At 71.5% G+C, this 42,839-nt stretch carries 42 protein-coding genes; 22 read left to right on the top strand and 20 right to left on the bottom strand.

Features of this window, described 5'->3' with window-relative positions:
- Positions 1-424 precede the first annotated feature (424 nt).
- Both ACFYQA_RS26885 and ACFYQA_RS26880 read left to right on the top strand, forming a co-directional pair.
- Entirely contained in the window at positions 425-1,198 is a 774-nt protein-coding gene (locus ACFYQA_RS26885; protein ID WP_388922835.1) for an IclR family transcriptional regulator, read from the top strand.
- The gene (locus ACFYQA_RS26880) at positions 1,195-2,064 is read left to right on the top strand and encodes an SMP-30/gluconolactonase/LRE family protein (protein WP_388922832.1); all 870 of its coding nucleotides are present in this window, start codon (positions 1,195-1,197) and stop codon (positions 2,062-2,064) included. The genes ACFYQA_RS26885 and ACFYQA_RS26880 overlap by 4 nt, the downstream gene beginning before the upstream one ends.
- A gap of 37 nt (positions 2,065-2,101) precedes the next feature.
- Here the strand turns inward: ACFYQA_RS26880 and ACFYQA_RS26875 are convergent, their stop codons facing one another.
- The 4 genes from ACFYQA_RS26875 to ACFYQA_RS26860 form a co-directional block, all read right to left on the bottom strand.
- On the bottom strand, positions 2,102-3,532 hold the full coding sequence (locus ACFYQA_RS26875) for an FAD-dependent oxidoreductase (protein ID WP_388922829.1): 1,431 nt from the start codon (positions 3,530-3,532) through the stop codon (positions 2,102-2,104).
- Positions 3,522-4,766 carry an MAB_1171c family putative transporter gene (locus ACFYQA_RS26870; protein WP_388922826.1) on the bottom strand — a complete coding sequence of 415 codons (1,245 nt, stop codon included), beginning with the start codon at positions 4,764-4,766 and terminating at the stop codon, positions 3,522-3,524. Before ACFYQA_RS26870 ends, ACFYQA_RS26875 begins: the two co-directional genes overlap by 11 nt.
- Before the next feature lie 94 nt (positions 4,767-4,860).
- Positions 4,861-6,174, bottom strand: a complete 1,314-nt coding sequence (locus ACFYQA_RS26865; RefSeq protein WP_388922823.1) for an MAB_1171c family putative transporter — start codon at positions 6,172-6,174, stop codon at positions 4,861-4,863.
- Entirely contained in the window at positions 6,171-6,719 is a 549-nt protein-coding gene (locus ACFYQA_RS26860) for a toxin (RefSeq protein WP_388922820.1), read from the bottom strand. Before ACFYQA_RS26860 ends, ACFYQA_RS26865 begins: the two co-directional genes overlap by 4 nt.
- Positions 6,720-7,025: 306 nt before the next feature.
- Between ACFYQA_RS26860 and ACFYQA_RS26855 the strand changes: the two genes are divergently transcribed.
- The 4 genes from ACFYQA_RS26855 (at position 7,026) to ACFYQA_RS26840 (ending at position 11,853) form a co-directional block, all read left to right on the top strand.
- Positions 7,026-8,384: an extracellular solute-binding protein gene (locus ACFYQA_RS26855; RefSeq protein ID WP_388922817.1), complete on the top strand. Its 1,359-nt coding sequence runs from the start codon at positions 7,026-7,028 to the stop codon at positions 8,382-8,384.
- Positions 8,381-9,322, top strand: a complete 942-nt coding sequence (locus ACFYQA_RS26850) for a carbohydrate ABC transporter permease (RefSeq protein WP_388922814.1) — start codon at positions 8,381-8,383, stop codon at positions 9,320-9,322. Before ACFYQA_RS26855 ends, ACFYQA_RS26850 begins: the two co-directional genes overlap by 4 nt.
- Positions 9,319-10,182, top strand: a complete 864-nt coding sequence (locus ACFYQA_RS26845; protein WP_388922812.1) for a carbohydrate ABC transporter permease — start codon at positions 9,319-9,321, stop codon at positions 10,180-10,182. The genes ACFYQA_RS26850 and ACFYQA_RS26845 overlap by 4 nt, the downstream gene beginning before the upstream one ends.
- Before the next feature lie 156 nt (positions 10,183-10,338).
- Positions 10,339-11,853, top strand: a complete 1,515-nt coding sequence (locus ACFYQA_RS26840) for an alpha-N-arabinofuranosidase (RefSeq protein ID WP_388922809.1) — start codon at positions 10,339-10,341, stop codon at positions 11,851-11,853.
- A 50-nt stretch (positions 11,854-11,903) separates the two neighbouring features.
- On the opposite strand, the gene ACFYQA_RS26835 is transcribed toward ACFYQA_RS26840, so the two are convergent.
- Positions 11,904-14,939, bottom strand: coding sequence for a beta-galactosidase (locus ACFYQA_RS26835; protein WP_388922807.1), 3,036 nt, complete (start codon positions 14,937-14,939; stop codon positions 11,904-11,906).
- A gap of 491 nt (positions 14,940-15,430) precedes the next feature.
- On the opposite strand from ACFYQA_RS26835, the gene ACFYQA_RS26830 reads away from it, so the two are divergent.
- Positions 15,431-16,081: a DUF4360 domain-containing protein gene (locus ACFYQA_RS26830; protein WP_386406198.1), complete on the top strand. Its 651-nt coding sequence runs from the start codon at positions 15,431-15,433 to the stop codon at positions 16,079-16,081.
- Positions 16,082-16,230: 149 nt separating this feature from the next.
- Here the strand turns inward: ACFYQA_RS26830 and ACFYQA_RS26825 are convergent, their stop codons facing one another.
- The 4 genes from ACFYQA_RS26825 to ACFYQA_RS26810 form a co-directional block, all read right to left on the bottom strand.
- On the bottom strand, positions 16,231-17,442 hold the full coding sequence (locus ACFYQA_RS26825; RefSeq protein ID WP_388922805.1) for a helix-turn-helix domain-containing protein: 1,212 nt from the start codon (positions 17,440-17,442) through the stop codon (positions 16,231-16,233).
- Positions 17,443-17,659: 217 nt separating this feature from the next.
- Positions 17,660-18,601, bottom strand: a complete 942-nt coding sequence (locus ACFYQA_RS26820) for a hypothetical protein (protein ID WP_388922802.1) — start codon at positions 18,599-18,601, stop codon at positions 17,660-17,662.
- Positions 18,602-18,640: 39 nt separating this feature from the next.
- Positions 18,641-20,248, bottom strand: coding sequence for a DUF6801 domain-containing protein (locus tag ACFYQA_RS26815; RefSeq protein WP_388922799.1), 1,608 nt, complete (start codon positions 20,246-20,248; stop codon positions 18,641-18,643).
- A gap of 104 nt (positions 20,249-20,352) precedes the next feature.
- Positions 20,353-20,988, bottom strand: coding sequence for a hypothetical protein (locus tag ACFYQA_RS26810; protein WP_386406209.1), 636 nt, complete (start codon positions 20,986-20,988; stop codon positions 20,353-20,355).
- A 716-nt stretch (positions 20,989-21,704) separates the two neighbouring features.
- Between ACFYQA_RS26810 and ACFYQA_RS26805 the strand changes: the two genes are divergently transcribed.
- The 14 genes from ACFYQA_RS26805 (at position 21,705) to ACFYQA_RS26740 (ending at position 35,702) form a co-directional block, all read left to right on the top strand.
- Positions 21,705-22,709, top strand: a complete 1,005-nt coding sequence (locus ACFYQA_RS26805; RefSeq protein ID WP_388922796.1) for an ABC transporter ATP-binding protein — start codon at positions 21,705-21,707, stop codon at positions 22,707-22,709.
- The gene (locus ACFYQA_RS26800; RefSeq protein ID WP_388922793.1) at positions 22,706-23,470 is read left to right on the top strand and encodes an MlaE family ABC transporter permease; all 765 of its coding nucleotides are present in this window, start codon (positions 22,706-22,708) and stop codon (positions 23,468-23,470) included. Before ACFYQA_RS26805 ends, ACFYQA_RS26800 begins: the two co-directional genes overlap by 4 nt.
- Positions 23,471-23,475: 5 nt before the next feature.
- Positions 23,476-24,282, top strand: coding sequence for an MlaE family ABC transporter permease (locus ACFYQA_RS26795; protein WP_388922790.1), 807 nt, complete (start codon positions 23,476-23,478; stop codon positions 24,280-24,282).
- Position 24,283: 1 nt separating this feature from the next.
- Positions 24,284-25,537 carry an MCE family protein gene (locus tag ACFYQA_RS26790; protein ID WP_388922787.1) on the top strand — a complete coding sequence of 418 codons (1,254 nt, stop codon included), beginning with the start codon at positions 24,284-24,286 and terminating at the stop codon, positions 25,535-25,537.
- Positions 25,534-26,592: an MCE family protein gene (locus ACFYQA_RS26785; protein ID WP_388922784.1), complete on the top strand. Its 1,059-nt coding sequence runs from the start codon at positions 25,534-25,536 to the stop codon at positions 26,590-26,592. Before ACFYQA_RS26790 ends, ACFYQA_RS26785 begins: the two co-directional genes overlap by 4 nt.
- Positions 26,589-27,794: an MCE family protein gene (locus ACFYQA_RS26780; protein ID WP_388922781.1), complete on the top strand. Its 1,206-nt coding sequence runs from the start codon at positions 26,589-26,591 to the stop codon at positions 27,792-27,794. Before ACFYQA_RS26785 ends, ACFYQA_RS26780 begins: the two co-directional genes overlap by 4 nt.
- Positions 27,791-28,903 carry an MCE family protein gene (locus tag ACFYQA_RS26775; protein WP_388922779.1) on the top strand — a complete coding sequence of 371 codons (1,113 nt, stop codon included), beginning with the start codon at positions 27,791-27,793 and terminating at the stop codon, positions 28,901-28,903. The genes ACFYQA_RS26780 and ACFYQA_RS26775 overlap by 4 nt, the downstream gene beginning before the upstream one ends.
- Entirely contained in the window at positions 28,903-30,315 is a 1,413-nt protein-coding gene (locus tag ACFYQA_RS26770; RefSeq protein ID WP_388922776.1) for an MCE family protein, read from the top strand. The genes ACFYQA_RS26775 and ACFYQA_RS26770 overlap by 1 nt, the downstream gene beginning before the upstream one ends.
- A complete protein-coding gene (locus tag ACFYQA_RS26765) occupies positions 30,312-31,631 on the top strand; it encodes an MCE family protein (RefSeq protein ID WP_388922774.1) in 1,320 nt (439 codons plus the stop codon). Before ACFYQA_RS26770 ends, ACFYQA_RS26765 begins: the two co-directional genes overlap by 4 nt.
- Positions 31,628-32,179: a hypothetical protein gene (locus ACFYQA_RS26760; RefSeq protein ID WP_388922771.1), complete on the top strand. Its 552-nt coding sequence runs from the start codon at positions 31,628-31,630 to the stop codon at positions 32,177-32,179. The genes ACFYQA_RS26765 and ACFYQA_RS26760 overlap by 4 nt, the downstream gene beginning before the upstream one ends.
- Positions 32,176-32,922, top strand: a complete 747-nt coding sequence (locus tag ACFYQA_RS26755; protein ID WP_388922768.1) for a hypothetical protein — start codon at positions 32,176-32,178, stop codon at positions 32,920-32,922. The genes ACFYQA_RS26760 and ACFYQA_RS26755 overlap by 4 nt, the downstream gene beginning before the upstream one ends.
- 26 nt (positions 32,923-32,948) lie before the next feature.
- Entirely contained in the window at positions 32,949-33,497 is a 549-nt protein-coding gene (locus ACFYQA_RS26750; protein ID WP_388922765.1) for a hypothetical protein, read from the top strand.
- 48 nt (positions 33,498-33,545) lie between these two features.
- The gene (locus tag ACFYQA_RS26745; RefSeq protein ID WP_388922761.1) at positions 33,546-34,355 is read left to right on the top strand and encodes a hypothetical protein; all 810 of its coding nucleotides are present in this window, start codon (positions 33,546-33,548) and stop codon (positions 34,353-34,355) included.
- A gap of 99 nt (positions 34,356-34,454) precedes the next feature.
- Positions 34,455-35,702 carry a lytic transglycosylase domain-containing protein gene (locus tag ACFYQA_RS26740; RefSeq protein ID WP_388922754.1) on the top strand — a complete coding sequence of 416 codons (1,248 nt, stop codon included), beginning with the start codon at positions 34,455-34,457 and terminating at the stop codon, positions 35,700-35,702.
- Positions 35,703-35,790: 88 nt separating this feature from the next.
- Here the strand turns inward: ACFYQA_RS26740 and ACFYQA_RS26735 are convergent, their stop codons facing one another.
- The 11 genes from ACFYQA_RS26735 to ACFYQA_RS26685 all read right to left on the bottom strand — a co-directional run bounded on the left by ACFYQA_RS26735 (position 35,791) and on the right by ACFYQA_RS26685 (position 41,732).
- The gene (locus ACFYQA_RS26735; RefSeq protein ID WP_388922751.1) at positions 35,791-36,249 is read right to left on the bottom strand and encodes an Asp23/Gls24 family envelope stress response protein; all 459 of its coding nucleotides are present in this window, start codon (positions 36,247-36,249) and stop codon (positions 35,791-35,793) included.
- Positions 36,250-36,428: 179 nt separating this feature from the next.
- A complete protein-coding gene (locus ACFYQA_RS26730; protein ID WP_381212682.1) occupies positions 36,429-36,707 on the bottom strand; it encodes a gas vesicle protein K in 279 nt (92 codons plus the stop codon).
- Positions 36,704-36,931 (bottom strand): gas vesicle protein, encoded by a 228-nt coding sequence (locus ACFYQA_RS26725; RefSeq protein WP_386406257.1) that lies wholly within the window; start codon positions 36,929-36,931, stop codon positions 36,704-36,706. The genes ACFYQA_RS26730 and ACFYQA_RS26725 overlap by 4 nt, the downstream gene beginning before the upstream one ends.
- Before the next feature lie 3 nt (positions 36,932-36,934).
- Positions 36,935-37,762: a GvpL/GvpF family gas vesicle protein gene (locus ACFYQA_RS26720; RefSeq protein WP_388922747.1), complete on the bottom strand. Its 828-nt coding sequence runs from the start codon at positions 37,760-37,762 to the stop codon at positions 36,935-36,937.
- A gap of 19 nt (positions 37,763-37,781) precedes the next feature.
- Positions 37,782-38,123: a gas vesicle protein gene (locus ACFYQA_RS26715; protein ID WP_388922744.1), complete on the bottom strand. Its 342-nt coding sequence runs from the start codon at positions 38,121-38,123 to the stop codon at positions 37,782-37,784.
- Positions 38,116-39,183 carry an SRPBCC family protein gene (locus ACFYQA_RS26710; RefSeq protein WP_388922741.1) on the bottom strand — a complete coding sequence of 356 codons (1,068 nt, stop codon included), beginning with the start codon at positions 39,181-39,183 and terminating at the stop codon, positions 38,116-38,118. The genes ACFYQA_RS26715 and ACFYQA_RS26710 overlap by 8 nt, the downstream gene beginning before the upstream one ends.
- Before the next feature lie 6 nt (positions 39,184-39,189).
- The gene (locus ACFYQA_RS26705; RefSeq protein WP_388922738.1) at positions 39,190-39,885 is read right to left on the bottom strand and encodes a histone protein; all 696 of its coding nucleotides are present in this window, start codon (positions 39,883-39,885) and stop codon (positions 39,190-39,192) included.
- A gap of 7 nt (positions 39,886-39,892) precedes the next feature.
- On the bottom strand, positions 39,893-40,153 hold the full coding sequence (locus ACFYQA_RS26700) for a gas vesicle protein GvpG (RefSeq protein WP_388922735.1): 261 nt from the start codon (positions 40,151-40,153) through the stop codon (positions 39,893-39,895).
- Position 40,154: 1 nt separating this feature from the next.
- Positions 40,155-40,904 carry a GvpL/GvpF family gas vesicle protein gene (locus tag ACFYQA_RS26695; protein WP_388922914.1) on the bottom strand — a complete coding sequence of 250 codons (750 nt, stop codon included), beginning with the start codon at positions 40,902-40,904 and terminating at the stop codon, positions 40,155-40,157.
- Positions 40,905-40,906: 2 nt separating this feature from the next.
- Entirely contained in the window at positions 40,907-41,377 is a 471-nt protein-coding gene (gene gvpJ, locus ACFYQA_RS26690; protein ID WP_388922732.1) for a gas vesicle protein GvpJ, read from the bottom strand.
- Positions 41,378-41,411: 34 nt separating this feature from the next.
- The gene (locus ACFYQA_RS26685; protein WP_388922729.1) at positions 41,412-41,732 is read right to left on the bottom strand and encodes a gas vesicle protein; all 321 of its coding nucleotides are present in this window, start codon (positions 41,730-41,732) and stop codon (positions 41,412-41,414) included.
- A gap of 190 nt (positions 41,733-41,922) precedes the next feature.
- Here ACFYQA_RS26685 and ACFYQA_RS26680 point away from each other — a divergent pair, with 190 nt between their 5' ends.
- Entirely contained in the window at positions 41,923-42,093 is a 171-nt protein-coding gene (locus ACFYQA_RS26680) for a hydrophobic protein (RefSeq protein WP_332427262.1), read from the top strand.
- Positions 42,094-42,839 lie beyond the last annotated feature (746 nt).

The following is a 42,839-nucleotide window of genomic DNA, read 5'->3' as shown; positions in this document are numbered from 1 at the left end:
CGGTAGGGCCGGTAGGGCCGGTAGGGCCGGTAGGGCCGGTAGGGCCGGTAGGGCCGGTAGGGCCGGTAGGGCCGGTAGGGCCGGTAGGGCCGGTAGGGCCGGTAGGGCCGGTAGGACCGGTAGGACCGGCGGGGCAGGCAGGGCCGGCAGGACCGGTCGGACGGGTGAGGCCGGTGGGACTGTCAGGGCTGATGGGACCAGGAGGGCTGCCAGGACTGGGCAGGACCCAGGCGGGGCAGGCAGGGCAGGCAAGGGCCGGTCGGACCGCAAGGGCCGTGTCGGGGCCGGTCCGGCTGTCAGGGGCGGTGTCGGTTCCTCGGGAGGCCATTGCCCGGGTGGGGCCGGATGGCTAGCCTGTGTGTTCGCCATTCCGATCGCCTGTTGATATCTCGAACGGGCTGAGACAGACAGGGAGGGGCCGGCCGTGGGACGCCTCGTACCAGCCGTGACCCGGGCTCTCGACATTCTCGAGCTCTTCCTCGACGGGGACGGAACGCTCTCCGCCCCCGACATCGTGCGCAGACTCCAACTGCCGCGCACCACCGTGCACGAACTGGTGACCACGCTCGCCGCCCGGAAGTACATCGTCCCGGTGACCGGCCAGCCCGGCCGCTACCGGCTCGGCGTACGCCCGTACCAGCTCGGCGCCCGCTACGCCGAGCACCTCGACCTCGCCGCCGAGGGCCAGCAGGTGGCCCGGTCCGTCGCCGAGACCTGCGACGAGACGGTGCACGTGGCGATCCTGGAGGACACCGACGTCATCTACATCGCCAAGGTGGACTCCACCCACGCGGTACGGATGGTGTCGGCGGCCGGCCGCCGGCTGCCGGCGCACTGCACCTCCGTGGGCAAGATGCTGCTGGCCTCCCTCCCGGAGAGGGAACTCGCCGCACGCCTGCCCGACGACGCCGAGCTGGCCGCGATGACCCCCAACAGCATCACCGACCCGGCCGCCCTGCGCGAGGCCCTTACACAGATCCGGGCCCGGGGTGTCGCCGTGGAGAGCCGTGAGTCCAACCCGGACGTCAGCTGCGTGGCCGCCCCGGTCCGCGACCGCACCGGACAGGTGGTCGCCGCGCTGTCCATCTCCGTACCGATGATCCGCTGGAGCGACGACCGCCTCACCGAGCTGGAACAGCTTGCCGCCAAGGGCGCCGACGACCTGTCCGAGCGCCTCGGCCACCGGAGGACAACATGACGACGACGCGTGACGGTGCCCCGTACGAGGTGGCGGTCCGGGCGGAGTCCGCCCTGGGCGAGGGCCCCACCTGGGACCCCGCGACCGGCCGCCTCCTGTGGATCGACATCCTCAACTCCCGGCTGCACAGCTACGATCCGGTCACCGGCCGGCGCACCCTGCGCCGCGGCGAACAGCACGTGGGCGCGGTCAAGCCCCGCGTGGGCGGCGGCCTGGTCCTCAACCTGCGGGACGGCATCGGTCTGCTCGACCCCGACGACACCTTCCGCTGGCTGCGCCACGAGCCCGTCCCCGGCCGCCGCGGCAACGACGCCGCCGTCGCCCCCGACGGCGCCCTGTGGGCCGGCACCATGCGCTACGACGAGGCCACCGGCGGCGGTACGCTCTCGCGCGTCACCGGCGACGGCACCGCCGAACTCGTCCTCGACGACGTGACGGTGAGCAACGGCACCGGCTGGAGCCCCGACGGGCGCCTGATGTACTACATCGACACCCCCACCCGCCGTATCGACGTCTTCGACCACGACGCGGACACCGGCAGGGTCACCGGCCGCCGCCCGCTGGCCGAGGTCGAGGACGGCGCCGGCTTCCCCGACGGCCTCACCGTCGACGCCGAGGGCTGTGTGTGGGTGGCGCTGTGGGACGGCGCGGCGGTACGCCGCTACACCCCGTCCGGCGCCCTGGACCGGGTGATCGAACTCCCGGTCCCGCGCGTCACCGCCTGTGCCTTCGGCGGCCCCGGTCTGACCGACCTGTACATCACCACGGCCCGGGTGGGCCTGGACCCCGCGCCGCCCCTGGCCGGCTCGCTCCTGGTGGTCCCGGGTGCGGGCCGGGGCGTGGCCCAGCCCGCCTTCGCGGGCTGACGCACGGACCGGCCCCTTTCTCCCGCCCGCCCGTCTCTCAGACCCCCGTACGATCCAGCCGATCGAGGACCTTCCGCTCGTCGGCGGTCAGCGGCGGCCGGGTCGACGGGGGCAGGGGGGAGCCGGCGACGGTGGCGAGCACCGTCGCCGGGTGGAACATCCGGGCCGGGGACGCGCGCAGACCGGTGACACCCCAGAGCGCCGAGGCCGCCGGGTACGAGCCGGTGGCCGCCCGCGTGACGCGCCGCGTGTACGCGGAGACGACGCGGTCGGCGACGGTCGGCGTACCACCGCGCACCCCCGGGTACAGCACGTCCTGACTGACCGCCATGGACCAGGCCGCTTCCGCCACCCGCGCCGCGCCCCGCTGCACCCGCCGGGCGAGACCGGGCGCGCCGAGGTCACCGGCCACCCCGTTCAGCTCCCGGCCGAGGACCCGCGCGCCGAACGCGGCCACCGACATGCCGTGCCCGTACGCGGGGTTGAAGGTGGCCAGTGCGTCCCCGAGGGCGACGAAGCCGTCCGGCCACCGGGGCGCCTTCTCCAGATACCGCCGCACATTGCTCGTCGACCGGCTCAGATGGATGTCGGTGAGCGGTTCGGCGCCGGAGACCAGCCGGCCCACGATCGGGTCCGGCAGGTCGAGCATGTACCGCAGGAAGCCCTCCGGGTCGGCGGGCGGCTCACCGCCGCGTGAGCCGCCGCAGCTCACCAGCCACCGGCCGCCCTCGACCGGCATCACCATCGCGCTCCGCGCCGGCCGGGAGGCGAACGGGTTCGCCTGCACGATCGTCAGCGGGAAGCCTTCCGCACCCTCCGGCACCCGGTACAGACGCGTCGCGTTGACCAGACCGGAGTTCACGGTCCGCTCCCGGATGCCGGAAAGACCGATCCCGTCCAGCCAGGTCACGACCCGCGTACCGCGCCCGCTCGCGTCGACGACGAGGTCCGCGTCGAGTTCCTCGTCACGGATCGCGTGGCGGTTCTCCCCGCCGCCGGGCGGCGCCACCCGTACCCCGCGCACCCGCCCGGCGGATCCCGTCAGCCCGGTCACCGCCGCCCTGCGGATCTCGACCGGCGCGTGTTCCAGCACCGCGGTCCGTATCACCCAGTCCAGCAGTGGCCGGGTGCACGTCAGCATGACCGGCCCCGCGCGCCGCCACCGCCTCAGCCAGCCCTCGGAGGTGAGGGCCAGCATGCCCGAACTGAAGGAGACCTCGTGCGCGCCGGCCGCGAGCAGCCGTCCCCGCGGATCCACGCCCGGCAGCAGTTCCTCCATGGCGTCCAGCCCGCCCGGCATCAGCAGATGCGCGTGGTGCCCCTGCGGCAGGCCCCGGCGGTGCTCGGGGCCGTCGGGCAGATCGTCGCGGTCCAGCACGATCACCTCGTCCGCTCCGGCGTCGGACAGGGCGGCCGCTGCCAGCATGCCGGCCAGCCCGGCACCGATGACGACAGCTCTACGCGACATGGGGCTCCTCGGGTTCTGCCATGGGTCCAGCCATGGAGTTCGGCCCCGCGCCGTCGGACGCGGGAGGCGTGTGGTGTGTGTGGGGGGCGGTGGGGGGAGGGCGGTCACGCTCCCGGTCCAGCGCCCGGGCCAGTTCCACCAGCCCGCTCGTGCCCAGGACCTCGGTGGCGTGCAGCCGGTAACTGCCGTCCGTCTGGGGCGGTTCCTCGCGGGCGGCGGCCCGGCGCGCGGCGTCGGCGAGCATGGCGGCCTCCGCCGCCAGCCGGGCCTCGTGGGGGGAGCGCCCGGCGGCCAGGGCTTCGTCCCGCGCCCGTTCACGGACGCGGTGGTCGAAGTACGGTGCCAGCGCGAGCAGGGCGTCGTGGATGGAGACCTCGCGCCACTGCAGCCGGACCTGGGGGAGCTGCCACCAGGCGGTGGGCGGCTTGGGAGCGGTGGACGCCGACCGTACGAGGTACCACAGGGGAGCCAGCCGCCGGTGGTCGAGCAGCCCCCGCCACTGGGCGAGCGTCGGGGGCAGCAGCCTCGGCAGCACGAATCCCGCCGAGCACAGCACCGCGCCCAGCGAGGCCATCGGCGGGGCGACGTCGGTGGACAGGAAGTCGAGGTCATGCCCGTTCCAACGGGCCACGACCGCCGTGTACTTGGTCAGCTGGAAGCCCACCACGTCCAGCAGCGTGCCCAGCAGGATCAGCCACAGCCCGGTGCGCAGCAGCCCGGTGACCTCACGGGCCCACTTCAGGCACACCACGCACATGACCAGCATGGCCGCGCTGTGCCCGAGCAGGTACAGCAGGATCATCTCCCGCATGAACGGGGTGTTGGCGTAGTACGTGTCGAGGTCGGTCAGCCGCTCGGTGCCCGCGTCGGCGAGCGCGAACAGGACGACGATGGCGAGCACCAGCAGCCCGTACGCGGCGACGCTGCGCAGCACCATGCGCCGCACCAGCCCGCGGGGCCCGCCCCGCCAGTTGATCAGCAGGACGAGCGCGGCGCAGCTGTACGCGGAGAGCATCCCGTAGGTCAGCGGCGCACCGAAGTTGGGGATGCCGGTGAGCTCGTTGACGGCGGCCAGGGTCGCCGGGGCGGCACAGACGAAGACCAGGGCGGCGAGCGCGATCGCCACGCAGGTGGAGAGCGTCAGCGGGTCGCGCAGGGCGGTGCGAGGACGGCGCCGCACCAGGACGGAGGAGATCCCCAGCATGAAGGCGGCCAGGTACACGACGAGACTCATGCCGTACGGCCCCCTGGCGGCGCGGTGCGCCCGGCACGTCCGGCCCGGCGGTCACGGCCACCGCGGCCGTCGCGTTCCATACCGCCTATACCGCTCATACCGCCCCCGTCGGTGCTGTGGGTGCCGTTGCGGATGGTGCCGTGGAGGATGCTGCCGTGGCGGAGGGTGCCGGAGCCGTCGGCGGCACCGGGGCGGCCCGCGGCACCGGGGCGGCCCGCGGCACTGGGGCGGCCGGTGTCACCGGTGCGGCGGGTGTCACCGGTGACACCGGTGACACCGGTGCGGTGCCGGCCAGGGCGTCGGCGATCCGGGCCAGTCCGGCCGGCCCCGGGATCCGGTCGAGGAACCGTCCGGTGCCGTGGGCCGGCGGCAGTTGACGTCCGGGTGCGGCCTCGTCCCGTACCGCGGTGACGATCACGGCGGCCCAGGCGGCGGCCTCGGCCCACTCGGGATCGGCCGTCGTGCGGAGCGCGGACGCGCGGGTCCGGTCGAACAGGTCCCGGTCGAAGTAGGCGTCCAGGTGGCTCAGCGCGTTGTGGATGCTGGTCTGGCGCCACACGAGGAGGGCGGCGGGGGACGCGAGCCGGGGCCGGGGCAGCCGCAGCGTCCGGCGGACGAGCAGGTCGTCGAGCGCCCGCTCCAGCGGTTCGAGCCGGGCGTACGTCCGCCGGGCCCGCCCCCACCGGGCCACCCGGGGCGTGACCAGCGGTACCAGCACCCCGACGACCGTCAGCAGCGCGCCCAGCCCCGCGGCGGCCGGGGAGACGGCGGTGCCGAGTGCCGTCCAGTCCCGGCCGGACCAGCGGGCGGCCACCGCGACGAGCTTGGCCACGCTGTAGCCGGTGCCGCACAGCGCGCCCACTCCCATCAGCGTCAGGCCCGCCCGCAGTCCGCCCCGCACCCGGCGTGCCCAGCGCAGTGACGTCACCGCGGTCACGGTCACCGCGATGAGGTGCGCGACCAGGTACAGCACGATCATCTGCGCCAGGTACGGGGTCGTCGCGTAGTAGGTGTCCAGGTCGGTGCGGCGTTCCACCGGTGCGTCCCCGAGGGCGAAGGTCACCGCCACCCCGATCAGGACACCGGTGTAGGCGAGAATCCAGCGGCGGGCGGTGCGGCGCACCCCCGGGCCGCCGCGCCAGTGGACGATGAGGACCTGGGAGGCGGCGCCGTAGGCGATGATCGCGGCGTACGTCAGCGGTGCCGCCAGGTTCGGCACTCCGCCGAGGCGGTTGATCGCGCCCACCGTCGGCGGTGCCCCGAGCAGGAAGCAGAGCCCGGCCAGCCCCAGCACCGCGCAGATGGAGCGCAGATACGGATCGCTCCGGTGCCGCAGCAGGTCCGGGGCCCGCACCAGCAGACCGAGCCACAGCGCCCCACAGCTGGCGTAGTTGATCAGGCCGTTCATCGTCTCGTCCCGCGGTGGTTGAGTGCGGCCCCGATGCGTCCGGCGAGGTCCTGCGGTTCGCCGGAGCCGCCGCCCCCGGCGGCGAACACGGAGTCGGTGGAGGCGTCCAGCAGGGTGCGCAGCCGACGGCCCATCAGCATGCCGAAACGGTCGGCCTCCTGTTCCTCGGCGAGGCTGAAGTCAGTTCGTGCTGCTATGGATTGACGGTGCGTCGGTTTTGCTGCCGGGCGTCCGCCGGATCCCGCTTCCGCTTCCATCCGCCGCCGGTTCATGTGCCACACCTCGTGGCAGAAGATCACGATCTGGTGCCATGCGGCCGCCCGTTCGTCCACCACCACGTCGTCGTGGCTCTCCCGCTCCAGCCACAGTCCGCTCGCGGTGTGCGGGGGGAACGCCGCCCGGTGGACGAGGACTTCACGTCCCCGCCAGGCGCCGACGGAGGCGACGAGTGCGTTGAACAGGGCCTCGGGCTCGGCGGGCACCGGCACCCGGATGGGCTCGATGAGTGCGTCGGCGAGGCGACGCATCTCCTTCCTGGTACGCACCGCTCTCTCCCTTGCTTCCCTGTTCCCCCGGGTGATCTCAAGGCCGTTCGAGACTACGCGCCGTGAGGGTCCACGTCATGCGAACAGGTGTCCCGTCGGCCAGGCTCCGAGATCTTGTCCGAAGCGTTGACGCGCCCGCGCCCGCCCCTTACGGTCCGTTCGAAGTTACGGGCGTCATTCGACATGTCGAACATGCCATCCCGGGCATCCCGACGCACCTGCTTCGGATGCCGTGCACACCTCCTACGAGCGCACCTCCTGCACGCACACCTCTCCGACACGACACCTCGACAGATGGGGCAGGGCATGGGACGACCTGGCCTGAATCGCAGGCACTTACTGGCCGCGGCGGGCGGCCTGACGGTCGCGGGCAGCTTCGGCTTCGCGGCCCTCGGAACCGGCGCGGACGCCCTGGCCTCCGACGCCGGTACGCGGGTGCGGTACTGGAACCTCTTCAGCGGCGGCGACGGCTACAACATGATCGCGATGCTGGACGCCTTCCGTAAGGACAACCCCGGCATCGACGTGAAGGACTCCACCCTCCAGTGGGGCAGCCCCTTCTACACCAAGCTCGCCATGGCCGCGGCGGGCAACAGGGCGCCGGACCTCGGCGTCATGCACCTGGGCCGCGTCACCGGCTTCTCGCCGGGCCGTCTCCTGGACCCCTGGGACGCCGGTCTGCTCGCCGAGTACGGCGTGCGGGAGGAGGACTTCAACCCCGAACTGTGGAAGCGCGCCGTCGTCGACGGCAAGCTCTACGCCCTGCCGCTCGACATCCACGTCCAGCTCTGCTTCTACCGCAAGGACGTGCTGGGGAAGGCGGGCCTGCTCGACGCCGACGGGCGCATGGTGCCCGTGACATCGGTCGACGAGTGGTTCGACGTGCTGAAGGAGGCCAAGAAGGCCACCGGGAAAGGGCTGCAGACCATCGGCCTGTGGGTCAACGACCAGAACTTCCAGTGGTGGTTCTTCGTCGCCTTCTACACCCAGCTCGGCGGCACCTGGTTCGACGACGCCCGCACCGAGGTCACCTTCGACACCGACAAGGCCGTCCAGGTCCTGGAGTTCCTGCGCCGGCACATCACCGACGGATACGCCGACCCGGGCTTCGGGGGTGGCGCGGGCGCCGAACAGTTCATCAACGGCGCCCCCTTCGTCTGGGAGGGCAACTGGTCGGTGCCCGTCTTCTCGGGCGCGGAACTCGACTACGGTGCGACCCCGCTGCCGCCCGTCTTCGGGAAGCCGGCCACCCACGCCGAGTCGCACTCCTTCGTCCTGCCGCACCAGTCGGACCGGGGCGGCGCCGCCAACGAGGGCGCGCACCGGCTCGCCGCCTACGTCGTCCAGCACGCCCGGCAGTGGGCGGGCGGCGGACACATCCCCGCCCACACGCCGACCCTGTCCACGGCCGCGTACCGGGAACTGGAGCCGCAGAACGAGTACGTCACGGCGATGGACCACCAGGCCACCGAGCCGAAGGTGTGGTTCGCCGGGTCCACCGGCATCCTCGCCCAGCGCGTCGGCCCGCTCGTCGTCTCCTCGACGATGGGCTCCGCGAAGCCGGAGACGGTCGCCCGCCGGATGAGGAGCACGCTCACCGGGCTGCTCGCCACGAAGAACCCGATGGACGGCAGGACCGCCGCCGAGGGAGGTGCGCCCGCATGACGGCGACCGGCGCCGAGACCGTCGTCCGCCCGGTGCGCGCGACGACCGCGGCGGACGGCGCCACCGTCCGCCGCAAGCAGGGATTCCAGCACGGCGGCTGGTTCGTCGCCCCGTTCCTCGCCCTGTTCGCGCTCTTCGTGATCTGGCCGCTGCTGCGCGGCCTCTACCTCAGCCTCACGGACGCCAACATCTCGGGCGACGACGCGCACTTCATCGGCCTCGACAACTACCGCGAGGCCCTGCAGGACCCGCTGATGTGGGACTCGCTCGGCCACAGCGCCTACTTCACGCTGCTCGTCGTGCCCTGCATCACGGTCCTCGCCTTCCTCCTCGCGATGCTCGCCCACCACATCGAGCACGGCACCTGGCTGTGGCGGCTGTGCTTCTTCATGCCGTTCCTGCTGCCGTCCACCGTGGCAGCCAACCTGTGGCAGTGGCTGTTCAACCCCGGCACCGGCATGATCAACCACGTCTTCGGCCTCGAGACGCCGTGGCTGACCGACAAGTCCTACGCGATGCTCGCGATCGTCATCACCACCCTGTGGTGGACGGCCGGCTTCAGCTTCCTGCTCTACCTCGCCGCGCTCCAGGGCATCCCCGCGCACCTGTACGAGGCCGCCAGGCTGGACGGCGCGAACGCCTGGCACCGCATGCTCCACATCACGCTGCCGATGCTGCGCAACATCACCGGGCTCGTCCTCGCCCTGCAGATCCTCGCCTCGCTCCAGGTCTTCGACCAGGCCGTCGTGATCCAGGACTTCGGGCCGGGCCCGGAGGAATCGACCCGCACCTTCGTGCAGTACACCCTCGAACAGGGCTTCACCAGCTACCGCGTGGGCTACGCCTCCGCCATCTCCATCATCTTCTTCGTGCTCATCGCCGCCGTCGCCCTCGCCCGGATGTGGCTGCTGCGCAACCGTGAGGAGGGCGGCCGATGACCACCGCCGCACCGCAGGTAAGGGTCAGGCCCCGCCGGAACTGGCCGCCGAGCCAGATCGTGCTCACCCTCGTCGGTGCGGCCGTCTCCGTGGTGTTCCTCGCGCCCCTGGCCTGGGCGCTGTTCACCTCCCTGAAGTCGGAGACCGAGGCCGTCGAGGTACCGCCGCACTGGCTGCCGAAGGAGTGGACCGGTCAGGCCTGGTCGGCGGTCCTCGAGTCCGGCAACATCACCGACTGGCTCGTCAACTCCCTGGTCGTGTCGGTGTGCGTGACCGCCGTCGTGCTGGTGGTGGGCGCGCTGGCCGGATACGGCTTCGCCCGCACCGAGTTCCGGGGCAGGGGCGTCCTGATGGGCGTCGTGATGACCGGGCTGATGGTTTCCCCGGCCGTGCTCGGCGTTCCCCTGTTCACCACGGTGCAGCAGATGGGCATGGTCGACACGTACTGGGGAATGATCCTGCCGCAGTGCGCGCCGGCCGCGATGGTCTACATCCTCTACAAGTTCTTCCAGGGCGTCCCGCGCGAACTGGAGGAGGCCGCCTTCATCGACGGCGCCGGCCGCTGGCGTGTCTTCTTCACGATCATCCTGCCGCTGTCGCGCCCCTCGCTCGCGGCGGTCGGCATCTTCACCTTCATCAGCTCGTGGAACAACTTCCTGTGGCCCTACATGGTCACCAACAACCCCGACCTGATGACCATGCCGAACGGCATCGCGACCGTCATGAACTCCTACGGCATCCAGTGGGCCCAGCTGATGGCCGGCGGCCTCATGGCGGGCCTGCCGCTGATCGTCGTCTTCGTCTTCTTCCAGCGCCAGATCGTGGCGGGCGTCGCGCACACCGGCCTCGCCGGCCAGTGACGACCCGCCGCACCGGCACCCGCGCCCGGCACCGGCACCGGCACCCGCACCCGCACCGGCCCCGCGACGGGCAGGTCCGGCACCCACGACGACGGATCCCGGCACCCGCGCCCGGCACCGGCCCCGCGGACACCGGCGAACCTCTGAAAGGAACACATGCGTACCGCCCGCTTCACCCTCGACCCCGCCTTCACCGTCGGCCCGGTCGACCCCCGTCTCTTCGGCTCCTTCGTCGAACACCTCGGCCGCTGCGTCCACACCGGCATCCACGAACCCGGCCACCCCGCCGCCGACGCCGACGGTCTGCGCACCGACGTCCTGGACCTGGTCCGCGAACTCGGCGTCACCGCGATCCGCTACCCCGGCGGCAACTTCGTCTCCGGCTACAAGTGGGAGGACTCCGTCGGCCCCGCCGAGGACCGCCCCCGCCGCCTCGACCTGGCCTGGCACTCCACCGAGACCAACCGCTTCGGCCTGTCCGAGTACATCGCCTTCCTGCGGAAGATCGGCCCGCAGGCCGAACCCATGATGGCCGTCAACCTCGGCACCCGCGGCGTCACCGAGGCGCTCGAACTCCAGGAGTACGCCAACCACCCCGCCGGTACCGCCCTGTCCGACCTGCGCGTCGCGCACGGCGACAAGGACCCCTTCGGCATCCGGATGTGGTGCCTCGGCAACGAGATGGACGGCCCCTGGCAGACCGGCCACAAGACCGCCGAGGAGTACGGCCGCCTCGCCGCCGAGACCGCCCGCGCGATGCGCCAGCAGGACCCCGGCGTCGAACTGGTCGCCTGCGGCTCCTCGGGCCAGTCCATGCCCACCTTCGCCGCCTGGGAGGCGACGGTCCTCACCGAGACGTACGACCTCGTCGACCACATCTCCCTGCACGCCTACTACGAGCCCCACGACGGCGACCTCGACTCCTTCCTCGCCTCCGCCGTCGACATGGAGTCCTTCATCGAGAACGTCGTCGCCACCTGCGACCACGTCGGCGCGAAGCTCAAGTCGAAGAAGCGGATCAACCTCTCCTTCGACGAGTGGAACGTCTGGTACATGACCCGCTGGCAGGAGCAGGCGACGACCTTCGCGCAGGACGACTGGCCCGAGGCGCCGCGCCTGCTGGAGGACAACTACAGCGTCACCGACGCCGTCGTGTTCGGCTCGCTCCTCATCGCGCTGCTGAGGCACGCCGACCGGGTCAAGGTCGCCTGCCTCGCCCAGCTCGTCAACGTCATCGCGCCGATCCTGACCGAACCGGGCGGCCCCGCCTGGCGGCAGACGACGTTCTTCCCGTTCGCGCAGGCCTCCCGGCACGGACGCGGCGAGGTCCTCGACGTCCGCGTGGACTCACCGACGTACGAGACCGACAGGTACGGCACGGCCGACCTGCTGCACGCCACCGCCGTACGCGCCGACGACGGCACGGTCACCGTCTTCGCCGTCAACCGCGGCCGCACCGAGCCGTTGCCGCTGGAGATCGCCCTCGGCGGCCTCGGCCTCACCTCGGTCGTGGAGCACACCGCCCTCGCGGACGCCGACCCCGACGCACGCAACACCCTCGCCGAACCGGAGCGGGTCACCCCGCACACCGTCGGGGGCACGACCCTGACGGACGGCGGGCTCGAGACCGTACTGGAACCGCTGTCCTGGAACGTGATCCGGCTGGCGTGAGCCCGGCGCGATCCCGACGGAAGCCTGTCGGACCGGTGGAGGCGCGAGGGTCACCGTCCCGGTGACTCCACCGCCTCCACCGGCACTCCGCCGCGCGCCGCGCCCATCAGGGTCAGCCGCACCTGGTCCGGCCCCGAGGGTGTGGTCCCGTCGGACAGCACGGCCAGGGCCAGTGTGTTGCTGCCCCGTGTGCGGAGGATCCCGTTCGGCAGCATGAAGGTGTGCTGCGGGCCCACGTCATTGATGTACTGGCCCATGTTCCAGCCGTTGAGGAAGATCTGGACGCGGTAGGCGCGCTCGGGGTCGTCCTCGAGGACGAGCCCGACCGACGCGTCCACGTCCGGGGCGACGTCCAGCCGGAACTCCGTCCGGTACCAGGTGACCCCCTGCCGTCGTCGGTCCTCACGCGGCCGGTCCACGGCCTTCCAGGCGCTCCGGTCCCGGTCGTCGCCGTACCCCGGCAGGTGCCAGCCCTCGCGCTCCCCGTACAGCCCGCCGTTGTTCAGCGCCCCGCGCACCCGGTCCGGCGCCCCGGCCCCCTGGATCCGCCAGCTCACCTCGGGGGAGGCCCCTTCGAAGGCGACGCCGGTCAGTCCACGGGCCGCCCGGCGCGTACTGCGCCCGGCCGCGGGCTCCCGCGCGCCTGCGGGGCCTGCCGTGCCTGTCGTGTCCCCCTCCTGCTGCATCCGCCGTACGAGCACGGACAGGACGTGCTCGCCGCGCTCGCGCAGCTTCCCGGGCACGCGGAACGTCGCGGTCGCGGTCCAGGTGCCCCGGTCCGCCGTGTCCTCGTCCGGCACCGGCATCCGGTGCGTGCCCAGCGGCTTCCCGTTCAGCCAGGCCATCAGCAGCCCCTGCGTGCCGGTGCTGTAGGACAGGGACACCGATGTGGTGTCGCGCGCGTCCTCGAAGTGTCCCCGGTACCAGACGTCGCCGTAGTGGAAGCCGTAGTCGTCGGCGAACAGGACGGGTTGTCCCTCGGGCACGGGCGTGGTGGACGGGGAGGCGGTCCGGTCGGCGGCAGTCCACCGCGCGTCGTCGAAGTCCGGCGCGGACTCCGGGTTCTCCGCCCGCCGCCGCCAGCCGGTGAGGGCGGGCAGCGACGGCGCGGGCGTACCGGGCATCAGCCCCTCCCTCACCAGGGCCCCGGACCTGCTGACCGTGGTGCGCACCGGCTGCCCGTTCCAGGTCACGGTGGTGATCCCGCGCGGCGCCCACACCTCCAGGCCGGTCCCGCCCGTGTTGTCGCCGGTGAGGTGGACGGTGGAGCCGCGCAGCGTGGCCGACCGCAGCAGCGGCGGGCCGTAGACCAGCAGCGGGCCGGACGGGGTCTCGTAGGGCCACAGCCGCTGGGCGGTCGCGTCGTCGGCGAACAGCAGCAGCATCGGCGTGTCGGAGTCGCCGCCCTCGACCAGGACCCGGCTCAGCCCGCCCGCCCCGAGCGGCGTGACCACGTTCAGCCGGCCCCGGTCGTAGGACCACGCGGGCTCGGGGTCCAGCCGGTTGGTGAGCGGCTGGACCTCGCAGTCGAGGGCGATCTGGGCCGTCTCGCCGGCCCGGCCCACGAACGCGGCGATGTCGTGGCGTCCGGCCCTCATGCCGAACAGGGGCTGCGCGGTGGTGAACGCCAGCCGCCGCCGCCCCAGTCGGAGCCCGGCGGCGATCAGTTTGGCGTCCCGCGCGCCGACCGTGACGGGCACGTCGACACCGGTGCCCGGCAGCGCCGACCGGACCTCGTCGGCGGAGTCGTTGCGCAGGACGTACACCTGGGCGTCGGTGTCGGGGTTGGCCAGGTGGTAGACCGTCAGCCGGTCGTCCTCGGGCCGCACCGCGGGCGCCGGTTCGAGGCGGGCGAGGTCCGGCACGGTCCGCAGCAGATGCCCGAGCTGCTGGAGCGGGGCCAGCTTGGCGGTGGGCCGCCGCGCATGGTCGATCGGCGCCCCGTAGTCGTACGAGGTGTAGACGTGCGGCGAGGCCAGCCACCCCCACGAAATCCCGCCGGCCGCCACGCGCGTGTTGTGCAGGGTGATCCCGTTGGCGAGGCTGGTGAGAAGGCTGCTCCGCTCGTACGCCGGGTCCCACCTCCCGCGCACCTCGATGTACCCCTTGCCCCCGGAGGTGACCCCGCCCCAGGGGTCGGACGCGCCGACGGCCGCCCCGGCGACGAACCCGGGAGTGCGCGCACTGGCCCCGGCCCCCGTCCCGCGCCTGCCGAAGTGCCCGAGATCGGCCGGCACCTCACCGGGCACGGGTGAGGACTCGAACCCGTACAGCCAGTTCCCCCCGCGCTTGCCCGTACCGGCGGGGAAGGTCCCGGGCGCCCACAGTCCGTCCGCGCCGCCGTCGTTGTGGAACAGCGGTACGTCGATCCCGTCGGCGCGCACCTTCCCGCAGAGGTGGGACATGTAGGCACCCGCGCCCGCGTCGGCCGGGCCGCTCCCGTCCCGCCCCTCGTACCGGTCCTCGATCTGGTACAGGAGTACGGTGCCGCCGCCCCCGGTGAACAGATGCCGGACGGCGATGGCGTCGACGGCGCTCAGCCACGCGTCCACGTGCTCCAGATACGCGGGGTCCGCGGCGGTGGCCGCGCCCTCGGCGACCGTCAGCCAGCCGGGGAAGCCGCCGGCGTCGAGGTCGGCGGTGCCGAGGTACGGCCCGGGGCGCAGGACGACGTACAGCCGTTCCTCGGCCGCCGTCGTGAGGAACAGGTCGAGGTCGCGCACCCCGGTGAAGTCGTGCTCGCCGGGCGCGGGGGAGTGGAGGTTCCAGGGGACGGGGACACTCACCGCGTTGTGGCCGTGGGCGCGCAGCTTCTGCAGCACGTCCCGCCACAGCGACGGGCTCGGCAGCCGGAAGGGGTGCATCTCGCCCGACCAGAGCACCAGCCGCCGGCCGTCGACGAGGAGCGAGTACCGGTCGAAGCCGACCTCGTGCCGCCTGCCGTCCGCGCGCGGCGGGGCGGGCGGCGGCCCCGTCGGCACGGCACGCGTCCCGTTCGTGCCGGTCGCCGCCCCGCTGCCGGCCAGCGCGAGGCCGAGCGCCGCCGTGCCGGCCAGCGCGGTGAAGGTACGCCTGCTGAGCTCCAAGGGAGCCGCCTCCTGGTGTGCCGCTGGTGCGGCCGCATGGGGCCGCGGGTGGTGCCGTCGGGTGGTTCTGGTCCGCCGTGACGGGTGGTCCTGGTGGGCCATTGTCTACGCCCGGGCGCCCCGGTGTTCACGCCAGGTTCCCGGTACGTCCGTTTCGCCCGGTACGAGTGGCGTGCGCGCGGGCTGTCGCCCCCGCCCGTTCCCCCCGCCCGTTCCCCCCGCCCGTTCCCCCCGCTCGTTCCCCCCGCTCGTTCCCTGTGAACACCCGGTCCGCCCGGCGGGGGCGAATGGCCGGAGTTCGTCCTGTCCGCGTCCCGGGGCGCCGCCTACGATGCGAGCGCTCCCGGTCTTCACGCCATCTCCACGCCTCCTTCACGAGGGTCGGGAGCTCGTGTGCCGACGTGGCCGGAGGCCGACCGGCTTCTTGTCAGGTGCATGACTGTTCAACCATCACGTCCCACTCACCCCCCACTGGACCGACAGGGAGAACCATGGCTGGTGGCCTGCTCCTCAGCACCGCGGTGGCCGCACTGCTCACCGCCTCGATATCCGCGCACAACCCGTCGACAGGCTTCGTGGACCCGCCCCCGGACAAGATCGTCATCAAGGTCGCCACGGTGAACGGCTCCGGCTGTCCCCAGGGCACGACCGCGGTCGCCGTCTCCGAGGACAACACCGCGTTCACGGTCACGTACAGCGACTACCTCGCCCGGGCGGGCGGCGCCTCCGACCCCACCGCATCACGCAAGAACTGCCAGCTCAGCCTCATCGTCCACGTGCCCCAGGGCTTCACCTACGCCATCGCGAGTGCCGACTACCGGGGCTTCGCCGCCCTCCAGCCCGGCGCGACGGGCACGCAGAGAGCGTCGTACTACTTCCAGGGCTCCCCGAACACGGAGTACCGCAGTCACCCCTTCGCCGGCCCCTACGACGACAACTGGCAGGCCACGGACACCACCGACTGGGCCCAGCTCGTCTACGCCCCCTGCGGCGTCCAGCGCAACTTCAACATCAACACCGAACTGCGCGTCGGCGCCGGCACCTCGTCCCCCGACAAGGTCAGCTTCATGACGATGGACTCCACCGACGGCGACATCAGCACGACCTACCACATGGCCTGGAAGGAGTGCCCCGGCTCCTGACGGGCGACAGGTGCACCGCCCGTGCGGCCCGTGCGTCCGGCCCCGGCCGCCCGGGCCGCACACCGGTCCCCGCCGTCGGCCTCCCCGGACGCGACGGCCCGTCGTGCCTGTGCACGGCGGGAGGGGAAGCCGGCCCGGGCGGCGGGGAATCACTCCCGGCCGGCGCTGCCGCGCAGGTGGAGGGCGCGCAGGGCGGCTTCGAGCGCGAAGCGGCGATCGGGGTCGCTGAGGGTGTCGCCCAGGTAGCCGTCCAGGTTCCGCAGGCGGTAGCGGACGGTCTGGGCGTGGACGCCCAGCATCTCGCCGACCTGCTCGGCGGGCGCCCGGGTGGAGATGTGGACCCGGAGGGTCTCGACGAGCCGGTCGCGCCGGCTGGGGGACAGTCCGTCGAGGGACGTCAGTTCGCGGGCGGCGAGGTGGTCGACGAGGGCGGGATCGGACAACAGCCACAGGGTCGTCAGATGGTCCGCGCAGTGGATCAGCGGAGTATCGGGCACGACACCGTCGTCGACGAGCTGGAGCACACGGCGGGCCCAGCGGACGGAGTCGGCGGTCTGCGCGAGCGGTACGGTCAGGCCCACCGCGGCGCGGGTGCCGGCCAGGGCCGTGCCCAGCATGGTGAGGCGCTGCGGGGTGAGGCCCCCGGGGACGAGCAGATGCGGCTGCGGGATGTCGAGGCCGGCGAGGACGTCGTCGTCGAGACCCGCCTGGATGTGGTGGGGCACCGGGGGGCGGAGGGCGACGAGGGTGCACTCCCGGGGCAGTTCCCAGGCGGCGGCCTCGCACAGCTCGGAGACGGTCGTCCGGGGCAGCGGCGGTGCGGCCAGGATCAGGTGTAACAGCTGTCTTCGTAACGCGGACACCTCGGACGCGCTCCGCTCCCGCGCCTCCACGTACCCCTCGCGGGTGATCGCCTCCAATTCCTCGACGTACGCGAAGAGGGCGTCCGCGAAGGTGAGGACGAGGGCGGGGGAGAGGTTGTGCTGGCGCCCCACCGTCTTGGCGCGGCGCAGCGCGATGCGGGCGCCGAGCCGGTAGGCGCCCTGCAGGGTCTCCAGGTCGCGGCCCTCGTACGCCTCCACCCGGCCGAACCTGCGCAGCAGTTCGTCCCGCGGTTCCGAGCTCTGGCCGGGGTTGGCCACCCGGTCCACGAAGGCGGCCAGCGTATGCTCCACGCCCTGGCGGATCGCGTCCCCGTCGGGGCCGTTGAACAGCCGGCCGTACACCGGGTAGGCGCGGGTGACCTCCGCCCGTATCTCGTTCAGCAGCCCCGGTAGTTCCGGCCGGATGAAGGCCGCGAACTGTCTGGGGAGGGGGCCGAGCGGTTCCCCGGCCTCCGGTGACCGTGTGATCGAGGGCATGAGTCACCCTTTGCTCTCAGATGTGTCCGGCGGGGTGGCCGGCCGGGCGCCGTTCCGCCGGAGGGCGGATGACGTCCGGCCGGGTTTATGGGGTCACGCCGTTCTGGCACGCTGAAGCTAAATCAACTCGGTTGCCTTGTACACGCTTTGAGCAGAAGTGACGTACGGGGGCACCGGCCGTCCGGTGGGACGGCCGGGAACCGCCTTTTGGTGGCTGTTACTTGACGGCGGAGTGCCAGTTCTCCGCGAGTACCCTGCCGGCGTCGGGGACGACGGTCCCGGGCGCGTTGAGGCCGGTGAGGCTGGTTCGGGTGCTGTTGAGGGTGAGGCTGTTGTGCCCCGCGGCGGAGGGCAGCCCGGTCTTCGCGTTGACCGCGGCGTTGATCAGGCCGAGGTTCAGGCCGCAGCCGGTGGCCGCGGGGACCGCGAAGGTGCTGTCGTTCTGGGTGGCGCCGGTGAGGTTGATCCGGCTCATCTCACCGGCCTCGTCGAGGGTGCCGTCGCTCCGGAAGAAGCTCATCCCGAACTCGGGGTAGTTGCGGTTCTCCGGGCGCAGGAGGACGGGGTTGGCGGCCGTTCCGATGTAGCACTTGCTGCCCAGGAGCGGGTTCTCCAGGTGGATGCGGACCGGCAGGGCGACGATCGGCAGGTCGGTGAGGATGCCCGCGGTCTGGTCGAAGGCGTAGGGCGCGCCGACGGACTCCATGGTGGCGGTGATCCTGTTGAGCGAGGAGGTGTCGAGCGTCTTGCAGATGGCCGTGATCACCGGCATGTCACTCGGGCACATCAGGCCGAGCAGGCCGCCGGGAACGGTGGCGGGGTCGGCGACGAGCGCGCCGGAGGAGGGGGCGACCACGCGGCTGGTGCCGTCCGCGTTCTGCACGATGCCGAGCTGGAGGTCGGTCTTCCCCGTGGCGACGGTGGTCTCGCCCAGTTTGATGGTGCCGCCGGCGGAGGTGGAGACCACGCACTGCGGGGTCTTCTCGAGGCCGTCCGCGGCCAGCATCGCCGGGGCGTCCACGGGACAGCGGGTGAAGGGCGCCCACTCGCCGTTCAGAGTGGTTTCGGCGGCGGTCGCGGTGCCCATGGAGACGAAGGCACCGAGCGCGGTCAGCGCGGAGACGGTGGCGAGACCGGCGCGGGAGGGGAGCTGGAGCATGGTGATGGCCTTCCGTGGAGGTGGGAGGGACGGGACGGCTCAGCGTTCGGCGACGGGGATCTTGAGGGGCTGAAGGTCCTCGGTGCATTCGTTCTCGTTGAAGACCTGCACCGCGCACGTCTGGCCCTGCGTCTGCTTGATGTAGTTGCCTGGACCGGAGACGGAGGCGGTGAGGAGGCGGTCGAGGTTCTCGCCGCCGGCGCCGCAGCCCGTGAAGGCGGGGATGGTCACTTCGCCGGTCAGCGCGCCGCCGGAGCTCAACAGGTAGCCGACGGGCTGGTCGGGAGGCTGATGCGTGCCCTTTCCGGTCAGCAGCACATGGTCACCGGGAAACTTCGCGGGGTCGGGTTCGGGAGAGCGAAGGGGCCTCTCCGTCCTGCAGTCGGGCCCGATCGCCAAGGGCGTTCCGTTGACCTCGAGAGCGGTCACCTTCAGGACCAGCGGTATCCGCACGCGGGTTTCCAGACTGGTGGCCAGAGTGACGAACGAGGTCTCGCCGTTGGCGTCCATGGTCATGGGGCCCGTCTGCTCCAGCACCATGGACGCCTTCGTCGGAGTGAAGCCGAAGGTCAGGAAGGTGGCCTCGAAGGGCGGGGTCTGCGCGCGCCCCTGGTGGCGGAGCGTTCCCTCCGAGTGTTGTGACAGGTAGCCGCCGCTGAAGTCGGGGAAGAAGTCGATGTCCGTGGGGCCCTGCTCGATCAGCACGCAGGACAGAGGGAGGAGCGAGGCTCCCCTCAGCTTCTTCACGTTCGTGTAGCCGGTGACATAGGCGTTCAGCGACGCCGACGTGGAGGGATGCTCGTCGTCGTAGAGGCACGGCGGCGCGTCGCGGTCCGCGGCGGTACCGCGGGGCGGGCTCTCGGCCCCCTCCGGCGCACGGTTCCCCTGCCGGCCCTCCGGTTCGTCCTGCGGCCCGGAGGGCGAACCGGAGGAACCGGGAGAGGGGTCCGACGGGGTCGGCGTGCCGTCCGGATCCGCCGTCTCCGGTCCGACCGGCACGGTGGTCAGCAGCCCCTTGCCCGGCGCGTCCCCGGCGAGGGAGCAGTCGACGGTCAGTGAACCGGGCTCGGTGGCGGTGCCGCTCGCGGCGTCGAGCGCCAGGTCGACGGCGAGGGCGCCGGTCCGGAACGTCAGGTCGCCGTCACCGCGGCCGGTCACCGAGGGGACGTCGCCCGTCGTGGTCAGTGTCAGCGACCCGGACCCGGACCCGGACCCGGACCCGGAGTCGGAGTCGGACCCGGGGAGGGTGACCGGCTCCGCCGTACCGCGCCAGGTCGCCTCCGCCGCCGCCTCGTTCTGGGTGACGCCGACGGCGAGGCGGGTCGCGGCCCGCACGGTGGCGGCCTCGGACGCGGTGAGGTCCGCGACCGCCTCGGCGGGCAGTTCCACGGTGGTGGTGACGTCGGTGGGTGAGAATGCCTCGCCCGCCTCGGCCCGCTCCGGGAACGCGGCCGAGACCCGTACCGTCACGGGCCGTTCTCCCGAGGGGAGCGCGCAGACGTAGGGGAGTTCGACGCCGATCTCCCGGGTGCCCGCGGCGGAGGCTGCGGCCGGGATCATGGCGGCGAGCACGACGAACGCGGCGATCGTCGCGCTCCTGGCGCGGACACGGGGCGGCCGTGGAACGGCGGCTCGGTGGCCTCTCATACAACTCCGCTCGGGTAGGGGAACCGGTGTCGGTGGAACGCGGCGCAGAGCCCGCGAACGCCCGGCCGGGAGCACCGGCCGGGCGGACATGAGCGGGTGGCGCCTTACGGGTTGGAGCCGACGATCTTCGGGATGGTGCCGTTCGACGCCTTGATGGCGTAGTTGCCCTTGAAGATGGGCTTGGTGGCGGTCGTGACCACCGAACCGCAGTTCACGGGGGCGGGGCTGGAGCTGACGGCCAGGTCGCCGGAGACGCTGTTGACGGCCAGGACGCCAGTGGAGTTGGTGTAGGTGGCCGAGGCCTTGCCCGTCACCGTGAACTTGCAGGCGCCGGCGGTCACGTTGGCCGTGACGTTGCCGACGTAGCCCTTGGTGACGCCGGTCGCGGCGGTGTAGTCCTGCGCGACGACGGTCCACGGGGTGACCGCCACGGTGGTGACGTTGCCCAGGACGCTGGTGCACGGCGAGGCGGCGGTGCCGAAGTTGATGGCGTTGATGGCGGCGACCGTCGCCGGGTTGCCCGTGGTGCTGGCCATGGTGCCCGACGCACTTGAGGTGGTGCACGTCATCGGGATGGTGGCGGTCAGCACGATGTTGCTGCTGTTCGTCGCCGTGTAGCTGCCCGCCGGGGTGACGGTCCACACCGTGGAGGGCACCGCCGAGGCGGGCGCGACGGTGAGACCGAAGGCGGCCGCGGCCGCACCCGCCACGACTGCGAACCTTCTCGTGTTCTTCTTCATGACGTCAGGACTCCTTGTGGATTGGCCGGCAGAGGTGGGCCGTGGCCGGTCGTTCGAGGGAAGGCCGTGCGGCCCGCGGCTCGGTGTTCCCTGTCCGCGAGAAATGACGTTACTTGCGGGAAACTTGGCCGAACAATGCCGCTGTTCATGATTCTTTTGAAAGTGGAAACATCTGTGTCCGGAGTGAGTGGTGTACAGGTCGCTTTAGTCATCGGCTGTCAATGTCGACGTTTCGTCCGGCGGTGCGGGGTCCCGCCGTTCGGCGTTCACAGCCGAGCCGTTCTGCTCACCCGGTGACAATTTTCGGGACGTGTTTTATCTGCGCGCTGACAGGTTCCGGATGGCTGAAGCGGGTATCCCGGAAAACTCGGATCCCGGTATTGCCCGCCGAGGTTACTGGGCCGTAACGTGCCGGTGCGGTGCTCGGCTCCAGGTCGGTGGCCCCCGTCGGCCGGAGCCACGACGGATGCTTTCCGGCCTCACCCTCCCACCGGGCCCGGACGTCCGTAGGCAGGGTCTTGCGGATCCACACCCCCGGAGCCGCGGGACCCTGCCCCTGTCTCCCCGGAGACAAGTGCGGCCGGGCGGGTTGTCTGCGCGGTGACAAGTTCCGGAAAGGGGAGGGGAATCCGGCACCATGACCGTTGTCAGTACGCTCCGCACCGATTTAACGTGCGCCCGCAGCGCACATCCGACCTGCGTCCGCTGGAGGTGATATGGGAATCGAAGTGGTGGTTGAGGGCCTGACCAAGTCCTTCGGTAAGCAGAGCATCTGGCGGGACGTCACACTCACTCTTCCTGCCGGAGAGGTGAGCGTGATGCTGGGACCTTCCGGTACCGGGAAGACCGTTTTCCTGAAGTCGCTCATAGGGCTGCTCAAACCCGAGCAGGGCCGTGTCCTCATCAACGGGGTGGACATGGTGAACAGTCCCGAAAGGGATATCTACGAGACCCGGAAACTGTTCGGTCTCATGTTTCAGGACGGGGCCCTCTTCGGGTCGATGTCCCTCTTCGACAACATCGCCTTCCCGCTGCGCGAGCACACCCGCAAGAAGGAGTCCGAGATCCGCCGCATCGTCATGGAGCGGATCGAGATCGTCGGACTGCTGGGCGCGGAGGGCAAGCTGCCGGGAGAGATCAGCGGCGGCATGCGCAAGCGGGCCGGCCTGGCCCGCGCCCTCGTGCTGGACCCGCAGATCGTCCTCTGCGACGAACCGGACTCCGGACTCGACCCGGTCCGCACCGCCTACCTCTCCCAGCTGCTGATCGACCTGAACGCGCAGATCGACGCGACGATGCTGATCGTCACCCACAACCTCGACATCGCCGCCACCGTGCCCGACAACATGGGGATGCTCTTCCGGCGCGAGCTGGTCACCTTCGGCCCGCGCGAGGTGCTGCTCACCAGCGAGGAGCCGGTCGTGGCCCAGTTCCTCGGCGGCCGGCGCGAGGGACCCATCGGGATGTCCGAGGAGAAGGACGCGGCCACCCTCGCCGCCGAGGCGGGCACCGCCGCCGAGGCCCGGCCCCGGAGGATCGTCCCGCAGCTGGAGCCCTCGCCCGGCCTCCCACCGCGCCGGGCCGTCGCCCGACGGCGCGAACGAGTCATGGGCATGCTCGACCGGCTGCCGCCCGCCGCGCGCTCCGCCATCCGGGAGACCTACACGCACCACGCCCAGGCACCCACGCTGCCGATGCCCGCCACCGGGAGCGGCGCATGATCACCGGCGCCCTGCGGCAGACCGGCCGGCTCTTCGCGCTCGCCGCCGAAGTGAGCCGCGCCGTCTTCCGAAGACCCTTCCAGTTCCGCGAGTTCGTCGAGCAGTTCTGGTTCATCGCGGGCGTCACCATCCTGCCCGCCGCCCTCGTCTCGATCCCCTTCGGCGCCGTCATCGCCCTCCAGGTCGGCTCCCTGACCCAGCAGCTGGGAGCCCAGTCGTTCACCGGAGGCGCCAGCGTCCTGGCCGTCGTCCAGCAGGCGAGCCCGCTCATCGTCGCCCTGCTCATCGCCGGCGCCGGCGGCTCCGCCATCTGCGCCGACCTCGGCTCCCGCAAGATCCGCGAGGAACTCGACGCCATGGAGGTCATGGGCGTCTCGCCCGTGCAACGCCTGGTCGTGCCCCGGGTGCTGGCCACCATGGGTGTGGCGGTCCTGCTCAACGGCCTGGTCTCCGTCGTCGGCACCCTCGGCGGCTTCTTCTTCAACGTCGTCCTGCAGGGCGGCACCCCCGGCGCCTACCTGTCCAGCTTCTCCGCCCTCGCCCAGCTCTCCGACCTGTACATCAGCGAACTCAAGGCGCTGGTCTTCGGGTTCATCGCGGGCATCGTCGCCGCCTACCGGGGCCTCAACCCGCGCGGCGGCCCCAAGGGCGTCGGCGACGCCGTCAACCAGTCCGTCGTCATCACCTTCCTGCTGCTCTTCTTCGTCAACATGGTGATGACGGCCGTCTACCTCCAGATCGTCCCGCCGAAGGGAGGCTGAGCGCGATGGCCTCCCCGCTCGCCCTGCTCGACCGCACCGGCGACCAACTGCTCTTCTACACCCGGGCCCTGGTCTGGATCCCGCGGACCCTGCACCGCTACCTCAGGGAGGTGCAGCGCCTCCTCGCCGAGGTGGCCTTCGGCACCGGGGGCCTCGGCGTCGTCGGCGGCACCATCGGCGTGATGATCGCGATGACGCTCTTCACCGGAACCGTCGTCGGACTCCAGGGCTACGCGGCCCTCGACCAGATCGGCACGGCCGCGTTCACCGGATTCGTCTCCGCCTACTTCAACACCCGCGAGATCGCCCCGCTCGTCGCCGGACTCGCCCTCTCCGCGACCGTCGGCGCCGGCTTCACCGCCCAGCTCGGCGCCATGCGCATCAACGAGGAGGTCGACGCCCTCGAGGGCATGGGCATCCGCTCCATGCCCTACCTGGTCACCACCCGCATCATCGCCGGCGTCGTCGCCATCGTCCCGCTCTACGCGATCGGGCTGCTCTCCTCCTACGTGGCGTCCCGCTACGTGACCGTCCTGTTCAACGGGCAGTCCCGGGGCACCTACGACCACTACTTCAACCTCTTCCTCTCCCCCACGGACGTCCTGCTCTCCGTGCTGAAAGTGCTGATCTTCAGCGTGATGGTGATCCTGGCCCACTGCTACTACGGCTACCGCGCCTCGGGCGGCCCCGCCGGGGTCGGCATCGCGGTCGGCCGGTCCGTGCGCAACGCCATCGTGCTCATCAGCGTCACCGACTTCTTCCTGTCGCTCGCCCTGTGGGGCGCGACCACGACCGTGAAGGTGGCGGGGTGACATGAGCGGACGACGAGGCGCGACACTGGGCCGCCGTTGTGCCGGGGTGGCGTACCTGCTGGTGCCCGCCCTGCTGATCTGGCTGGCCGTCGCCGTCTACGACAAGCGGTTCACCGACTCCGACCCGGTGGTCGTCGAGACCGGCAGCGTCGGCAACGAGATGCACCCGGGCGCCGAGGTCAAACTGCGCGGTGTCGTCGTCGGCGAGGTCCGCTCCATCGACGCCCACGGCGACGGCGCCCGGCTGACCCTCGCCATGAAGCCCGGCACCCTGGAGCGGGTACCGGACGACGTCCGCGCCCAGATGCTGCCGACCACCCTGTTCGGCGAACGGTTCGTGGCCCTCGTACCGTCCGAGAACCCCTCGCCCCGGCCGCTGGCCGCCGGAGCCGTCATCCCCCAGGACCGCTCCGAGAACGCCGTCGAACTCCAGCAGGTCCTCGACAACGTCCTGCCGATGCTCACCGCGGTCCAGCCGCAGAAGCTCTCCGCCACCCTGTCGGCCGTCTCGCAGGCCCTGGAAGGACGCGGCGACCGGCTCGGCGACACGCTCGGCGTGCTCGACGACCACCTGCGGAAGTTCAACCCCCACCTGCCCACCCTCAACCGGGACCTCGAACAGCTCGTGAAGGTCGGCCACGTCTACGCGGACGCCGCACCCGACATCATCACGGCGCTCACCGACTTCACCACCACCAGCGGCACCCTCGCCGCACAGGAGGCCGACCTCGCCGGCACCCTCGGCGCCACCACCCGGACGGCCGAGGACATGACGGCCTTCCTGCGCAAGAACGAGGACACCATCATCCGACTCAGCGCCACCGGCAGACCCACCCTGGAACTGCTCGCCGAGTACGCCCCCTCCTTCCCCTGTACCCTGCGCACCCTCGCCGAGTTCGTGCCCGCCATGGACAAGGCGCTCGGCGAGGGCACCGACCGGCCCGGCATCCACGTCGACGTCACCACCGTCCCCTCGCGCGGCGCCTACGTCCCCGGCCGCGACACCCCGGCGTACGACTCCGGCGGCGGCCCCCGCTGCTACCCGGTGCCCTACCTCGGCGCGTCCGCCGCACCCGCCGCCCGGGCGTCCGCCGGGACGGGCGAGGACCTCGGCCCCGCCAACTCGCCGCAGGAGAACGCCCTCGTCAACGAACTGCTCGCGCCCGCCGCCGGCCAGAGCCCCGCGGACCTGCCCGACTGGAGCAGCCTGCTCGTCGGGCCCGTCTACCGCGGCACGGAGGTGACCCTCGGATGACCACCCCGGACCACGCGCACACGCGGCGCCGCCCGCTGACCGGGACGCTGCTCAAGTCCCTCGTCTTCGTCCTGGTCACCGCCCTCGCCACGACCGTGCTCGGTCTCAGCGTCGCCAACACCGGTGTGGGCTCCGACACCCACAGCTACAAGGCCCTGTTCACCGACGTCACCGGGCTCGTCGACGGCGACAGCGTGCGGATCTCCGGGGTGAAGGTCGGCGAGGTGACCGACGTCCGCGTCGTGCAGCGACGCACCGCGCAGGTCACCTTCACCGTCCGCGACGACCGCCGGCTGCCCCGGTCGGCCACCGCCGCCGTGAAGTACCTCAACATGGTCGGCCAGCGCTACGTCGCCCTCGACCGCGGCAGCGGCGCCCTCACCGGCGCCCTCGACGAGGGCGCCACCATCCCGCTCGACCGCACCGCGCCCGCCCTCGACCTGACCCTCCTCTTCAACGGGTTCAAGCCGCTGTTCGAAGGACTGTCCCCGAAGGACGTCAACGAACTCGCCGGATCGATCGTGCAGGTGCTCCAGGGCGAGGGCGCCACCGTCGACAGCCTGATCCGCCACGTCGGCTCGCTCAGCACCACCGTCGCCGCCAAGGACAAGGTGATCGGCCAGGTCGTCGACAACCTCAGCACCGTCCTGAAGACCCTCAACGACCGCGAGGCCGGCTTCGACGACCTCGTCGACACCCTGCAGGACCTCGTCACCGGCTTCAACGAGGACCGCGAACCCCTCGGCGAAGCGGTCGAGGCCATGGGCGACCTGACCACTGTCACCGCCGACCTCCTCGAGGACGGACGCGAGCCCCTCAAGCAGGACATCCGTGAACTGGGCCGGCTCTCGACGGGCCTGGGCGAACACACCCCGCAGATCGAGGACTTCCTCGACCGGACCCCCGCCAAGATGACCGCCCTGGCCCGCCTGTCCTCCTACGGCTCGTGGCTCAACCTCTACCTCTGCGAGGCCCGTGTGAGCGGAGTGACCACCTCCGACGGCTCCGAGCCGCCGACCGGCATCGCGATCACCGAATCGAGGTGCCAGGGATGAGGCCCTTCATACGACGCGGCGGGAGCGACGAGGCAGGCAAGGCGGAGAGGGCGGAGAGCGCGGAGAGGGCCGAGGAGGCCGAGGAGGCGGAGAAGGCGGAGAAGGCGGAGAACGCCGAGGAAGCGGAGAGCGCGGAGAGGGCCGAGCGGGCGGTGGCCGGTCCCCGGCGCCCGCGCATCAGACCGGTCAAGGAACGCGACCCCGTCGCCGTGGCCGTCGTCGGGCTGCTCGCCCTCGCCCTGCTCGCCGCCCTCGTCTACAACGTGAACCGGCTGCCGCTCGGCGGCGGCACCTCCTACAGTGCCGACTTCTCCGAGGCGGCCGGCCTCGACGAGGGCGACGAGGTGCGCATCGCCGGCGTCAAGGCCGGCCGGGTCACCGGCGTCGGGCTCGACGGCGCCAAGGTGAAGGTCACCTTCGAGGTCGAGGACGCCTGGCTCGGCGACCGGACGACCGCCGCCATCGCCATCAAGACCCTCCTCGGCGACAAGTACCTGGCACTCGACCCGCTCGGCTCCGCCCGGCAGGACCCCGACAGCCGCATCCCGCTGTCCCGCACCACCTCCCCCTACGACGTGACGCAGGCGTTCCAGGATCTCAGTGGCACCGTCGACGCCATCGACACACAAAAACTCGCGGAGAGCTTCGAGACCATCTCCGACACCTTCAAGGACTCCCCGCCCCACGTGAGGAAAGCCGCCGGCGGTCTGTCCGCACTGTCGAGGTCCGTCTCCGAACGGGACACGGAACTCTCCGAACTCCTCAAGGGCAGCGCCACGTTCACCAAAACCCTGCAGAACAAGGAGTCCAGCTTCGAGACCCTGCTGGAGGACGGCGGCTCCCTGCTCGGCGAACTCCAGGACCGCCGCGACGCCATCCGCGCCCTCCTCAAGGGCAGCAGAAAGCTCGGCGCCGAACTCAGCGGCCTCGTCGACGACAACGAGAAGCAGCTCGGCCCCACCCTCAAGGCCCTCGGCCGGGTCACCGGCGTCCTGGAGAAGAACAACGCCCAGCTCGGCAAGACCCTCGCGCTGGCCGGACCGTACTACCGCCTCGTCGGCAACACCCTGGGCAACGGCCGCTGGTTCGACAGCTACCTGTGCGGTGTCGTCCCCCGTGACTACCTGCCCGAGACGTCCTTGCCCGAGACCGGATGCCTGCCGCCGAAACGGACGGCGGCCCAGGGGAACGGTGAACGATGAGCAGACGCAGAAAAGTCCTGACCGGCGTGCTCGCCCTCGCGGTGCTCGCCGCCGGCGGGCTGACCGCCGTGAAGGTCCTCGACCCCGAAGGCACCCGCGTCACCGCCTACTTCGACCGCGCCGTCGGCATCTACGCCGGGTCCGACCTGCGCATCCTCGGCGTGCGGGCCGGCGAGGTGGAGTCGGTGCGGCCGCAGGGCACCACGGTGCGGGTCGGCCTCCTCCTGGACGAGGGCGTGAAGGTTCCCGAGGGGGCGAGGGCCGTCGTCGTCGCACCGAGCGTCGTCGCCGACCGCTACGTGCAGCTGACCCCCGCCCACAGCTCGGGGCCCGCCCTCGCCGAAGGCGCCGTACTGCCCGCCTCCCGCAACCGCACTCCCGTCGAGATCGACCAGCTCTACGACTCGGTCACCGAACTCTCCGAGGCCCTCGGACCGGACGGCGCCAACTCCGCCGGCGCGCTGTCCGACCTGCTGACGACCGGCGCCGCCAACCTCGACGGCAACGGCGAGACCATCGGCACGAGCATCGAGGAGTTCGGCAAGGCGGCCAAGACCCTCGACGGCAGCAGCGGCGACCTGTTCAGCACGCTCAGCCGGCTCCAGGCCTTCACCACCATGCTGAAGGACAAGGACACCGACGTACGCACCGCGCAGGAACGCCTGGACGAGGTCGTCACCTTCTTCGCCGACAACAAGGACGACCTCACCGGCGCGCTCGAGGAGCTCGGCACCGCCCTCGGCCGGGTCAAGACCTTCATCGAGGACAACCGGGGCGAGCTGAAGAAGAACGTCGACCGGCTCGTCCCCCTCACCCGAACCCTCGTCGAGCAACGGGCCTCCCTCGCCGAGGCGCTGGACGTGGCACCGCTGGCCGCGGGCAACCTCGTCCGCGCCTACAACCCCGACACCCGCACCCTCGACGGCCGCGCCAACCTCAATGAGATCAGCATGGGCGGACCACTGCTGCCCCTGCCCGCGGCGGGCGGCTCGGCCACGAGCGGCAGCGGGGCGACGGGCGGCAGTGGGGCCACGGGCGGCAGCGGGGCCACAGGTGGCGGCGGGGCCGGGAGCGACGGCGGGGCCGCGGTCTCGGGGAAGGGGGAGTGATGAGGGGAGCGAGCAAGCGCGGCGCACGGCGCGCCGGCCCGGCAGCCGACGGGATCAAGCGCGGCGTGCTCACCACGGGCGGCGCGGCCGGTCTCACCCTGGGCGGGTTGATCGCCCTCGGTCTCGGCTTCGCCCTGGCCCTCGGCGCGGCCACCACCGGCCTTCCGAGCTTCGACGGCATCGAGGACCTGCCGCTGCCCGGCGGCGCCGACCTCGGGGACCACCCCTACACCGTCACCGCGGAACTCCACGACGTACTCAGTCTGGTCCCGCAGTCCGCGGTGAAGGTCAACGACGTCGCCGTCGGCCGGGTCACCGCCATCGAACTCGGCCACGACGACTGGTCGGCCCGCGTCACCATGAGGATCAACGGCGAGGTACGGCTGCCCGCCGACGCCACCGCCCGGCTCGAACAGTCCAGCCTGCTGGGCGAGAAGTACGTCCAACTCGTCGCGCCCGCCAAGGAGTCCGGCAGCACGGCCGGAACAGGGGCCGGAACCGGAAGGCTGGAGGACGGAGGGGTCATCCCGGTCTCCCGGACCAGCCGCGACACCGAGGTCGAGGAGGTGTTCGGCGCGCTGTCCCTGCTCCTCAACGGCGGTGGCGTCAACCAGCTCAAGACCATCACCCAGGAGCTCAACGCGGCGCTCGGCGGCCGCGAACCCGAGGTCCGCTCCGTACTGAAACGGGTCAACACCCTGGTGACCGACCTCGACGACAACCGGGGCGACATCACCGACGCCCTCGACGCCGCCAACCGGCTCTCCGCGACCCTCGCCACCCGCAAGGACGACGTCGGCACCGTCCTCACCGACCTCTCGCCCGGACTGAAGACGCTCGAGAAGCAACGTGGCTCCCTGCTGACCATGCTGCGTTCCCTCGACACCCTCTCCGGCGTCGCCGTCTCCACCATCGACGCGAGCAAGGACGACATGATCGCCGACCTCAAGGCCATCGCGCCGACCCTGAAGGCGCTCGCGGACGCGGGCACGGACCTGCCCGACTCGCTTCAGGTACTGCTGACGTACCCGTTCACCGACGAGGTGCTGCGGGGGGTGAAGGGCGACTACCTCAACGTGTACCTGAACATGACCGCCGCCCCCGGCACCCAGGTGATCCCGCCCCTGGTGCCCCGGGCCACGGCCTCCCCCTCCGCCCCGGCGGACGGCGGACCGGCGGCCGGGGAGGGACCGTCCTCCGTGAAGGCCGGTGAGGAAGAGGAGTCCGGCCGGGGACAGGAGCCGTTCCCGGCGCCGGGAACGCCGTCGTCGGGACAGCCCGCACCGGAGCACTCGCCCCCGCTGCCCCTGCCCTCCGTCCCCGCCACGGCTTCCGCCTCCGCCTCCGCTTTCGGCACCGCCTCCGGGACGCCGGCGGACCCGGCGGCCACCCGGGGAGGTGAACCCGGTTGATCACCCTCGCCGTACGGCTGAAGAACCTCGCCTTCCTCCTCGTCGCCGTCCTCGCCCTCTCGTTCCTCGGCATCCGCTACGCCGACCTCGGCCGGTACCTCGGCGTCGCCGACCACTACACCGTCGACGTGCTGCTCCCGCGCACCGGCGGCCTGTTCACCCACTCCGACGTCACCTACCGGGGCGTCTCCGTGGGACGGGTCGGCCCGATCGGTCTCACCGCCGACGGCGTCGTCGCCGAACTCCGCATCAAGAAGTCCGCCCCGCGCATCCCCGCCGACACCCGCGCGGTGGTCGCCGGGCTCTCCGCCGTGGGCGAGCAGTACATCGACCTGCGGCCCGAGAGCGACGGCGGCCCCTACCTCACCGAGGGCACCCGCATCGAAGAGACCGACACCCAGGTCCCCGCCCCCGTCACCGACGTCCTCACCGGCGTGAACGCCCTTGCCGGTTCCGTACCGCTCGAAGACCTGCGCACGGTCGTGGACGAGTTCGGCAAGGCCTTCGAAGGCCACGGCGACGACCTCGAGGTCCTGCTCGAGAGCGGCAGCGGCTTCGTGGAGGCCGCCGACCGCAACCTGCCGTCCACCACCCGGCTCATCACCGACGGTGAGACCGTCCTGCGCACCCAGGCCGAAGAGGCACAGGCCATCCGCGACTTCGCCACCGGAGCGGAGGAACTGGCCCGCGCCCTCAAGGGATCCGACGCCGACCTGCGCCGCCTGCTGACCGTCACCCCTGACGCCGCCACCCAGGTCAGCGGCGTCCTGCGGGACCTCGACCCGAGCCTCGGCGTCGTCCTCGCCAACCTGCTCACCACCTCCGAGATCGCCGTCACCCGGCAGCGCGGCACGGAGGAGTTCCTGGTGAAGTTCCCGGCGGCCGTCGCCGCCGGGGCCACCGCCGTCGACGGAGGAAAGCTGAACTTCGGCATGGCCGTCACCTTCTTCAACCCCCTGCCCTGCACCGCCGGATACGACGCCACCCGCTACCGCAACGGGCTCGACCTCGGCACCACGCCCGCCCTCAACACCGGCGCGGCCTGCACCGCCTCCGCCGCGGACGGAATCAACGTGCGCGGCTCGGCGAACGCCCCGAAGGGCGGCCCGGTACCCGAACCGGCCAAGCCCGGCACCCTGCCCTCCGGCAGCGGCGCCGGCGCCAACGGGAGCGGCAGTGGCGGCAGTGGCAGCGGCGGGGCGAGGGCGGCCGGTACGGCCACGCTCCCCGGCGCCCTCGCCCTGCCCGGCCAGGACGGCGAGGCACCCGAGGGCATGACGGGCCTGCTCACCCCGGCCACCGGGAGCACCCGATGAAGCGGACCCGCTTCCTCACCGGCGTCGGGCTCGCACTGGCGCTCGGCTTCTGCGGCACCGGCGCGTGGACCTACGCCCAGGCACGCACCGACGACGCGCTCGCCCATGGCCGGGAGCGCGACCGGGCGCTCGCCGACGGACGGAAGAGCGTCGCCGTACTCACCACACTCGACGCCTCCACCCGGCAGCGGGCCGAGAAGGGCATCGCATCCTGGCGCGCCGCCTCCACCGGTCCCCTGCGCGAGGAACTGGGCGGCACCGAGGCCAAGACGGGTGCCTCGGCGCACGGCACGGTCACCGAGGCCGCCATCACCGCCCTCGACACCCGCACCGGCACGGCCAAGCTCATCACCACCGTCCGGGTCGAGGTCACGCCCGCCGGGACGAAGCAGCCGACCACCGACCGCAAACGGCTGGAGGCGGTTCTGGCCCGCACGGACGAGGGGGAGTGGAAGGTGAGGGCCCTGAGCGCGGTGCCGGTCACGGGGGAGAGGACGGCACGGGATGCGGGAGAGACCTCCGAGAAGAAGGAGAACAGCGGCCGATGACGCAGACCCCGATGCTGACCCGGCTGCTGCGCAGGGGCAGACGGGCCGAGTCCGACGGAACCCCCGCGCCGGAGGTACCGGGCACGCCGGATGTACCGGGCACGCTGGGCACGCTGGGCACGCCGGACGTGACAGACGTACAACCCGCTGCGGAAGCCGGGGAGTCGGAAGTCGCCCTGGACCCGGAAGCCGCCCCGGCCACGGAAGAAGCGACACAGGACGCCCGTCCCGGCCACCTCCCCGCCGGACGCCTTCGACGGGCCGCCCTCGCCGGAGCCGCCGCCCTGCTCCTCGTCGCCGGCTGCGGCTTCTTCTACGGTGCCCACCAGCTGCGATCGGCACCGCCCGTCCGCAACCAGGCGCTCACCGACACCGAGGCCACCACCCATGTCGCCGGTGAGGTCGGCCATGCCCTCGCGCGGGCCTTCTCCTATACACCGGACGGCACCGCGGCCGCCGAACGCTCCGCGCGCACCGCCCTCAGCGGCCGCGCCGCCCGCCAGTACCAGGCCCTCTTCGACCAGGTCCGCGAGGACCTCACCGCACAGCGCGTCACCCTGAGCACCCGGGTCGCCCGCACCGGAGTGATCGAACTCGACGGCGGGAAAGCACGTCTGCTGGTCTTCCTCGACCAGACCTCCCACCGCGGCAAGGACACGGCTACCACCGCGGCGGCCCAACTCACCGTCACGGCGCAGCTTGTGGACGACCAGTGGCGGATCACCGACATCAAGGCCCGCTGACCATGCGCGGGAGAGCGGAGCACCCCATGAAACGCGCGGTCCGCGCCCTCGCCGGAACCCGTGCCCGGCCGCTGCCGGCCGTGCTGCTCGCCCTCACCCTCACCGCGGGCGGCTTCGCGGCGTGGGCGGGACAGGACTGGTACCGCGCGGCCCACGACGACCGGGCCGCGTACGCCGGGCAACGGGACGAGGCGCTCGCCGCCGGGGAGCAGGCCGTACAGAACCTCAACACGCTCGACCACCAGAACCTGGACCGGGGCCTCGACCTGTGGGAATCCTCGACGACCGGGGAGCTGCACGACCAACTGGCATCGGGTCGCACGGAGTTCGCCGAACAGGTGAAAGCGGCGGAGACGGTCACCACGGCCCGGGTGCTGTCAGCCGCCGTCACCGAGATCGACGACCGCGCCGGACGCGCCCGGGTGCTGATCGCCCTGCGCGTCACCGTCGAGGCGGCCGACGGCGCGAAGACCGACAAGGACAGTCGCATGCTCGGCGAACTCACCCGGACCGAGGGCCGCTGGAAGCTGAGCGCCCTGGGCCAGGCACCCGTGGGCGGCACACCGGCCGGCTGACCCGGCCCCGTACAGAGCCAGCCGCCGCACCGAGGAGGACACCGCACGATGTCGACGACCCGCCACCACATCAACCGCCAGCGCCGCCGGCAGGCCCGTGAGGCCCGACCCACCCCCTCCGCCGGGACCAGGCCGGGCACCGAGAGCCGGTCCGGCACGGCCGTTCTCCCCTCTCCGGCCGAGCCGGCCACGGACGGGAAGACGGCCCGGAAAGCACCCGGGACGGCCGGGAAGGCGCCCGGGGGCGCGGCCGGCGGGAAGACCCCCCGGATCCGCCGCGGCCCGCGCCGCCCGACCACGACCCTCGCGGTCCTCTGCGCCCTGACCCTGTTCCTCGGCGGCTTCGCGGGCTGGGCCCACGCGCGGGCCCAGGCGCTCCGGGACGACCCCGCGCGGAGCAACACCGCCCTGACCGACCTCGCCCGCACCAGCGAGATCAAGGGGCAGACGTCCAAGGCCGTCGAGGCGCTCTTCTCGTACGACCACACCGACCCCGGCGCCCTGGAGAAAGCCGCGAAGGACCTCCTCACGGAGAAGGCGGTCGGCCGGCACGACACCCTGCTCGCCGACGTCCGCAAGCGGGCCGACGCGCAGAAGGCGCTGATCACCACGACGGTCACCGAGAGCGCCGTCGAACGCATCGACGGCGACCGGGCCCGGGTCCTCGTCTACGCCGACCAGAGCAGTGTCGGCACCGCCGGAACCAAGCCCACCGCGAGCAAGGCCGGGAAGGGCGAGCAGGGCGACCAGGAGCAGCGGCAGAACGAGGGCGTGTACGCCGGGGCCCTGCTCGCCGTGGACGTCGTCCACCGTGACGGACGCTGGCTCGTCTCCGGCATCGACACCTTCGGCCGCTGAGAGCCGGCCGCTGAGAGCCGGCCGCGCGACCGACCCCGTACGCACGGCCCCGTACGTACGCCCCGCACGTACGCCCCGTATCCGACAGGAGTGATCGCCATGTCCGTACACCGCGCACGCGCACGACGCCGGCGTCCCGGCCGGGCCCGCAGGAGACTGCGGACGACCGCCCTCGCGGTGACGGCCGTGGCTGCCCTCACCGCCTCCCAGGCGCCCGGTCTCACCCGGGACGCGAAGGACGCCCACGCCGCCCCCTCGACCGGCGACGACGGCAGGCCGACGGCGGCGGGCATCCCGTACGCCGAGCTCGCGCCGCCGGGCGACGGTTCCTACCACACCGACATCCCGCTCCTGAAGGTGCCGGACGTCGCGTCGGCGGCCCCGGCGCTCTTCCGCGACCTCCGTTCCCAGTCCGGCATCCCGGCCACCGTGCTGCGCGCCTACCGGGTCGCCGAGACCTCCGTCGGCAGGACGGACCCCGGCTGCCGGCTGCCCTGGGAACTGCTCGCGGCGATCGGCAAGGTCGAGTCCGGCCATGCGCGCGGCGGAGCGGTCGACAAGAACGGCACCACACTGGGCCGCATCACCGGCCCGCCGCTCAACGGCCGGGGTTTCGCCCTGATCCGGGACACGGACGGGGGTGCCCACGACGATGACACGGTCTACGACCGCGCGGTGGGACCGATGCAGTTCCTGCCGTCCACCTGGGCCCGCTGGGGTGCGGACGGCAACGACGACGGCCGCGCCGACCCGAACAACATCTTCGACGCGGCCCTGGCCGCCGGACACTACCTGTGCGCGGGCGACCGGAACCTGGGCCGGGCCGCGGACCTGGACCGCGCGATCCTCAGCTACAACCACTCGCGCGCCTACGCGAACCTGGTCAGGCACTGGCTGGACTTCTACAGCAGGGGAGTCCACACCGTCCCCGACGGCAAGGGCGTCATCCCCAGGAGCCCCGGCGCGGGCGGCGACACCCCGGCCACCGAGCCCGCCGACACCGAGAACGAGAACGGCGACGGCATCATCATCGGCCCGGACCCGGCCACCCCCACACGGCCCCCGGCCTCGCCCCCGTCACCCACCACCTCCCCCTCTCCCTCTCCCTCCCCGTCACCGGGCCCCTCCGCGCCGACGGAACCCCCGACGAGCGAGAACCCCTCCACACCGCCCGAGGAGTCCCCCACCGAGGACCCGTCGCCCTCCCCGGACCCCACGGACCCGGGCCCTTCACCCACCGAACCGGACGACTGCTCCCCGGAGTCCGCGTCTCCGTCCCCCGATTCCACGCCTTCCCCGACCACTTCCCCGTGCCCCACCGCCCCGGCCACACCCTCCGCCGACTGAGCCGTTCCGGAAACGTCCCGGAGGCGTCGGTCGAGTCCGTCAGCGGTTTCCCGCAGGAGGGGGTGCGACACGGGTCAGGAGACCCGCGTCATTGGACGCGGGAACCCGAGGAAGCGCGCCCGGTGTCCTCGTCGCCCTCATCCGCTCCCGGCACATGGACGTCGAGCACCTTGATGTTGATCTCGACGACCTCCAGTCCGGTCATCGTCTCGACCGCGTCCGTGACCCGGGAGCGGACCTCCCGCGCGGCCTCCAGGATCTCGATGCCGTACTCCACCACGACATCGACGTCGATGGCGGTCTGCTTCTCGCCCACCTCCACCTTCACACCACGACTGGGGTCGGTGGAGCGGGACACCCTGTCCTTGACCGCTCCCAGAGCTCGCGAGGCGCCCCCGCCGAGGGAGTAGATTCCCTCGGTCTCGCGCACGGCTATGCCCGCGATCGTGGAGACCACGGTGTTCGCGATGACGGTCGTCCCAGGGGTTTCACCCGTGGTGCCGCCCGTGCCCAGGGCAGTGCCGCTCAGACTGTCGTTCGTCGTCATGAGTTCCTCGCACAGAGCTGTCGGGGAGGGGGCGGGCCGGATCCGGCGGATGCCATCCACGGGCATCCACTGCCTCGCGCCCTCACTCCACTGTGCTCCGGAAACCGGCCCTCCGCCATTCGAGTGAGTGGCCGGCGGAGGCACCGGGGTCCCCACCTCGTTGCCCCCTTCAGGTCCGGTCAGGTCCGGGGCAGCAGGGTGCCGAGCGGCCCCAGATCGAGGTTGAGATCCTCCGGGCGTACGCCGTGCTGCTCGCAGAGTTCCGTCATGCGCTGGTCGAGCAGCATGAGGGTGGTACCGATCTCATCGGTCTGGTCGTCGGTGAGGTCGCCCTGGTCGATGCGCCGCAGGGCCTGCCGCTCCATCAACTGGCGCAGGAGCTCCACCACGGTGAGGACCAGGGCGACGAGATCGCGCCCCATCTGCTCGGAGTCCAGGTCGACCCGCGAGGCCGTCACAGTGGCCCACTGTCGGCCCAGGGCGCGGGGACGCGTTCACTGACCGACGACAGCAGGGCGTGCAACGACACCCGTACGAGCGGGACATCGGCGATCGCGATGACCAGGTCCCCACTGACGACGACCCCGGTCGCCAGGACCCGGTCCAGAAGATCGACCAACGGCACCCCGATGGGGCCGCTCAAGGGGCCCGGGGTGTCCCACGGAACCACGTCGTGCGTCACCCCTCACACCTCGCCCACGAAGGAGTAGGGCACCCACGGGCCCGAGAGTTCGATGCCGGCGCCGGTACTTTCCCTCAAGTCCTGTGCCAACAAATCCAGTTCGGCCGACCGGTGCTCGGCGACCAGGTAGGTGGCGTTCAGGACCTGGACGCGGTGGCCGCCGGCCGCTCCCGGGCCGTGCGGCCGGAGCCGGCGGGACGCCTTGGCGATGCGGCACACCCGCGTGTCCACGGTCTCGGCGACGCGCAGGGACTCCTCCCGCTGCCGCTCGCGCCGCGCCTGCAGGTTCCGTTTGCGTTCCAGATAAGCCCGCCCCGCCCCTGGAGCCGGACGGCCCCGGGCGTCCGGCGGGCTCGGCGTGCCCGGCCGCTGCGCCGCCGCCCCGCCGCCGTCCTCGTCCGGGGAGCCGGCCGCGTAGACCTTCACGCCCCATTCGGCATGGTGCGCGATGCGTTCCAGGGCGGTGTGGAAGCGCGCCGACTCGTTGCCCAGCACGCGCTCGGCCCTGTCCTCCGCGGTGTACAGCGTCGCCAGGGGCAAGGGCACCGTGGGTGCCTGGGCGGCGACCGCCGACACGACCTCGTGGTGGGCCCGCGCGTACCGTTCGAGTTCGGGCTCGTCCGTCAGACGCTCCTGCCAGGCCTCGTCCGTGAACTCGGCCGCCCGCACGGTCTGCACGATCGCGGTGAGCGAACCGAGGGAAAGCGTCCGCAGGGGTTCGTCCCGGGTGACTCCGGCCACCCCGTCGAGAGCCGGACTTCCGTCGGCGCGGCAGACCGCGTACACGTAGAGGGCGGTCGTCCCCGGGGCTTCGGGGCTGTGCTCCGTCATGCCTCTGGCCCTCCCCGGCTCATGCATCGGACGACGCCATGTCCCGGGGCCCGGATTCGAGTGCCTCCAGGCGGGTGCGCAGTTCGCGGTTCTCCTCCTGCAGAGCGCTTCGTGCCGCGCGGGAGCTGAGCGCCGGGTCGGTCTCCCACCAGTCGATGCCGGCCTTCTTCGCGGTGTCCACAGAGGCCACGAAGAGACGCAGCCGGATGGTCAGCAACTCGATGTCGAGAAGGTCGATCTTGATGTCGCCGGCGATCACGATGCCCTTGTCGAGGACGCGCTCGAGGATGTCGGCGAGGTTGGTGTTCGGGGGCCCGGGGACGAGGGGGTTCACGTCGTGCCGGAAGTCGAGGTCAGTCACGACGAGCCCTCCGGGAGCGCCGCTTGGCGGGCTTCTCCTCTTCTTCCTCGGCCTCCTCTTCCTCTTCCTCCTCGTCTTCTTCGTCCTCGTCCTCCGGGCCGGGCTCCTCGTCGTCCTCGTACTCCTCGTCCTCGTCTTCTTCCTCGTCCTCGCCCGTCAGTTGATCGTCCGCGGCCTCGTCGTTCTCCTCCTCCTCGTCCTCGGCTTCCCGGCCGTCCTGCTCCTCTTCTCTTTCCTCTTCCTCCTCCATGGCCTCTTCGTGGGACTTGACGACTTCTCCGTCGCGGATTTCGCCACGCCAGGCTTCGGGCTCCTCGTTGGTGAGCGTGACGTACCGCTGGAAGTGCTTGAAGTCCAGGCGCACGCGGCGCCCTTGGGCACGCCAGAGGTTGCCCGTCTTCTCGAAGAACCCGGACGGGTAGTACTCGAGGACCAGGACGATGCGGGTGAGGGACGGAGCCAGTTCGTGGAAGCTCACGGCACCACGCGTGGTGCCCTTGGCGCCCTCGGACGTCCACACGATGCGCTCGTCGGGCACCTGCTCCTGGACCGTCGCCTTGAAGCTGCGCGAGGACGGTCCGATCTTGACCTTCCAGTTGCTGTCCGTCTCGCCCTCCATCGAGACGTCCTGAACTCCCTTGGTGAAACCGCTGAACCGGTCGTACTGGGTCCAGTGGTCGTAAGCGGTACGCAGAGGCACTCCCACATCGAGCACCTCGATGATGTTCATGAGCTTGCCGCCGCCCGACTTGCGCTTGCGTTTCCCACCGCCGAAGGTCTCTTTGGCCTTGTCCACGACGCTGTCCTTGACGCCCTTGGCCTTCTCCGAGACGAATGCCTTGACCGGTGAATCACCCTGAAGGACGCGTGAGCCGATCGCGGGCAGGGACCCGCCGTTCTCCGCGACGTCGGTCAGCCGGTTCGTGACGCCGGTCAGCTTGCCTCCCGCCTTCTCGGCGAGTTTCCCCGTCTGTGCGCCGAGGAAGCCGGACAGCTCCCCCCGGAGCCTGCTCAATCCGGACTCTTCCGCCTCGGGCTCTGTGTTCTTCGACTTGGCCATGATCGGCTACCTCCGACGCTTCGTGCGCTGGGATTCGGTCTCCTTCGCCGGAGATTTCTTCTTGGCCGCCGTCTTTTTGGACGGAGTGGACTTCTTGGTGGCCGTCTTCTTTGCCGGAGTCGTCTTCTTGGCCGCTGTTTTTTTCTCCGCTGTCTTCTTGGCCGGGGCGGACTTCTTCGCTGGAGTCCTCCTTCCCGACGGCCGCTTCTCCGGCTTCCGTTCGGGGCGCTCCTCGGCCTCCTCTTCCTCCTCTTCCTCCTCGTCTTCTTCGTCCTCCGGGCCGGGCTCCTCGTCTTCTTCGTACTCGTCCTCGTACTCCGCGCCTTCGTCGTCCGGCGCCTCTTCGTCCTCGTACTCGTCTTCGACGTCTTCGTCCTCGTCCCGCGGAGGTTGGATGAGACGGGCCGTGCGGTCGCTGAGCGAGTCGGCCAGCGAACCCATACTGCGGTTGACGGTGGCGGTCATGGCCTTGCGGCCCGCGTCGAGGACCTCGCCCCGGATCTGGTCCTGGAGCTGGGCGAACTGGGGAACCTCCCCGAGCCGGCGCATCCCCTCCGCGGCGAGCTGGCGGGGCTCCAGACCGAACCGCCTGCCGGCCAGATACGTCGCGACGGTGAGGGCCAACCGCCCTTTCCCGGTCCGGCCCAGTAGATAGCCGCCGATCACCGCGGCCCCGAGGGCAGCCTTGGACTGGTCTTCCATCAGCACATCACCTTCGCTCGCGATCGTTGTGTGCCGGACCGACCCGCACGGCGTGCAGTCGGTCGAGCAGCCGTTCTTCTTCTCGTTCGAACTCGTCCAAAGTGATGTCGCCCGCCTCGAGCTCCTGGTTGAGCACCGCGAGCTGCGCACGCAGCACGGCGGGGTCGTGCAGTTCGCGCTCGGCGGCGTCGTGGAGTTTCTCGGCCACCCAGACCACGCCCCGGACCGGCGCGATGGGCAGCGTGAGCAGGCCGGTGATCAGTCCCATGTCACGCCCCGCCCACGGGTAGGGGGCGGGCCCCGGACGAGACGAAGCTGTAGCAGGGGAGCGGGCCGGCGAGCCGGAGCTCCACATGCTCCCGATGGGCGTCCGCGAAGGTCCGGGCCCGGGCGAGGAAGGTGTCGGTGTCGTCGCGGTCGACGAGGAAGGACATGTTGAGCGCACAACCCGAGACGGGGGGGCCCGCCGCCACGGCGCGGGCCGCGGGCATGAGTTCACGCACGATGCGTTGTCCTGCCGCCGCCGCCCTGCGGGTGAGCGCGGTGGTGACGGCTTCGCCCAGTCGGATACTGGCCTCGTAGCCGGGACGTCGGCGTGCGGCATCGCGAAGCCGCCGTACGTCCTTCTCCTCGGCGACGAGGGCCGCCAGCGCGTTCTGCGCCGGAAGCGCCTTGACGTTGATCTCGAAGCGGCCGTCCAGCTCTTCCAGAGTGGCGGCATGGCGGTACTCGGCGGCGGCCAACTGCTCGAGGACCGTCTCCTCGTCCGGCGCGACCATGCCGAACCGCATGGGCAGCACCGGTCCCTCGTCCGCCAGGCGCATCAGGAGTTCCTGGTGCGCCAGCAGGTCACGGCGTCGCGCGCGCAGTTCGGGCGGCGCGTCGCTGACGACCGCGTCGAGCGGGCCCTGCCCGATCGTCCGCACCGGTGCGGGAGGGGACCCCACACCGCCGAGCCCTTTCGGGAACACCGTTCCCGCCCGCAGGATCGCGTAGACGTACACCCCGGAGGTCGCCACGGTCATGCCTCCTCGCGGCGTCGGCTGCTCTTGCGCGCGGGAGCGCGCCGCTTCCTCGGACGCTCCTGCTGCTCGTCCTCGCCCTCGTCGTCGTACTCGTCTTCGTCGGAGGTGTCGTCGCCGCCGCCCACCGCTTTGCGCACGGTCTCGCCCACGGTTTCGGCGGCCTTGCGCACCTTGCGCTTGCCGACGGCCTTGGCCGCTCCGCCGCCGAACAGTTCGGGAACCGTGGTGCTGCGGGAATCGCGCTCGAGGTCCAGCCGGTTGCACGCCTCCGCGAACCGCAGGTAGGTGTCCACACTCGCGACGACGATGCGCGCGTCGATCTTGAGGATCTCGATCCCGACCAGCGAGACCCGTATGAACACGTCGATGACCATGCCCCGGTCGAGAATCAGTTCCAGTACGTCGTACAACGTTCCGGCGCGAGGCGGGCAGGCCACTACTTCGTCGGAGTAGGTGGTCACGGTCATGGAAGGTCCTTCCAGCGGAGGGAGCGGACACGGATCACTCGTCGGCCGCCCCTCGCCGGTAGCGGCGGACCCTGCGGTACTCCAGGAGGTCGCCGGACCGGTCGAGTTGCACCTCGTACGAGGCCAGGAGACTCGTGGTGTCGGGGATCCGCGGAACCTCCAGAACGTCCACCACCACGCACCAGCCGTCGTCGGACCGCCGGACGGCGGAGACGCCCTCCGCCGGGTGGTCGATCAGCTCCGCCAGGCTCTGGAGGGCAGTACGGGCCGCGTGCTCGGGCCCCCGCGCGGCTCCCGTGCGGCGGGCAGGGGTCGTCCTGGAGCTCCCGGCATCGGAGCGACGTGGTTCTGCCATACGGTCAGTTTTGGCACTCCTGGCCGCTGCGCATCCCGAGCGAGGCCATCCGGGCGAGGCACGGGACGCGAGGTGCGTGTGCCGCGGTGGCGGGGGCGCGCGTTTTCCCGCTACGACGTAAAAGAAACATCAAGACAGCACGCGTGCTACGAAGACTCCGGGGCATCTGCTCTCTCGGAGGTTGATAACTATGGTTCCCCTGCTTCTTGTACTCCTGCTGGCCCTCGTCCTTTTCGGTGCCGGATTCGCCTTGAAGGCACTGTGGATCGTGGCGGTGATCGTGCTGGCCGTGTGGCTGCTCGGTTTCGTCATGCGCTCCACCAATACGGGTGGAAGCCGAGGCCGGTGGTATCGCTGGTAGAGCAAGGAATGCGCCTTACCTGAATGCAGGGTGGCACCGGATCAATTTCCGGTGCCACCCTGCATTCATTCCTGGACGGGGCCGTCGAGCCCGGCGTGTGTCCCCTCTCCCCCTCCGTCGGCATGACATGGATCTTGCGGCGGGAGAGACGCCTTTCCAGGGTGGAGCCGGATGCCGTGTTCGGCCGCCGCTCCTTGCGTAACCTTGGCCGCTCGGTTCGCGCGCCCCGGGCACCGGTCCCTGTGGTAGCCCAGGCACTCGGCTACCACGACAGGAGCACCATCCGAATCGCCACCGTGACAGGCGTTCCTGGAAGAGCTACGCTCCGGGCGCTTGCATCAGCCGACAGGCACTGTGGCAAGGGCTGAGCGGATCCGGCCACAGCCACAGCCACCGTCACCGGGCGGATCAGCCGCCGGCCAGGGCCTTAGGAACGGTGTCTCCGCATCGTCCAGCCCTGCGCACATTCCGGGGACCGCATTGAGGGCGGCCAGGGCCCGGCACCAATCCAGCACACGGTGAGGGGACAGGCCAGGAACCAGTGCCGCCAGCTCCTCGACCTTTGCTGCGGCCCGCGGCCCGCCGTGGACACCGGGGAGGTCACCCCGGACGAGCCGTCCGTCTGTCATGACCGCGGGAAGGGCCCTGAGCGATCGCCGGCTCGGAGTGGTGCGTGTCACGCACTCCCCCTTCCTCCGGTCGGGCGACCGCCCGCCGTCGCACCCGGGAGCGGTATCAGGACTCCG

This window comes from Streptomyces sp. NPDC005774 (assembly GCF_042871645.1).
Classification (GTDB): domain Bacteria; phylum Actinomycetota; class Actinomycetes; order Streptomycetales; family Streptomycetaceae; genus Streptomyces; species Streptomyces pratens.
The sequence above is the reverse complement of the archived record's forward strand: the minus strand, read 5'-3'. Positions and strand labels throughout refer to the sequence as shown.

Coding starts and splice junctions, on each gene's coding strand:
- ACFYQA_RS26880 (WP_388922832.1), top strand. CDS start 1,195: ATGACGACGACGCGTGACGGTGCCCCGTACGAGGTGGCGGTCCGGGCG.
- ACFYQA_RS26875 (WP_388922829.1), bottom strand. CDS start 3,532: ATGTCGCGTAGAGCTGTCGTCATCGGTGCCGGGCTGGCCGGCATGCTG.
- ACFYQA_RS26870 (WP_388922826.1), bottom strand. CDS start 4,766: ATGAGTCTCGTCGTGTACCTGGCCGCCTTCATGCTGGGGATCTCCTCC.
- ACFYQA_RS26865 (WP_388922823.1), bottom strand. CDS start 6,174: ATGAACGGCCTGATCAACTACGCCAGCTGTGGGGCGCTGTGGCTCGGT.
- ACFYQA_RS26855 (WP_388922817.1), top strand. CDS start 7,026: ATGGGACGACCTGGCCTGAATCGCAGGCACTTACTGGCCGCGGCGGGC.
- ACFYQA_RS26850 (WP_388922814.1), top strand. CDS start 8,381: ATGACGGCGACCGGCGCCGAGACCGTCGTCCGCCCGGTGCGCGCGACG.
- ACFYQA_RS26845 (WP_388922812.1), top strand. CDS start 9,319: ATGACCACCGCCGCACCGCAGGTAAGGGTCAGGCCCCGCCGGAACTGG.
- ACFYQA_RS26840 (WP_388922809.1), top strand. CDS start 10,339: ATGCGTACCGCCCGCTTCACCCTCGACCCCGCCTTCACCGTCGGCCCG.
- ACFYQA_RS26830 (WP_386406198.1), top strand. CDS start 15,431: ATGGCTGGTGGCCTGCTCCTCAGCACCGCGGTGGCCGCACTGCTCACC.
- ACFYQA_RS26825 (WP_388922805.1), bottom strand. CDS start 17,442: ATGCCCTCGATCACACGGTCACCGGAGGCCGGGGAACCGCTCGGCCCC.
- ACFYQA_RS26820 (WP_388922802.1), bottom strand. CDS start 18,601: ATGCTCCAGCTCCCCTCCCGCGCCGGTCTCGCCACCGTCTCCGCGCTG.
- ACFYQA_RS26815 (WP_388922799.1), bottom strand. CDS start 20,248: ATGAGAGGCCACCGAGCCGCCGTTCCACGGCCGCCCCGTGTCCGCGCC.
- ACFYQA_RS26810 (WP_386406209.1), bottom strand. CDS start 20,988: ATGAAGAAGAACACGAGAAGGTTCGCAGTCGTGGCGGGTGCGGCCGCG.
- ACFYQA_RS26805 (WP_388922796.1), top strand. CDS start 21,705: ATGGGAATCGAAGTGGTGGTTGAGGGCCTGACCAAGTCCTTCGGTAAG.
- ACFYQA_RS26800 (WP_388922793.1), top strand. CDS start 22,706: ATGATCACCGGCGCCCTGCGGCAGACCGGCCGGCTCTTCGCGCTCGCC.
- ACFYQA_RS26795 (WP_388922790.1), top strand. CDS start 23,476: ATGGCCTCCCCGCTCGCCCTGCTCGACCGCACCGGCGACCAACTGCTC.
- ACFYQA_RS26790 (WP_388922787.1), top strand. CDS start 24,284: ATGAGCGGACGACGAGGCGCGACACTGGGCCGCCGTTGTGCCGGGGTG.
- ACFYQA_RS26785 (WP_388922784.1), top strand. CDS start 25,534: ATGACCACCCCGGACCACGCGCACACGCGGCGCCGCCCGCTGACCGGG.
- ACFYQA_RS26780 (WP_388922781.1), top strand. CDS start 26,589: ATGAGGCCCTTCATACGACGCGGCGGGAGCGACGAGGCAGGCAAGGCG.
- ACFYQA_RS26775 (WP_388922779.1), top strand. CDS start 27,791: ATGAGCAGACGCAGAAAAGTCCTGACCGGCGTGCTCGCCCTCGCGGTG.
- ACFYQA_RS26770 (WP_388922776.1), top strand. CDS start 28,903: ATGAGGGGAGCGAGCAAGCGCGGCGCACGGCGCGCCGGCCCGGCAGCC.
- ACFYQA_RS26760 (WP_388922771.1), top strand. CDS start 31,628: ATGAAGCGGACCCGCTTCCTCACCGGCGTCGGGCTCGCACTGGCGCTC.
- ACFYQA_RS26755 (WP_388922768.1), top strand. CDS start 32,176: ATGACGCAGACCCCGATGCTGACCCGGCTGCTGCGCAGGGGCAGACGG.
- ACFYQA_RS26750 (WP_388922765.1), top strand. CDS start 32,949: ATGAAACGCGCGGTCCGCGCCCTCGCCGGAACCCGTGCCCGGCCGCTG.
- ACFYQA_RS26745 (WP_388922761.1), top strand. CDS start 33,546: ATGTCGACGACCCGCCACCACATCAACCGCCAGCGCCGCCGGCAGGCC.
- ACFYQA_RS26740 (WP_388922754.1), top strand. CDS start 34,455: ATGTCCGTACACCGCGCACGCGCACGACGCCGGCGTCCCGGCCGGGCC.
- ACFYQA_RS26735 (WP_388922751.1), bottom strand. CDS start 36,249: ATGACGACGAACGACAGTCTGAGCGGCACTGCCCTGGGCACGGGCGGC.
- ACFYQA_RS26720 (WP_388922747.1), bottom strand. CDS start 37,762: ATGACGGAGCACAGCCCCGAAGCCCCGGGGACGACCGCCCTCTACGTG.
- ACFYQA_RS26710 (WP_388922741.1), bottom strand. CDS start 39,183: ATGGCCAAGTCGAAGAACACAGAGCCCGAGGCGGAAGAGTCCGGATTG.
- ACFYQA_RS26705 (WP_388922738.1), bottom strand. CDS start 39,885: ATGGAAGACCAGTCCAAGGCTGCCCTCGGGGCCGCGGTGATCGGCGGC.
- ACFYQA_RS26700 (WP_388922735.1), bottom strand. CDS start 40,153: ATGGGACTGATCACCGGCCTGCTCACGCTGCCCATCGCGCCGGTCCGG.
- gvpJ (WP_388922732.1), bottom strand. CDS start 41,377: ATGACCGTGACCACCTACTCCGACGAAGTAGTGGCCTGCCCGCCTCGC.
- ACFYQA_RS26685 (WP_388922729.1), bottom strand. CDS start 41,732: ATGGCAGAACCACGTCGCTCCGATGCCGGGAGCTCCAGGACGACCCCT.
- ACFYQA_RS26680 (WP_332427262.1), top strand. CDS start 41,923: ATGGTTCCCCTGCTTCTTGTACTCCTGCTGGCCCTCGTCCTTTTCGGT.